Below are 57,671 nucleotides of genomic sequence, written 5' to 3' on the forward strand. Positions count from 1 at the left end.
TGCTGTTTGAAGAAAGTACGATAGCGACCCTCACAGTGTCAATTAATACACCGTAGCGTGGGTTGAGTATCACGAAACCCACGGGTAAAAGAACGTCACGAACACCCAAAAGCCCAGTGAGCCTTTATTAAATAATATCAATCATACGTTGCATATGAAAGTAGGTCATCCTACTGCGTAGCGCACCATGGCTCCAAATACAAGAAAGCCCGACTCGAAAGAGCCGGTTTTTTTACGTCTAAGAGAAAATAAAATACGTAGGTTAACCTGACCACCGTAGCGTGGGTTGAGTAATTGATACCCACGGGTAAAAAAACGTCACGAACACCCAAGAGCCCAGTGAGTCTTTATTAAAGAATATCAATCATACGTTGCATATGAAAGTAGGTCACCCTACTGCGTAGCGCACCATGGCGCCTATTAAGAGAAACCCGTTACAGCAATGTGACGGGTTTTTTGTTGTCTGGTATAAAAGTGATTTTAGTCTGCTAATAATTAGAAGATTCCATAGGCCTCAGTTTCTTCTGTATTGTGGCGTTGCAGGTGTTCAGGTCTAAATATTGCTCCGGGATCTATAAGTACACTGTGTTTTTGTTCAAGTTTTATTAAGCCTATCATCATATTTTTTGTTTGTGGTTCGATATCAAATCCAATCGATGTTAGCTTATCCAATGGTTTGATGTCTTCCTTACTGATATTGATATTGTCTTCTACTTTATCAACTAGTAGGCCTAGGTGAGGAGTATGTCCATCTTTTGTAGTAAAAATGATGATAGGTTTATAATCAAGATTAATCTGCTCTCTTGCGGATTCGAAAAGCCTCATGAGTACATTAAAAACGCTTCTTTTTTTTGTATTAAAATGCGCAATAGCTTTTTCTTTTCCTAACCGTCTTTGCATATCAAGCAGCTCACTAGCCATAGCATGAAGCTCTCTATGGGGGGTATCGAATTTATCAAGAATGGTTTTGAGATCCTCGTTATCAGTTTTAAAATTAGTATACCATTTACCAAATTCACATTTATCAGGGTCGGTTGACTTATTAAAAGGAATACCATTTTTCAGGCTTGCTTCAAGAGCATCTAGCCACTCTAAATGCTCTTTTTCACGTTCTACAAGGAGGTCAGAAAGTTGCTTGTTGGTGATATATGTCGATTGGTTATTGAGCACAATACCTAAGTCAAATATTGGTGTTGGTGTTTCCATATAGTCTTTTACACCAATAAAGCTCTTATTGTCATTTGGCAATGAAGTCAGGTTATTTTCAAAACGCTCCGTTAATAATATGTCTAATATCTTTAACGAAATAGTTTTTTGTCCAACACGAAAGTTAATTAAATCCATAGTTTCCTCATCACCTAGTAGGGTATCTTAAGGATAGAACATTATTGAAAAATAGCAGTTATTTTAACGAGAATAATGAACGGTATACCTTGTGCTTGTTATTTTTCTCTAGATAAGTAAATAGTTCATGTACTTCTTTGTTTTGGCTAAACGTTTTGTCTAGCTGTACCATTAAACACTCTGCTTTTAATGGTGACTCACAATTCTTAGCTGCTAGGCTGAAAATAACCGCATTTAAATAACCTTCAAAGTGAAGCCGGCTCGGCTTAAGTATATTTGCATCTTTCATATCGGATAAAAACTCTTTGCACCAATAGCTTTCACACTTGGCAGGGTTGGGCACCACCTCTGTAACCATTAAATCGGTGGGGTATTTCAAGCTGGAGAATAAATCAGGGCTCGAGGCAAATGAAATACTGGTATAGTCCGGTTTGAAGCCCTCTTCATAAGCTATGTTTATAAACTCTGATAGGGGTTTATATGTGCCAACTAAGCAGATGGCTGTAACCCCACTTCTTTTTAATGTTTTTAGTGCTCGATCAACATCATGAGTATTACGGAGATAACGTGCTACTTTAATAGGTTTTAAATTATATTTTGAGAGTGATTTTAACAACCCAGTCTCTACAACATAACCAAATTCATCAGCCTGAATTAAAAAACCTATCTTAGTATGCTTTTTTTCTTCGACTAAATATTCTATCTGTACTTTTGCCTCATCGTAATAGCTTGCTCTAATATTAAACACGTTTATAGTCGGGTTTAAGTGCAAAAAGTCAGCTCCACTAAAGGGCATAAGATAAGGTATCTGCAGTTTTTCTAATATTGGTGAAACGGCATGACTTGTGGGAGTGCCCATTGCCCCAAATAGGGCTAAAACATTCTCGTCTTGAATAAAGCGATGGGTATTATTAACAGCCCTTTTAGGCTCATATCCATCATCGGCAATGATAAGGTTTATTTTTGAACCGTTAACTCCCCCCTTTTTATTAAGCTTATCAAAATAGGTTTGGCTCCCTAAATGAAGTTGTTCGCCAATTTGTTTTGCCGGGCCACTTAAGGCGATGGACATTCCTAATTTTATTTCTGGGGGCTTTGAAGCAGAGCATAGACAGCTGACGAAAGCGCACAGCCACGGTAACAATTTAAAATAGATTTGAATGTGAGAGAGTTTCATACCAATTAATTACAGCCTGTTTAAATTGTTTACTAAGTGATTTTTTTCCGCTACTAAGTAATGCATGGCGTGACTTTTCTGACGACCAATTTTGTAATATTAGTCTAATTAAAAGGTATTTGGTATGTTCATCACAGTTTTTTAGGCTATTTGGGTAGTGCCAAAATGTACGCCACAATAAAGGTTTAATATTGTGAATTTGATAATCACTCGCTATATATGCCTTTAAGCGCTCATTTTCGCTTTTTGAATGGGGAGAGGGGGTCATATTACTGATAATAACTTCGACTAATTGGTGATCGAGCTGCTGGTAATGACCCAGCAATTGAAATGCGAAGTCGGCGTTAAACTGTGTAGTTAGCGCCTTTATTAAAGTATTGTCTACACCGCACGGTTTAATAACTAGCGCTGAATACTCTGCAGTTGCTTTATCTTTTTTAAAGCCTAACTTTACTAGATTGAAGTCATTATTTTGCCAAAACCTCAACAGCGTATCATTAGCGCCAAAGCTTGCTCCAAAATAGTGGCATTGTGAAGACAATTGAGTTTCTGTAAATTGAAGTAACCGAGAGCCAATATCCTTGTTCTGTTTATCTGGCGCAACAGCGATACGAACAACACGCGCCATTTGCTTAGTAAGAACCGCTGAATTAAACGCAAGTTGCGCTAATGTTTGCGCCATTAAATGGCCTTGTGGCCGACGTTTACCAGCTGCGACTTGTTGAGAGATCTCAGGTGTTAACCCACCCTCTATCGCTACCAAACACACTGCAATAATTTTGGAATTATCAAAACACGCAAAAAGACGTTGTGAAGTGGCATCGAGCAGGTGGCGTAAATCATTTACGCTGTTTTGATAATGTGCCAATGACAGTAAGCCAACAACTTCAATTAGTAATGACTCATCATGTAAGAAGTTTTTAGACTTTATTTCTTGAAATACAATAGGCCCAAAGCTGCTGGACTGGTCATCATAGTGCGCATTAAGTGCAAGCAGTGTACATACTTGTTGCTCTAGAGGGTCGTTAGTTGCAAAACGAATTGGCTGCTTGAGTTCAATGCTGCGCATGTTTTTATAATGGGTTTGTAAATAGCGCTTAAATTTTAATGTGTAGCCTCGACCATTGCCTTCATAGCCCACTATGGTACTTGCAAATATAATACGCGGGTAATGGGTGAGCATTTTTATAAGTAGTGGCACGGGGATAGAGGCAGCTTCATCTACAAATAATACATCACATTCTGGAAGCTCGTTCAGTAACTGATCGGGCGGGCTATAATGTAAATTTGCCAGTTGTTTATCTGATGCGTTGTAGCTTAAATTACGTGCTTGTGCGAGGTGTTTAAAACAACTGTGTAAAGCAGTAAATTGTTGAGCACAAATCACTATTTTTTTATATGACAATTGCGCAGCAGCGAAACCCAGCGCCGATGACTTTCCTCGGCCTCTATCTGCACTTATTAATAAAGGGCGATTTGCTCGGCCGTTAGCTGTTTTTACAATTTGCTTAATGCACGCTTGTTGCTCAGTTAAATCAATAACTCCCATTTCTACAGTGTTATCATGAGTACTTGCAAAGCCATTTAATTGGCTAAAACGCAGTGCCTTACTTTGTGGTAATAATTTTGCTAAGCGTTGGTTAAAAAAGCTTATGGGTCGATTTTGCGCATAGGACTGAAAATAGGTTAAAGCAGGATCACACCAATTTTCTAAGTTACTCACTTCAGGCAAAAGCAGTACCAATAAACCACCTGCTTTAACAGTGCCGCTTAGTGCTGCGAGTTTGTCGGGTAAAATGCCACTAAAGCCATCATAAATCGCATGATCAAACTCTTGACCTAAAATTTGATGAGTGTGCTCTGGCCAAAAACTAGAAGTTAGCTCTGTGCTTTTTGATAATACATTGACCTTGGCGCCATTTAGCTCGTTGAGCAAGTGCTGGGCAGCTAAATAGCACCAGCTTTGTTCACCTGTGATCAGTAATAATTGCCTATGCTTAGCATAGGCAAGTTGTGATAATGCTTTGTTTAGCTCAGTATTAAATTGCTTGAAGTCGTGCATATTGGGTTACTAGCCATTTACTGCCAACATCGTCAAAGTTCACTTGTACTCGTGATTGCGCACCAGCACCTTCATAATTTAACACCGTACCAATACCAAACTTTGCGTGCACAACGCGTTGGCCTAAATTAAAGCCGCTATCTTCAAATGCTGCATGGCTAACCGATGAGCTAAAACGTCCTGCAGCAGGTGGGCGAGAGACTTGAGTTTTTATGCGAATTTCTTCAACACAATCTTCAGGCATTTCACGTAAAAAGCGTGACGGGCTGTGGTATTTTTCTTGGCCGTATAAACGGCGGCTCTCGGCGTGGCTAATATAGAGCTTTTCCATTGCTCGGGTCATGCCAACATAACACAGGCGGCGCTCTTCTTCTAAACGGCCAGATTCTTCATTACTTTGTTGAGAAGGGAACATGCCTTCTTCAACACCCACCATAAATACCAGCGGGAACTCTAACCCTTTTGCTGAGTGAAGCGTCATCATTTGCACAGCGTCTTCATGTTCTTCTGCTTGGCCATCACCTGATTCAAGCGAGGTATAGGCTAAAAAGCCTTGTAGTGGTGAACTAAACTCTTCGTCTTCAGGTAATTCATACTGACCACACGCACTAATAAGCTCTTCTAAGTTTTCTACTCGAGCGCGGCCTTTTTCGCCTTTTTCGGCTTGGTACATAGCCATTAAGCCTGATGTTTGAATTGCGTACTTGGCTTGCTCTTCAAGTATAAGGTCGCCAATTTTCTCTTCTATATGCTCAACGAGCTCTACAAACTTACTAACAACGCTAGCTGCACGACCAGATAAGTGCTGTTGTTCAACAACTGCTTTAGCTGCATACCAAAGAGGTAATGATTCAGCACGAGCACAATCACGTATGTGGCTTAGGGTTTTATCGCCAATACCACGGGCAGGCGTGTTGATAACACGCTCAAAAGCAGCATCATCTTGGCGGTTACCGACAAGGCGTAAATAAGCCAGGGCATCTTTGATCTCTTGACGCTCGAAGAATCGCATACCACCGTAAATGCGGTATTTTAAGCCTTCTTGTAACATGGCTTCTTCAAGTACCCGCGACTGCGCGTTACTACGATATAAAATAGCCGCATCTTGCAATGCATTACCCGCATTAAGCCAGCTGCGCAACTTACTGCTAACAAAGCGTGCTTCGTCTAATTCGTTAAACGCGGCATAGATAGAGATTGGCTCACCTTCATTGCCATCAGTCCACAGACTTTTACCCATACGGTCTGAGTTATTTTGAATAAGCGCATTGGATGCTTTAAGAATAGTGGCGGTGGAGCGATAGTTTTGTTCAAGACGAATTGTTTCGGCTTCAAAATCAGTTAAAAAGCGTTTAATGTTTTCAATTTTAGCACCGCGCCAGCCATAAATGCTTTGATCATCGTCTCCAACAATCATAATGCTGTTGGTATCGCCTGCAAGTAGTTTAAGCCACGCATATTGAATGGTGTTGGTATCTTGGAATTCGTCCACCAACATGTGGGCAAAGCGTTGTTGATAATGGCGCAGTAAGGTTGGGTTATTTTTTAATACTTCAAAACTGCGTAGCAGAATTTCGGCAAAATCAACCAAACCGGCACGATCGCAAGCTTCTTGGTAAGCAGTATAAACCTTAAGCATCATTTGCTCATTGATATCATAAGCTTGAATGTCTTTTGGGCGAAGGCCTTCATCTTTTTTCGCGCTGATGTACCAACCAAATTGTTTAGCAGGCCATTTTTTATCATCAATGTTCATCGCTTTTAATAAGCGTTTGATCATTCTTAGTTGGTCATCAGAGTCTAAAATTTGAAATGCTTCAGGTAAATTAGCTTCGCGGTGGTGTGCGCGCAAAATACGATGCGATAAACCATGGAATGTACCAATCCACATACCGCCGACAGGGGCGCCGAGTGTTTCTTCAACACGAGAGCGCATTTCTTTTGCTGCTTTATTGGTAAATGTTACTGCGAAAACGCTGTAAGCAGATGCTTGCTCTACCTGCATTAACCAGGCTATGCGATGAACCAGTACTCGAGTTTTACCAGAGCCAGCCCCTGCCAGCACCAGCATATTTTGCAGTGGAGCAGCTACGGCATCCCGTTGTTTGTCATTTAACCCATCGAGTAATTCTGAAACGTCCATCATCACGCCTTTTCAATCAATATTGCAGGCAGTATAACAGGTGTTTTTGTTAGGCTAAATAAAATACTGTTTTTATAAACAGTTAATTTAAAAATGTTCTTTATTCTATTTAACCGTGTTTTTAGCTAAGCTATTGTTGTATGAAATATTTGCTGTAGCCAATTTGACTGATATTTAGTAAAAATCACGATTAAAGATAAGTTTCTATTTATTGGTTTTTATATAAGCTTATGATTATTAATAAATTAAAGAGTTGGCACGAAGTGTGTAAGTATCTAATAAGAAAATTAAATTAATAACTGAGGTTAATATGGCAGAGCAAGGTTCAGGCGGTAATGTAATCGCAGCAATTTGTAATATATTTTTTCCAGGACTTGGACAGTTAGTGCAAGGTCGTATTATGGCGGCAATTTTCTTTTTCTTAGCCTGGGTCATTAGTGGCGTATTGATTTACGTTGCAATAGGTTTTGTGCTTCTACCTATCGTATATATTTGGGCCATCATTGATGCCGCACGTTTTAGATCCTACCGGTAGAACGCTTTATTAAAATGCAAAAGATAGCGCTGTATAGCGCTATTTTTGTATCTGGCTTTCGTTATTCATAACTGACTAGGTTATAATCCTATGTATTAGTTGTATTGAGACAAAGTTATGGAATATCAATTTATTCGTGACCCGATTAGTGGCTTACGTATTAAAATTAGCAACGAACATGCTGTGATTGGGCGCTGGTTAAATGAAGAGATTGGCAAAGATAAAGTTGCCATGGTACAGGCTTTAATTGCATCAGTTGCTAGTAGCTTTGAGCCATTAAGGCTGCAAGGTCAAGAAATTGATTTAATCTTAAATAAAGATGAAGCCATTTTTGAGGCACATGCATTGCACCAAGATTCAGAAGATCTCGTTGCCTATCAAGACGATGAACTTATGCTAGAAGAAAATGGATTAAGTAGTGGCTGTGGTTTTGAGGATTTTGTTGATTTAATCAATTCATGGCATGAGTTTACAGCAGGAAGATAAGCACAGAGTCGCAGCTCTGTGCTATAAATTTTATTTATGTTATTACTGTTCAGAGACTGATTTAACAGCAGCGAGCAATAAGTTTTTAGTCAGGCGGACTTTATAATTTGGGTTAGCATATTGAAAATTCACTAATCCTTTTTTATCCACCACAAATACTGCGGGAACAGGTAGCGCAACTTTTGCTTTACCATCGAGTGATACAAAGTTTACTCCAAGCTTATTACGATAAATCGTGGCGGTTTTATCATCTAAGTAGAATGCAAGTCCGAGTGCTTGGCTTAAAGTCAGGCTATCGTCTGAGAGTAATTGATAATTAGGTGAATCAATTTTAGTTTGTGCTAGTTTTTCAGGGCTATCAGGTGATATGGCAATAATTTGCGCCCCCAAATCAGCAATTTGTTTTTCTATTTTTTGAATACTTGCTAATTGCTTTGAGCAATATGGGCACCAGCCGCCGCGGTAAACTATTAGTACAGTTGTTTTCTCTGCAAAGCGCTTACTTAAATCAACATTATTTCCGCCTTTATCTTTTAGCGTTGTAGCAGGGATTGTGAGCCCAGGCATAAGTGGACTAACTTGCTCAGCTTCATCAGCAATATTAGTCGCTGTTGCTGCAGATACACCTGTACTTAAGAGTATAGTAAAAGTAAGTAAAATTGATTTTAGCATGTAGCTCTCTTTTTATTTGATTTAGATAATGAAACTAGACAGGCTAACAACAGAAATAATTTCAATAGATCTTAGTTATCTGTATTATTAACCGCAATTAGGAAACAGTAACTGGAAGAGACATGTCTGCCAATTTAAATAAACTAGTAGTAATGCTAGAAATGCAAAACGCCATGAATACCAAAGTTCATGAGCAGTGGTTTAGCCAAGGTTTTGAGTGGAACCGTGCAATTTGGGTTGAGTGTGCTGAAATGCTCGATCATTACGGCTGGAAATGGTGGAAAAAACAAACACCAGATACTGAGCAAGTTATCTTAGAGCTAGTAGATATTTTTCATTTTGGATTATCACTGCGCATTGATGGTGAGACAAGCTACCTAGATTTAGCAAAACAGCTTGAAGAAGAATTGAGCTCACCAAAAACAGCAGATGACTTTAAGCAAACACTTGAAATACTAGCGGCGTCAGCTGTTGCTGATAAAACATTTAATGCTGCAGCTTTTGCAGGTTGTATGGCTCAAATCGGTATGAATATTGACGATCTATACCGTGGCTACGTAGGTAAAAATACGCTTAACTTCTTTCGCCAAGATCATGGTTATAAAGATGGTAGTTACATTAAAGTGTGGAACGGTAAAGAAGACAATGAGCATTTAGTTGATGTTGTTAAAAGCCTTGATACTGAACATGCAGGTTTTGCAAAACTTGTATATCAAGGCCTTGAAGCGCGTTACCCTAAAAACTAAGGGTGTACGTTGCTAAAATCGGTGATGCTTAAATAGTCATCTATTTCATTGTGCGGTTGCTTACTATCAGGGTTTGCAACTGCCAATAAATGGCCTATGCCAAACTCCCTCGCTGCATTTAATACACTTAAGCTATCATCGACAAATAACGTGCGCTGTTTATCAAACCCTAAATCAGCTTGCACTTGCTGCCATAAGCTTTGGCTTTCTTTACTGACACCGTATTGATGTGTAGAGACCACCTCATCTAAATAGTTATCTATATCCGTTTGTTCAAATTTAAGCATCACACTTTCAGGGTGGGCATTGGTTAGTAAGATAAGCTCTTTACCTGCTTTACGCATGGCGCTTAAAAACGCGGGCACATCCTCGCGTACTTTGATCAAATGCTGGGTTTGGCGTTTAAGCTCCATAATTGGCAGGTTTAGTTGCTGCTCCCAATAGTCGAGGCAATACCACTGAATTTGACCATGCACGGCTTGGTAGCGTTTGTGAATATCAGCTTTGGCATCCGTTAAACTTATATTTTGCATAATCGCGTGTTGTTCAGGGATAACATTTAGCCAAAAGTGATTATCAAAATGCAGATCGAGTAAGGTACCATCCATATCTAATAGTACGGTGTCGATTTTCGACCAATTTAGCATAGGCATTTCTCTATAAAAGATTTATGATTGTGTTAAGCATCCATGATAACAAATTAATGCCAATGACACAGAAAAAGCACCCAACACCACCGCACATTATTAGCAATCAAGTTGTTGCAAAAAGTCGTTTATTTACGGTTGAATCACTAGATTTAAAGTTCTCAAATAATGAACAACGTCAATACGAACGGATCCGTGGCGGCGGCAGAGGGGCTGTGATGATAGTGCCATTAACAGCTGATAACGAATTACTGCTGGTTCGTGAGTACTGTGCGGGCACAAATGATTATCAACTTGGTTTTCCCAAAGGCTTAATTGACCCAGGTGAAACGCCAGAGCAGGCTGCCAACCGTGAGCTTAAAGAAGAAGTTGGCTTTGGTGCTGAGCAATTAGAGCCACTCAAAAAAGTATCTATGGCCCCTAGTTACTTCAATGCCACGATGCACATTCTGTTTGCACAAGGGCTTTACCCGCAAACTCTTGAAGGGGATGAACCAGAGCCATTAGTCGTAGTTAAGTGGCCATTAACGCAATGGCAGTCATTATTACAACAAGATGACTTTACAGAAGCACGAAGCGTTGCAGCTTTGCTATTATTAATGAAGCGCATTGATTCGGAGAGCGGTGAATGAATAAATTACTAGAGCCATGTATTGAGCTTGCACAAAGTGCGGGTGCGGCTATTATGGCGATTTATAAGAAAGATGATATTGGTCAGCAGGAAAAGTCAGATCACACTCCTGTAACAAAAGCTGACTTAGCCGCCAATGATGTTTTAGTCGCAGGGTTAAAAGCCCTTGCGCCTGATATTCCTATTATGTCTGAGGAAACACCTATTCCGCCTCTTGCCGATAGGCAAGATTGGCAACGTTATTGGCTACTAGACCCAATGGATGGTACTGGCGAGTTTATTCTTGAAAGTGGTGATTTTGCCGTAAACATTGCGCTGATCGAAAATAACCGACCTGTATTAGGTGTCATCTTCTGGCCGGCAAAAGGGATTACCTATTTTGCTAGTCACCAAAACGGGGCATTTAAACGCACTGATGGTGTTGATGAAAAAATCAGTGTAGCTACACCTGATAATTTAACGTTAGCGGTTAGCCGTCGCCAAAAAATAGAAGCCGTAAGTCAGTATTTAAATACCCAATTTACAACGGTAGCGGTGGGCTCGTGCTCACTAAAAGCCTGTATTGTAGCTGAAGGTAAAGCCGATTGCTTTTTACGTATTGGCCCGACTGGAGAGTGGGATACCGGCGCTTCACAAGTGATTGTTGAAGAGGCGGGTGGTTGTATTACTGATGCTGAATTTAACCCACTTACGTATAATCAGCGAGAGAGTACTGAAAACCCAGACTTCATCGTGATGGGACACCCAGATTGGGAGTTCCAGAAAATGATAAGTCCGCACCAAAGAGCGCTTTAAACAGCGCTTTGCCTGCTTTTTGTTCGGTTGAACAGCTTTAAGTAGTTTAGGCCTTGCATTCTAATTTTATTCCTATATTATAGCGCTCTCTTCGAAACAGGCTCGCAAATATCACGAAACTGTTAAGAAGAAATTACAGGCGCGGGATGGAGCAGCCTGGTAGCTCGTCGGGCTCATAACCCGAAGGTCGTCGGTTCAAATCCGGCTCCCGCAACCAATTCTTTTACTTAAGATTTGGTGCTGTAAAACTCTAACTTAAGAGATTAAATTAAGTAGTCGATAGACTTAAAATATACAGGCGCGGGATGGAGCAGCCTGGTAGCTCGTCGGGCTCATAACCCGAAGGTCGTCGGTTCAAATCCGGCTCCCGCAACCAATTTTCTAAGAGAATCTAGGTTACTGTTGGTAGTTTTCAAAGGTCGTCGGTTCACTCTTCACCTTTCACAGCTCCCGCAACTAATTTTTATTGGAAGCCAAGTTGTCATGTATAGCAACTATAAATAACTCTGCAATTTCAGGCGCGGGATGGAGCAGCCTGGTAGCTCGTCGGGCTCATAACCCGAAGGTCGTCGGTTCAAATCCGGCTCCCGCAACCACTGAAATCAAGTTATAATGAATCGACACGCTTAAAGCGTGTTTTTTTATGCCTAAAATTCAGTGAGTGCAAAGATTGGGCTACTCATAACCCGAAGGTCGTCGTCACTGCGTGAGGCACTCACTCTTCATAAATTCTGGCTCCCGCAACCAACTGAAATTACAATTTAGAATATTAAAGATAACACGCCTAAAGCGTGTTTTTTATGCCTAAAATTCAGTGAAGTGGATAGCTCGTCGGTCTCAGCTCTCCATTAGCCAGCAAAGGTCGTCGGTTCAAATCCGGCTCCCGCAACCAACTGAAATAAAATATATTAAAGAATCGACACTCTATATGAGTGTTTTTTTATGTCTGAAATTCAGTGAAATGGATAGCTCGTCGGTCTCAGCTCTCCATTGGCCAGCAAAGGTCGTCGGTTCGCTCTCCATAAATTCTGCCTCCCGCAACCAACTGAAATAAAATGTAATAAAGAACCGACACTCTATATGAGTGTTTTTTTATGTCTGAAATTCAGTGAAGTGCAAAGATTAGGTTACTCATAACCCGAAGGTTGTCGTCACTGCGTGAGGCGCTCTCTCTTCATAAATTCTGGCCTCTGCCACTACTAAAATTACACGTTCTATTAAATCGGCACGGCTAAAGCATGTGTTTATGGCTTAAGTTCAATGAATTAATTAGCTAGGTGTTTTAATAGTTAAGCTGATGAGCGAGTGTGACGCGAAAACTCAAAACTCCTCTTTAATCTGTTTTTGAAGGAAATAATCTAATTCCATAACTAAATGGAATAACAAAGCAGATTCTATTCTTTTTTTATTCGCCAATACCCCGTTATTCTTCATGCTCAAAGAAACCTTTGGGGCGGGCATTAACGCTTTAAAGTTGAAACAAATTTTAGGCAAACTGATTTACTTATAAAAGTATTCATTTTGTAGTTAACTTTTAGGGTTACGGGGACGAATTCATGTTGTTAGGTCAACTCAATGCAGCGGCAAGCCCGCTATCGCAAGAGCAAGTACAAAAGCTACAAGGTTTAGTGGCTGAACTTAATCCAATTCAGCAAGCTTGGGTGAGTGGTTACCTTGCTGCGAATGCAAATACTGCAGCCCTTAGTGGAGCTGTGGGCGCAGCACCGAGTGCAGGTGAAGCAGCGGCATTAACTATTTTATATGGTTCGCAAACTGGTAACTCAAAAGGTGTAGCAACTAAGCTGAAAGAACAAGCAGAGTCACGCGGTTTAGCTGTAAAACTGGTTAGCATGGCTGATTACAAACCAACGGCGTTGAAAAAAGAAAAGTTCTTAACTGTTGTTGTATCTACCTATGGTGAAGGTGAGCCACCAGAAGATGCAGAAACACTACACGAATTTTTAACCACCAAGAAAGCGCCTAAACTCGATGGCGTTAAAATCGCGGTCATTGGTTTAGGTGACTCAAGCTATGAGTTTTTCTGCCAGACAGCCAAAGATTTTGAAGAGCGTTTAACTAAGCTTGGCGCAGAGACTATTTATCAGCGTGCTGATTTAGATGTTGATTACGATGATGAGGCAGCAACTTGGATAACCGGCGCATTAGATGCCTTTGAACCTGATTTAAAAACACAGCAAGATGCAGGCGGCCAAGTTGTTTCTATGCCATTTGGCGCACCAACAGCCGCTGCAAGCCAATACACTAAGCAAAATCCTTTTTCGGCAGAATTAAGCTTGGTACAAAAAATTACCGGTCGTGATTCAACTAAAGATGTACGCCACGTTGAAATCTCTCTTGAAGGGTCAGATATTACTTATACCCCAGGTGACTCACTGGGTGTGTATTTCTTAAATGATGAAGCATTGGTCGACGAAGTACTTACACTCACGCAAATTGATGCAGCCAGTAAGGTTCAACTTGGCGATGAAGAGCTCAGTATTCGCGATGCATTAATTGAAAAATTAGAGCTAACTCAATCCTACCCAGGCTTTGTTGAAAAGTACGCAGTGGCAACTGGTACACCTGAGCTATTAAAGCTGGTGGAAGATAAAGCGGCAATGCGTGAATACATTGAGCCTCGTCAAATATTTGATGTGATCCGCCAAAATCCAGCACAAGTCGAAGCACAAACACTCGTTGATTGCCTGCGTAAGTTGCAAGCGCGTTTATATTCAATTGCCTCAAGCCAAGCTGAAGTTGAGGATGAAGTGCATTTAACGATTGGTCTTGTTGAGTTCGACGCTTTTGGTAGTGAGCATTTAGGTGGCTGTTCTGGTTATTTAGCTCGTCGTGCTGAAGAAGGCTGTAAAGTAAAAGTATTTAGTGAGCATAACGACAACTTCCGTTTACCTAGCAATGATGACACGCCAGTGATCATGGTAGGTCCTGGTACGGGTATTGCGCCGTTCCGCGCATTTTTACAAGAGCGTGATTCGCGTGAAGCATCTGGTAAAAACTGGCTGTTCTTCGGCAACCCTCACTTCACTCAAGACTTTTTGTATCAAGTAGAGATTCAAGGTTATTTAAAGTCAGGCCTATTGAGCAAAGTTGATGTGGCATTTAGCCGTGATCAAGCTGAAAAAGTCTATGTACAAGACAAGCTTCGTCAAAATAGTAAAGACGTTTTTGCATGGCTAGAAGCGGGTGCGCACATATACATTTGTGGTGATGCAAACCTTATGGCAAAAGACGTACACAATGCTTTGGTTGATATTATCAGCGAAAATACCGGTAAGAGCTTTGAAGAGGCTGATCAGTATTTAAAAGACTTACGTAGCGCAAATCGCTATCAGAAAGATGTGTACTAAGTACACATTGCTTACTTTACAAAAGCAACGCTAACAGCCGTCACTGTAACAAATTTAGGATTAAACATGAGCGAACAAGATAAAAACGTAAAGCTTTCTGATAACGAGCGTTTGAAAAGAGAAAGTAACTTTTTACGTGGCACCATAGAGCAAGATTTAAAAGATGAGATCACTGGTGGTTTTACTGCGGATAATTTTCAGTTAATTCGTTTCCACGGCATGTATCAACAAGATGACCGTGATATTCGTGGTGAGCGTGCTAAGCAAAAGCTTGAGCCACTCCACAATGTAATGCTGCGTGCTCGTATGCCTGGCGGTATTATCAAACCTGAGCAATGGCTTGCGATTGATAAATTTGCCGATGAGAAAACCAGCTACGGTAGTATCCGCTTAACTACACGTCAAACGTTTCAGTTTCATGGTGTGTTAAAGCCAAACATTAAAGGCATGCACCAAATGCTTAACAGCGTGGGTATCGACTCTATTGCCACTGCTGGTGATGTGAACCGAAACGTACTGTGTACTACTAACCCTGTTGAGTCTGAACTTCATCAAGAAGCATACGAGTGGGCTGCAAAAATTTCAGAACATTTGTTACCAAAAACTAAAGCGTATGCAGAAATTTGGTTAAATGGCGAAAAGGCAGAAACCACGGAAGAGCCAATTTTAGGGTCTAACTACTTACCGCGTAAGTTTAAGACGACTGTGACGATCCCACCTAATAATGAAGTGGACGTACATGCAAACGACCTAAACTTTGTCGCCATTGCAGAAGATGGAAAACTAGTTGGTTTTAACGTACTCGTTGGCGGTGGTCTTGCAATGACGCATGGCGATACAGCAACGTACCCTCGTAAGGCAGACGACTTTGGTTTTATTACTCTGGAAGACACGTTAAAAATTGCTGAGCATGTGGTATCTGTTCAGCGTGATTGGGGTAACCGTTCGAACCGTAAAAATGCAAAAACTAAATACACGCTAGACCGTGTAGGGTCTGATGTATTTAAGGCTGAAGTTGAAGCGCGTTCAGGTGTTAAATTTGCACCTAGCCGCCCATTTGAATTCACTCACCGTGGCGACCGTATTGGTTGGGTTGAAGGGATTGATGGCAAACATCACTTAACGCTATTTATTCAAAGTGGCCGTATTTTAGATTACCCAGATAAGCCACTTAAAACAGGTTGTCGTAAAATTGCCGAGGTTCACCAAGGTGATATGCGCATGACGGCAAACCAAAACTTGATCATTGCCGGTGTGCCTGCGGATCAAAAAGCAGTGATTGAAGAAATTGCCCGTAATCACGGATTAATTGACGACAAAGACACTGAGCAACGCAAAAACTCGATGGCCTGTGTAGCATTACCCACTTGCCCACTGGCAATGGCAGAGGCTGAGCGTTACTTACCAAGTTTAATTGAAAAGACTGAAGCTCTGCTAGCTAAACATGGCATTCCAGATGACAGTATCATTATGCGTGTTGTCGGTTGTCCTAATGGTTGTGGTCGTGCAATGTTGGCAGAAGCTGGTTTAGTGGGTAAAGGGCCAGGTAAATATAACGTGTACTTAGGGGGTAACCTTGAAGGCACACGTATTCCTAAATTGTATTTAGAGAATGTTGGTGAAGACGTTTACTTAGAGGCCTTTGACAAGTTAATTGGTCAATGGGCGAGTGAGCGTAACGACGGCGAATGTTTTGGTGATTTTGTTATTCGCAAAGGCATTGTTGCTGAAGTTAAAGTGTCAGTCACTGATTTTCACGCTTAATTAAAAAGCAAGCGAGTGAGCTTGCTGAGGTTTGGAATTTACTATGAGTGAATTTAAAAACATATTACAGCTCGATAAAGAAAGCCAAGCAGCGCTATTAGCAGATGCTAATGGCTTACTTAAAGATTTAAACGCTGAACAACGTGTTGTTTGGGCGCTTGAAAACTTACCTGAAACGCAGTTTTTGTCATCGAGCTTTGGTATTCAAGCGGCGGTGATGCTGCACTTAGTGACAACACAGCGCCCAGACATACCTGTGGTATTAACGGATACAGGTTACTTATTTCCTGAAACGTATCAGTTTATTGAGCAAATGACAGCGCGTTTATCGCTTAACTTAAAAGTGTATAAGTCGGACCTAAGCCCTGCATGGCAAGAAGCTAAGTTTGGTAAGTTGTGGGAGCAAGGTGAAGCGGGCATTAAGCAATATAATCAGCTCAATAAAGTAGAGCCGATGACCCGTGCGTTAAAAGATATTGATGCTGGCACTTGGTTTAGTGGTCTGCGCCGCGACCAAGCGTCAACTCGTGCGGACAAGCAGATTGTTGAAATTAGCCGTGGTACGGTGAAGGTTTATCCGATTATTGAATGGACTAACCGTGATGTGTATCAATATTTAACCAAACATGACTTACCTTACCACCCACTTTGGGAGCAAGGATATGTATCTATGGGTGATGTGCATACTACACGTAAATTAGAGCCAGGTATGACAGAAGAAGAAACGCGTTTCTTTGGCTTAAACCGAGAATGCGGTCTGCATATTGATGGTGACGGGATTTAATCCTAAATAGTTATCAGAATATTCCTAAAACGCAGCTCAGCTGCGTTTTTCATTTATGGCTAAAGTATACTTAATAACCACGACTTTATACGTACTCATTTATGAAACAAGCTTGTGTTGTTCTGCTGCTATTATTGTCTAACCAGGCATTCTCTGAGACTTTTCGTGTTGCCCTGCCTGATGAAGATTATCCTCCAATTCACTTTGTTGATACTAATAACAAAGGCATACTAAACCGTGTTTTATCAAAATTTTCAGCAGAGTCTGGCTATGAAATAGAGTATGTATTTGTACCAGAGGTGCGCTCAGCTAAATTAGTCCACGATAGCCATATTGATGCCAGAATGGAGTCAAAAGCATGGCTAGTCGATAATAACCCATACTACTGGAGTGAAGGCATCGTAATAATCGAAGATGTAATTATTACGGGTCGTCATGTTGACCCCGGCACTTTCGATATAAAAAATAAATTTACTTCAGGGGTCTTACTTGGTCATTACGGCTATATTTACCCACAGTATGAGCAGCTAGTTAAAAATAAAACACTTCATCGTGAAAACTTTTACTCTGATCTAGCTTTGCTCAAAAGTCTTCATAGTAATACTTACGAGCAGAAGCGATTTGCTATTATGTCTCGGGCAGTCTTTAACTGGTATTGCAAAAAATACCCTGAGTTTAAGCAGTTGAACGTAAGTGACTTCAATGTAGGTATGGAGCCGCTTCAGCTTCAATTTTCTTATACACCAAGGGGAAAAGCCCGCGCAGATGCATTCAATATTTTTTTAAAAAAGCTGAAAGCAAATGGTGAGCTTGCTAGAATAATAAATAGCTATCAATAAGCTTATTTATTTTAAATACACTCTTCAAGGAATGAAAATGAAGTATTTTGCCTATATATTAATCATGTTGTTACTGATCAGTATCACTACCTTATTTTACCTGAAGCGCCCGGATGGAAAATCTTGGCTCAGCGTAGAGCAAATTTCACAAACCTCAACAACGCTAAAATCACAAGCTGTGGCTCTATCAAATAATACCTTGGATGAAGTGGTAAAATTAGTGACAAATACGCATCGTGACTTGATACAAAAAGCCAATGATGATTTGTCATCGTCTACCGTGATTTATAAATGGCAAGATCAGCATGGCCAGTGGCATTATTCAGATCAACCAAACCCAAATGGTAAAAGTGAAAAAATGCTCTTAGACCCCAGCGATATTACTGTGGTTGAAGCCGAAGACACTTCGATTTTGAAAGGCAGTGCCAAATCTGGCGAGCTTGTTGTTACACAAAACCCAGCTAATGCGTATAACCCTGTCGTTATTAAAAAGCTGTTTGATGATGCGCAGCAGGTAAAGAAAAAGTTAGCAGAGCGTACCGAGCAACTTGAAAAAGCAAAGTGATCATATATTCTTGTTTAATAGTATTAATTATCAAAGTTTATAATCCAACGCATATTTTTTTAACGCTCAGCAATGCTAGAAAAAAAAGTATGCTCAGTGGTTGAAGGTAAGTTATAGGATTTGAGCCACTCTTGGGTGATTGCATTTATTTCACCTGATTGAATAAGTTGTCCTAGTTTATGATCAAACCGATCTCTTATTTTTTTATCGTGAAATACAATAAACGACCCTTGGTAATCCAATAAATCAAGGGATATGTAATCATTTGGGTTTAAGCCAGATACATAAGCGGTATGCCTATAAAACATTAAGTAATCACCAATCCTCACATCAATTTTGTTCTTGTGCAGTAGCTTATTGAGCGCTTGCTGATTGGCAGTTTCAAAATATTTGACCGAATCTGACTGGGTAATTTTTTTAAATTCATCGCCAAAAAGGTTTGATGCCCCAGTAAAACTAGCTAGGGTAAAGCCGTTCAAGTCATGTAAATTTTTAATATCGTTCGACCATTGGTCGGTATGCATAATTACTCTATTTAAAAACTTCACTCTATATTTGGAGGTGTAACTATTCGAAGGTGGCATTGCCGTGTAATTAATTGCAACATCAGCGACACCATTTATAAAATAACGTTTAATAGCATCGTTGTTTAACGAGACTAAATTGATATTATTGTAGCCTTCTTTGTTGAGAACTTTCAGTAGGATTAGATCGAAATAACCATCACCAGTAACGTCGTCCTCTTGAAAATAGGGGGCAAAGTTACCTGATGCGATTGTTAATTTTTGCTGCGCAAGTGCCTCTGAACACAAAGCATAGAGCATTGTGCCGTATAAAAAGAGTTGATGTAAAAAAGACCTACGTATTCTTTGTATTAGCATGTATGCTCGCCGATTTATCGTGCTTATCTTCTAAATTCATAAGTATCAATGTTAAACAAATCTTGGTTGGTAATGAAAATAAAACACCGAACGCAATACACGATGCACTAATAACAATTTTGTTAACACTATTAATGGCATCAAAATAGTCAGAAACCAAAAGATAATGACCTAATACAATAAGGCTTAGCCCTAATATTATGCTTAATTTAAGCATCCTGATAATAGTTTGAGGAGACATCAGTACACTGTTTTGATTACTAATACTTTAAGTGTAGCCAAAAATACTCAGTGCTACTTGTTCTTAATCAAATAAACGACTTTTGAGGCTGCGCAGTAATAAGTAGCGCAGCCTCTAGAGGCCGTATTATTGCTCAAGCATGTTTCTTAAAACGTATTGAAGAATGCCTCCATGTTTGTAGTAATCCCACTCCTTTGGAGTATCAATACGCACATCAGCACTAAAGCTCACTTGTTTACCCTCACTGTTAGTGGCTATCACGCTGACTTCGTTTGTTTTATCAAACAGACCTTCAATGTCAAATGTTTCTTGGCCCGTGAGGCCTAAAGATTCATGGCTTTCACCTTCTTTAAATTGCAATGGAAGTACGCCCATACCAATTAAATTAGAACGATGAATGCGTTCATAACTTTGTGCGATTACAGCTTTGACCCCTAACAGAAGGGAACCTTTTGCAGCCCAGTCACGTGATGAGCCTGTGCCATATTCAGCGCCTGCAAGGACAACTAATGGTGTGCCCTGCTGTTGATAATTCATCGCAGCATCATAAATACTTGCTAACTCATCTTCAGGCTGAGTCCGTGTGACGCCTCCTTCAGTGCCTGGCGCAAGTAGATTTTTTAGTCTTACATTGGCAAAGGTGCCGCGCATCATCACTTCATGATTACCACGACGTGAGCCATAAGAATTAAATTGTCCCTTATCAACGCCATGTTGTAGTAGGTATTCGCCTGCTGGAGCACTGGCTTTAATTGCACCTGCTGGCGATATATGATCGGTTGTGACAGAGTCACCTAGCTTAGCTAAGCAACGAGCTCCACTGATTGTTGGGATGCCTGGAGGCTCCACTTCCATACCTTCAAAGAAAGGGGCTTTTTTGATGTATGTAGATGCATCATTCCAGTCATACAATTTACCATCAGGTATCTTGATTTGTTGCCAACGCTCATCACCTTTATAAACGTTGCCATAGCTAGATGCGAACATTTCTTTAGTGACAGTCTTTTGAACCAGCTCATTCACTTCGTTTACGCTAGGCCAAATATTTTTCAAGTAAATGTCATTGCCATTTTTATCTTTTGCTAATGGCTCGTTGTATACATCAATATCTGTTCGCCCAGCAATTGCGTATGCGACAACTAATGGTGGCGACGCCAGGAAGTTCATTTTCACATCTTGGTGGATGCGTCCTTCGAAGTTGCGGTTACCCGATAGGATTGAGCTTACAACTAATTTGTGTTTTTGAATTGCATCAGATATTTCATCCGCAAGTGGTCCAGAGTTACCAATACAGGTGGTACAGCCGTAGCCCACAAGGTTGAAACCAAGAGCTTCTAAGTCGTCCATTAACTCAGCATTTTTTAGGTAATCAGTTACAACTTGTGACCCAGGTGCTAGAGAGGTTTTAACCCAAGGTTTAACATCTATACCGAGTTGACGGGCTTTTTTGGCAACTAAACCTGCGGCTAAAATTACGCTTGGGTTTGATGTGTTAGTACAGCTGGTAATTGCTGCAATCACACATGCGCCATCATTAAGTTCAAACTCTTGGCCTTTAAATTCCACTTTAGCTGCGCCCATAAATTGCGCTTCGTCTACTGGTTCATCTGGATTGGTCGTAGGGCCTTCGCTTTCAATACGAGATTGCTCTTCGTCGCTTTTATCGCGGTTTGCGATACGATCATCTTGAAAGCCTCTTAAATGTTGAGTAATAACATCACCGGCTTGATCTAGCGTGATCCTATCTTGTGGGCGTTTAGGGCCAGCTAGGCTTGGTACTACGTCATCAAGTTTTAATTCGAGCTTGTCGGTGTAATGAGCTTCATCACCTGCATTACGCCATAAACCTTGGTGCTTGGCATAATCTTCGATTAATTTTAATTGCGTTTCATCACGGTTAGTTAGGCGTAAGTAATTAATTGTCTCGTCGTCAATTGGAAAAATACCGCAGGTAGCACCATACTCAGGAGCCATGTTAGCGATCGTTGCGCGATCAGCTAATGGTAAGTCTGCGAGGCCATCACCATAAAATTCAACAAATTTGCCAACAACGCCATGCTTTCTAAGCATCTCTGTTACAGTTAGCACTAAATCTGTAGCGGTCGTTCCCTCAGGAAGACGCCCATTGAGTTTCATGCCCACTACTTGTGGAATAAGTAAGCTAATAGGTTGCCCTAACATTGCGGCTTCAGCTTCTATGCCGCCTACACCCCAACCGAGTACACCCAGACCGTTGATCATTGTTGTATGCGAGTCAGTTCCAACGAGTGTGTCGGGGTAAGCAAACTTTTGACCATTACGTTCTTCATTAAATACCACGCGGGCGAGGTATTCTAGATTAACTTGGTGAACAATACCAGTTGCTGGTGGCACCACTTTTAGGTTATCGAAAGCCGTTTGACCCCAACGTAAAAACTCATAACGCTCTTTATTACGTTCGTATTCAAGTTTGGCATTTAAATCAAACGCACCGTCATCGCCATAGCCATCAACTTGAACAGAATGATCGATAACAAGCTCAGCAGGGGAAAGTGGGTTTATTTTGGCAGGGTCGCCACCGAGTTTCTCCATTGCATCACGCATGGCCGCTAAATCAACAATTGCAGGCACGCCTGTAAAATCTTGCATAACAACGCGCGCAGGTGTGAAGGCGACTTCTGCGCTTGGTTTAGCTTGTGGATCCCAATCTAATAAGGCTTCAATGTCTTGTTTTTTTATGTTGATGCCATCTTCATTACGTAACAAATTTTCAAGCAGTACCTTGAGTGAAAAAGGGAGTCGTTTGGCTTTATCACCGAGCCCCTGTAATGAATGAATGTGAAATTGCTCGCCGTTAATTGTGAGTTGTTTTTGGGTGTCAAAACTATTGCTCATTATATGCCCCTTTGTGTTACCGGTGCTGAATGCGTTGGTATTGTGAATATCCTTAAATAAAACTTTAGCGTTTAATAGCTCTAGCCAATTTATTGCAAAATATATAGTGCAAAGTGTATACCAAAATTAGATTGTTGCATTTTTATACAGTGCATGTAATGTGAGTGAGGTCAGGGTTATATTTTTCAAGGGGGGGGTAAGAAGGCAGGCGCCTTCTTAGTGTTATCTTAGCCAGCCTTTGTTTATTGCTTTGTGGCTAATAGCTAATAGTAAAAGAGCGATAGTAATTACGAGTATTGGCATAAACACGGCGCTTGCGCCAATGAGCTCAATACTATTTATAACGACAAAATTATAAAACTGTTGTATAAAAATCGCTAATGTAGAAAGTGCAAATACGCTGCGAGCTAAGGCTTTCTTACACAGCAGTAATATACAGCCTAACGTTCCGCCAAATACTGCAATAGCAAAAGCAAAGGTTGACCACAGTGGAATGTTTGAATAGGCAGCTTGTTGTTCTACAGGGAGTTTACTGATCATTTCAGGAGTCATTAGCATCTGCATAACAAAGGCTATAATCCCAAGTAAGTTCCAAACAAGCGCCGCCCATGCAACGCTTTTCAGCCAAGTTGGCAAAGTGTGAGTTGTCATAATACCCTTTTTTAATTGTTATTATAAAAGAGTAATTAAAGACAGCTATTGCTTAATTGACAAGTACTTTTTAATTTAACCAAATGAAATAGGGCGACGACCCGTTTTTTCGTCCACTTTTGGCTTTTTCGTGCGTTTACGTTTACTTTTAGAAGGAGTTGCTGCTTGCTCAGGTGATTTAGCAGTTTCAGGTTGTGAGCTTTCTGTTGGTCGTTGTGCGGGGGTTGCGTCTTCACTCAAGGTTAATTGAAACCATTCACCATCAAACTCAAGTACATCACCACTGTATAATTTTTTCCGTTTTATTGTACATATTTCATGGTTAACGCCAACATAACCTTCAGTAATTAAATTTTTTGCTTGGCCACCACCTTCTACTAAATCAAGAACTTTGAGTAGTTTGCATAGTTCAATAGGTTCTTCTTCTAATTCAATTTCAATGTATTCGTCGTTCATGTTTGATCTCAGTGAGGTAGGGCATAGTCTTTATTATAAAGGCTTAGAGCGAGTTTTGCACTATCGCTTAATTGGCAATTAAAAACTCTTATCTGAAATTTAAAACTTTTCTAGTCTTTCTCACGTATTTAAAAAAACTGTAGTATTTTAGCGTTAAGCTCCAGCTTTCAAATCTGGCCTGTTATTTGCCAATAGATGTTTCAAATTTATATCCGCTAGATAGCAGCAACCGAAGTGTAAATGTTATTACACTGATTATGGAGTAGAAAATGGGCGTAAGATTAGCAATGAGAAAAGAGTTAATGGGGTTGAATAACTCAGATATGTTAACAGCCGATGATGTCAGAAACCACCTTACAAAAACAGTTAAGCAGCGCTCACCAAATATTGAAAAAGGGTTTTCAGTGATTTCTAAGTTTAACGATAATCACAGTCAGCTTGTCAGTGGTGACAACAACAAAGAGCGGTTGCTTAAATTTGAGCGCCATCGTTTGTTCAAAGATGTGTTGTATACCCGCCAAAGTGTTGATGCGTGGTTAAACAGCCAAATCAATTAAGTTGCTTTTAATGGCTGCCTCCAATAGACTACAAGTGTAATCAATAGGGGCAGCCATGAAAAGCGGACTTTTAACATTCATCTTTCTCGTACTTTTGGCAGCATGCCAACAACCCACCGTTTATATCTTTAGTGAAAACCTTCAGGATGAACAGCGAAAGCAGCTTGATGCGGCGTTAAAAGCACAATCATTACCTTATGAGTATGTTGATATTGGTGTGCCGAGAGAGTTTGGCGCAGCTACATTGATGTTAGCAAGTGATAAAATCCTCCGCGCGCAGGCGCAGCAATTAACGGTCATTATGCAAGAGTTGGGATACCAACCAGAAGTAAGTTATACAACACGTGCAAATCACTTTTATGATGATGGTAATATTGGTTTTTATTTAAAAAATAGTGATCCGGATGAAGCGTTTACTATGCCGAAAAACGTACGCACCACTGAGTGTGAAAAGGATGAGTATAATGATTTAGCGGTGAGCTTCACTGATCAACATGCCCAGTTCACCTTAACCAGCGGGGCAAAAGTGACATTTAAATGGGAGTATTTATATGGTTACTTAGTTATTTACTACCATAATTATTCGCAAGCATACAACCACACTCAGCCATTGATCAATACACCTTTTGGCGCCAAGCCATCAGACACATACACTATAACGGCTTATGTTAATAAGCCCAGCTGGCTAAATTGCTCATTACAAGTCGTTTATATGGATTAATGCAGATCTAACCATGGTTTTCAATATGCTCACTCAGCTTTGCAATGCGCTCGCTCATTCCTTCAATTATACGGTCTTTAATTTTTTCGCGAATAACATTGGGTAATCGTGTTAACGCTTCTGGGGTGACAGCTAATACAATAGTATCGCACATTGCACGGGCGCTGGTGCTTCTAGCACGGTTATTAATAAACGCACCTTCACCTATAAATTCACCGGGCTCAATTGTGCCTAAGTCGAGCAAGTGGCTATGCCTAAAAATAACAATTTTGCCGCTCAATACAATATAGAGCTGTTTATCGTTATCAAACTGCTTAAACACAAAACGGTTTTGTTGCACTAAATATAAGTGGCTAAATGATTCAAGCAATATTTGTCGTTCGTCTAAGGTAAACTCTTTAAAAAAGTTTAGCCTGTTGATGATCTCCATTTGCCTTATTAATGGAATATGTTCAATTAACTTCATAGAAATAGGTCATTGCTGTTACTCGCTATCAACTAATATTGCGCTCTTTTAACTTACGGGTCAATGTATTGCGGCCCCAGCCAATTTTAATGGCCGCTTCTTGCTTATGCCCTGCACAGTTAGCTAATGCTGTTTTTATTAAACGAGTTTCTAATTGTGCTTGAATATTCGGCCAGATATTCTCTTTGCCTTGCTTTAACTCTTGATTGAGCCATTGCTGGAAAGAATCAAGCCAGTCGCCTTCTTGTTGAGTAGCTTCAGCTTCAAGTATTTCAGGCGGTAAATCTTGTTCACTTACCAGCTCACCAGGCGCCATAACAGTTAACCAGCGACAGGTGTTTTCAAGTTGTCTAACGTTCCCCGGCCAATTAAAAAGACGCAATTGTTCTGTGGCTTTAGGACTGAGTATTTTACTTTCTACTTGTAGGTCTTTTGCGCTTTTATGTAAAAAGTGTTGCGCTAAACGCTCGATATCTTCAGTGCGTTCACGCAAAGCGGGTAGGCGTAATCTCACCACATTTAAACGATGAAATAAATCATCTCTGAATTTACCTTGCTTAACAAGATCTTCAAGGTTTTGGTGTGTTGCCGCAATAATACGTACATCAACTTTAATACTTTGATGACCACCTACGCGATAGAACTCGCCATCAGCAAGCACACGCAGTAAACGTGTTTGCACATCAAGGGGCATGTCACCAATTTCATCTAAGAATAAAGTGCCGCCATTGGCTTGTTCAAAGCGACCTTTGCGCACGGTGTCGGCGCCGGTAAATGCGCCTTTCTCGTGGCCAAAGAGCTCAGATTCAACTAATTCTTTTGGGATTGCCGCCATATTTAAGGCAATAAATTGATTTTCTTTGCGAGGGCTGTGATTGTGCAAGGCACTTGCAACGAGCTCTTTACCTGTGCCTGACTCACCATTAATGAGTACGCTCATACTCGATGCTGACAGCTTACCAATTGCTCTAAAAACCTCTTGCATAGCAGGCGCTTCACCAATAATGTGCGCACTTTTTGGAGGGGCAGCTTTACGCTTAGTTTTCTTTGCTGAGTTTGCACGACAAGCACTCTCAACCAAAGCGACCGCTTCATTTAAATCAAATGGTTTTGCCAGATATTCAAAAGCACCTTTTTGGAATGCGTTGACCGCTGAGTCTAAATCTGAGTGGGCAGTCATTATGATCACAGGTAATCCAGGGTTTTGTTCTGCGATTAACTCTAGTAATGCCATGCCATCCATACCAGGCATACGTACATCAGAGACAAGCACGGTTGGTTGGCTAAATTTAAGTGCCGTTAATACATCTTGTGCATTAGCAAAACTTTCAGTATTAAATCCTGCGCGCGAAAGCGCCTTTTCTAAAACGAAGCGAATAGACGCATCATCATCAACAAGCCAAACTGTTTTCATGGCGACTCCAACCGATTAATCCACAAAAGGCAGATATATATTAAATTCTGTGTGACCAGGCCAGCTATCGCATTCGATATAGCCGTTATGTTGGTCTATAAGAGTTTGCGCTATTGAAAGCCCTAATCCGGATCCTCCTTCTTTGTTGGTGATCATCGGATAGAAGAGAGTCTCTCTAATACTGCTATCTATTCCTGGTCCGTTGTCTGATATTTGGATCAGCAGTGCTTTTTTAGGCGCTTTTCCGGGCCTGCGCTGTTGATGGTTTATGCGTGTTTTTAGCTTAATCACACCTCCATCAACAAGTGCTTGCTGAGCGTTGCGAACAATATTTAATACCACCTGTTGAATTTTCCCTTGATCTATATAAACGTCGGGAATGCTCGGGTCGTAATCTTTTTCTAAGCTAATATTGTTATTACTATCAAGTGTACTTAATTTAACAACCGATTCTAACGTTTGGTGAATGTTACCGTATGTCTTTTTTAGTAACTGATTCGGCCCTAACAATTTATCTACGAGCTCACGTAAGCGATCGGCTTGTTCAATTATAAGTTCAGCACATTGGTCTCGCTCTTGCTGATCAACCTCATACTGCAATAATTGCGCCGCTCCGCGTATTCCACCAAGGGGATTTTTTATTTCATGGGCAAGACCCCGTATTAAGTTACGTGCAGCTTGGTATTGGTGCATCTGATTGGAAGCTTGGTCGTGGCGAATTTCATCATCTGTTTGACGACATTCAAATAAAATATAAAACGCATCATCAAGCTTTACACGTCGTGCGCTAATGGCTAACTTTGCATGGCGAGAATCTACGAACACCACGTCAGCTCTATGCTGGTGGCAATCTACTCCGTCTATAAGTGAGTAGTGAGCTATACGTTTAAGGTCTACAGAGTGGTAGTTAAATAAACTATCGAAAGGTTGGTTGAGCATCCGTTTTGGGCTGAGCCCTAATAACTCACTGGCGCTGTCGTTTACATAAACAAGGGTAAAATCTTTGTCTACCAAAATCACGGCTGTGGTTAGGTTTTTCCAAATACTGGCGAGTAACTCAGGATTAAATTTTTTATTATCGGGCATGTTGCACCATTTTAGTGCGTTGATGATAAGGCCAGCTTAGCATAGTTTATTTATCAGCAAGCGCGATAAAAACGACTCTACAGTTTATAATGCTGACTGCCTATGCATAAAAAAGACACTGCTTGGGCTCACAGCGATGATCTTACCCTTGGGGTCAAATAGCTTAACCTGTAAAGAATGTTCACCTCGGTCAACATTACGAAGCGCAAACGTATTAGTTGCACTTGGTTGAGCATGTGCGATTCCATCAACGAATAATTGAACTTTAAAGTCACTTTCAAAGCGAGGGGTTACGCGACTATTTACATAGACCGAACCGGTATTCTCTCGGATAGTTTGCTCATTTTCTGGCGATGCTATTTCTATCTTAAAAGGTTTTATAGCAGTCGGCTTAGTTTCATTTAAAATACTGGTATCCGTTGTTGGCATTGAGAGAACTTGGCTTGTTAGTTTGACTTCCACCGCCCCAGGTCTGGGCGTGTCTGAAAAAACGAGTACGCCATTTTTATCTTTCCACGAATAAATCTTCTTATCACCAGCATGACTGTAAAGACTGAATAATATGATTATCAACAAACCAATAACGGTAATCTTCACTTTTAGGCCAGCCTTGCACTTCAAAAAAACTGCTTAAACTTTAGTGGAAAAAATTACTTTTTGCCATAAAAAAAAGCCCGACAAGCGGGCCTTGAGAACACACATTAAGACTTGTCTATGACCTAGACAATTCTATCTACAACGCATTAAACACTGTAGTACATTTCAAACTCAACTGGGTGAGTTGTCATGTTAAGCTTTTCAACTTCTTGAGACTTAAGATTGATGTATGCATCGATTAAGTCATCAGTGAATACGCCACCTTGCGTTAAGAATTCACGGTCAGCACTAAGTGCTGCAAGCGCTTCGTCTAATGAAGCTGCAACTTGTGGAATTTCAGCTGCTTCTTCTGCTGGTAAGTCGTATAAATCTTTGTCCATTGCATCGCCAGGGTGGATCTTGTTTTTGATACCGTCAAGACCAGCCATAAGCATTGAAGCAAATGCAAGGTAAGGGTTAGCAGTTGGATCAGGGAAGCGTACTTCGATACGACGACCTTTTTCTGATGGTACCACTGGGATACGGATTGAAGCAGAACGGTTACGTGCTGAATATGCAAGCATTACTGGTGCTTCAAAACCTGGTACTAAACGCTTGTAGGAGTTAGTTGACGCGTTAGCAAAAGCGTTGATTGCTTTAGCATGCTTGATGATACCACCGATGTAGTAAAGTGCGTCTTCAGAAAGACCGCCGTACTTGTCGCCTGCGAATAGGTTAACGCCATCTTTTGCTAAAGATTGGTGACAGTGCATACCTGAACCGTTGTCGCCAACGATAGGCTTAGGCATAAATGTCGCTGTTTTTCCATATAAATGAGCCATGTTATGAATAACATATTTCATTTCTTGGATTTCATCAGCTTTTAATACCATAGTGTTAAAGCGAGTAGCAATTTCGTTTTGACCAGCTGTTGCAACTTCGTGGTGATGCGCTTCAACAACTTGACCAAGCTCTTCAAGCACTAAACAAGTAGCTGAACGCCAATCTTGTGAAGAATCAACTGGTGAACATGGGAAGTAACCGCCTTTAACACCTGGACGATGGCCTGAGTTACCGCCTTCGTAATCTTTATCAGAGTTCCATGCAGCTTCTTCAGCATCAATTTTATACATTGAACCTGACATGTCAGTTTTATATTTAACGTCATCAAATAGGAAGAACTCTGGCTCTGGGCCGAAAAGCACAGTATCAGCGATACCAGTAGAACGCATGTATTCTTCAGCGCGTTTTGCAACAGAACGCGGGTCGCGCTCATAACCTTGTAATGTAGATGGCTCCACAACGTCACAACGAACGATTAATGTTGCTTCTTCTGTGAATGGGTCAAGCTTTACTGATTCAGCAACTGGCATTAATACCATGTCTGATTCATTGATGCCTTTCCAACCTGCGATTGAAGAACCGTCGAACATTTTACCGTCTTCAAAGAAGTCTTCATCAACTTGGTGATGAGGAATAGAAACGTGTTGCTCTTTACCTCTAGTATCTGTAAAGCGTAAATCAATGAACTTAACGTCATTTTCTTTAATAAAATCTAAAACCGATTGTGACATGTGTCCTCCAACTGTTGGGTTTTATTATTGCTGCATAACTGCTTTTGAGTTTAAGTAAGCTGATTTTGTGCCAGTTTTATAACCGATTGTTTATAGTGCGGAAAAATAAAAACACCTGAAATACTAATAAACAAAAGCACCAATTTGGTGCGTAAATGTTGCTTTTTGGTGCAATGTTTACGATGCGTGTTTGCTGACAATTTAATCACTTGAAATTAGCATAACCTAAATGCGAAAGACTTCCAAAAATATCCTAAAAATAGTCAATATGACCAAAGTGAGCTAAATAATTGAAATTTAATTCATATATTTGTCATATATAAAACAGATACTTAGTAAAAGTATTGAGAAAGTTTTGAAATTTATATTGGATAAACTTTCATCCATGTCATTAATGAGGGATAATATGCGCCCTTTTAAATCCTATGCTGGGACATCTGGTGAAAACGCAGATGAGTGCGTAGATCTTGCAGGATCAATGAGAATAAACTTCTCTGAGTAAATATATGAGCATCGAACAGTTAAGAAATATAGCGATTATCGCGCACGTTGACCATGGTAAAACAACTTTGGTTGACAAACTACTTGAGCAATCAGGTACATTAGAAACACGCGGCGGTAACGAAGAGCGCGTGATGGACTCAAACGACATTGAGAAAGAACGTGGTATTACCATTTTGGCTAAAAACACGGCCATCTCTTGGAATGACTACCATATCAATATCGTAGATACCCCGGGACACGCCGACTTTGGCGGTGAAGTTGAACGCGTACTTTCGATGGCTGACTCAGTATTATTACTTGTTGATGCTCAAGAAGGTCCAATGCCACAAACGCGTTTCGTAACGCAAAAAGCATTCGCGCAAGGCTTAAAGCCAATCGTTGTTATCAATAAAATTGATAAGCCAGGCGCTCGCCCAGATTGGGTTATGGATCAAATCTTTGATTTATTCGACAACCTTGGCGCAACTGACGAACAGTTAGACTTTAAAGTAATCTATGCATCAGCTATCAATGGCTGGGCAACACTAGATTTAGACGAGCCATCAGACAACATGGAACCTATGTTTAAGATGATCGTTGACGAAGTATCACCACCGGATGCAGATCCTGAAGGTGACTTCCAAATGCAAATCTCTCAGCTTGATTACAACTCGTATAAAGGTGTAATCGGTATCGGCCGTATCAAACGTGGTTCTGTTGCGCCTAACCAGCAAGTAACGATTATTGGTGCTGACGGCACTACTCGTAACGGTAAAATTGGTTCAGTTCAAAGCTACCTAGGTCTTGAGCGTATTGATACAGATAAAGCTTTCGCAGGTAACATCGTAACCGTTACTGGTCTTGGCGAATTGAAGATTTCAGATACTGTTTGTTGTCCTAACAATGTTGAAGCGTTACCACCACTGAGTGTTGATGAGCCAACAGTAACAATGACGTTCTCTGTAAATAACTCTCCGTTCTGTGGTAAAGAAGGTAAGTTCGTTACATCACGTAATATCCGTGAGCGTTTAGACAAAGAATTAGTACACAACGTTGCACTTCGTGTTGCAGATACTGATAACCCAGATAGCTTCCGAGTATCGGGCCGTGGTGAGTTACACCTAGGTATCTTAATCGAAAACATGCGTCGTGAAGGTTACGAGCTTGCTGTATCTCGTCCAGAAGTAATCTTACGCACTGTTGATGGCGTGTTAGAAGAACCGTATGAAACACTAACAATTGACTGTGAAGAAGAGCACCAAGGTTCTATCATGGAGCAAATTGGTCTTCGTAAAGGTGAACTGACTGATATGGCACCAGATGGTAAAGGCCGTATGCGTATGGACTTTATGATCCCAAGCCGTGGCTTAATCGGTTTCCAAACCGAGTTCATGACGTTAACATCGGGTTCTGGTTTACTATACCACACGTTCGATCACTACGGTCCACATAAAGGTGGCGAGCTAGGTGTTCGTAAGAACGGCGTAATGATTGCTAACGCAACAGGTAAAGCACTGACTAACGCATTATTCAACTTGCAAGAACGTGGTCGTTTATTTATCGGTCACGGTGTTGAAGTATATGAAGGTATGGTTATCGGTATTCACAGCCGCGATAACGACCTGACTGTTAATGCACTTAAAGGTAAGCAGCTTACTAACGTTCGTGCATCTGGTACTGATGAAGCACAAACACTTACACCAGCACTTAACTATTCACTTGAGCAAGCGCTTGAGTTTATTGCTGATGATGAGTTAGTAGAAGTAACACCTGAGAACATTCGTATTCGTAAACGTCATTTAACTGAAAATGAGCGTAAACGTGCGGGTCGTGCTCCTAAATCATAATCTATTAATTTAGAAAACAATGATTTTAAAAGCCGCTATATTGCAAAATACAGCGGCTTTTTTGTTTTTAAAGCAAGAGAAACTTTCAGTTTTTAGTTATTAGTATTGAGCTCTAAAAGCGCAGTGCCTCTTAACCTTTTTGTGAATAATTTACTTAAATATTTTTTGCACAAGGCGAAGAGCATGAGAAGTGAAAGAGTGAAAGCTAAAACAGCCTATAATGCGAAGTATCTATAATTGTTGGTAGGGTATTTTTTCGTTGGGTTTCGCTGCGCTCAACCCAACCTACACACAAACTCACATCAATTTTTTTGGTAGCAAAGTGATTTTGCCAAACACGTCGGCATCGATATAGCCGAGGTTGCGGCTGCCGTTAACAGGCTGTACTTCGTGTGAACCCATAAAGTGCTCACGCACTTTACTGCCGTCGTTATCGCAGTAGGCGAGCATAAAGCCGACGACTTGCTTTGGCGTTAATTTAAGCGGGGTGTTTTGCGTGCCTTCTTGATAGTCATTTGGGTAGAGCTTTATTGCCACTTCCCAAGTTATATTGTAGGGAGCGCTCGTATTACGCTGCCAGCGACTGACTAAGTGGTCTGTGTATAAGTGAGGCTTTTTATCTGGACCGAAATCTGCGGCTTGGTTGTCAAGACCAATATGATAGGCAAATGCTGTATGGTTAAATTGATGGTTACCGCCAGATGCGTCACTATCTATAAACACTTCTAAAGTATCATCGTCCCAGTATTTTTCGGTTGGATCTGGGTGTGTATCAATTAGTACATCATCAACAATATCGGCTTGCAAGTATATATAATCTTCATCCCATAGTAATCGGTAGCGACCTTTAAAATCCTTATCTGAGCTTGGTAGGGTGCCATCCATAAGGTATGGCATGTTTTGCCAAGTAGCTTTGTCCCAAGCGCTTTCAGCAACACCATCAATATTAATAGGCGTGGATGTATGTTCTACATCAATAGCGATAGCTGCATTACTTATCAATAAGCTTGAAATCAGTGTGAATGCTTTCATGTTATTCTCAAATATTTATTTTTATTAATATTGTCTGAAACATGGTTTGATAACAACAAGTAAAAAGGTACGGCTGCTAAATAACACCTGTAGTTACCAGCATATGGTAAAAACAAATTTTTACATTTTTAGTATCAAAAGTAGGTAAAATCATTGTGTTGCTTAAATTTATACACATTCAAGGAATTATTGTGGCTAAAGCGTTACCCTTAGTTATGGTTGTGTTGTTATCAGGTTGTACTTCTTCACAAATGATGAGGTCGGGTTGTGATTTTGTTGCTGGCGGCGCGCAAAGCCAGCAGCGACAAGCGCAAAACCTTGCTATGGATAGGACAGATACAAATCAAGAAATGAATGTGATTAATGGTTTTTTTCAGATGCTACTGGGGCCCATCAACCGTTCACTTGGTGATGATGAATGCAGCACAGAAGACGATGATAATATGTATTCAAACGTGGCTTTATAAAGCGACGCTTTCTCCTTCATTAAGAATATAAAGTGGCGTTTGAGCATCCATTTCATCGTACATATGTAGTAAACGTAGTAGTGCTGAATGACTGCTGTGATCGCCCATTTTCCAACTTGAATTACCATATCCCCATGGGATCATGACTTTACAGTTAAGGTCTTGTGCTGCACTCAGCGCATCCTCTGGCGTGGTATGAACGTAGCGATACCAGTCGCCACTTTCTTCATGGTAATAAGAGGCTATGGGTATTAAACAAATATCAATTTCACCATATTTCTGCTCAATATCGCTAAAATGCTGCGAATAACCTGTATCACCGGCAAAAAATAGTGTTTTACCATTTTGTTCAAGTAGCCAGCTACTCCATAGGTCTTTATCGTTATCTTCGTAGATAAACGGCACTAAAACACGACTACTAAAATGGTGTGCAGGCAGTGCATGAATGGTTAAGTCATCGACCTTGGTTTTCGCATACCAAGCCATTTCGCTAATATTAAAGCCACCCGTAGGAAAGTTATCTGCCATACCCAGAGGTGTTAAATAGCGAGGTGAATTACCAAGTTCTTCAATATCTGCTTTATTAAAATGATCATAATGAATGTGCGAATACATCACAGCGTCTAAGTTATTTATTTCGCTGTTTGTGAGCCAATCGCCAGGTTTACGGTAAAATCCAGAGGCGAGTCTAAAGGCTAAATCAACGGGAGAATCAAATTGCTCTTTAACTGGATCAAATACCACTTGTTGGCCGTTGGGGGTTTTTACCATAAACCCTGCATGCCCGAGCCAACGAACAACGAAACCAGTTTTTAGTGGAGGATTTATTTGTTCGCCTTGGTATTGGCAGTTTTCGGCCTCTGCTTCGCAAACTAAGCTAGGGTTTTTTGGGTAGCAGTCACTTTTACAGCTAATGGGATAAGTTTTTTTACCGGGGTACAGGTTATGATAGCGGCCAGCTCGTTCACCATCTTTATGAAGTGGTATAACGGTATCTGGACCAGCAATGATCTGCACATGATTTGCGGCACTACACGCTGCTAATATGCTCGAAGCGATAAGCAAACTAAAGGTACGTATTTTCATTGGTGACTGTGTTTATTATTATAATTTCTTAAAGTGTACCAAAAAAAGCTAACTAAAAAACATTTCAAAAGTAACAAAAAATAACAATAAAAAGCCTACAAAGTGCAGGCTTAAAGTGTTTTGTCTCGTCAACTCGAAGTTGATTTATCCCGCTTTATTCATCTGCTCAATGAACTTATTAGAATCAGCGATAGATTTATTCATGTCATCCATTAACACTTTGATGTCGCGTTTAAGGCTAGTAAATTCACCTTGTATAGCAGTAACAGCTTGTGCATTAAGGTTATGCTTTAAGTATAAAACATTATCTCGTAGTGATGATAATACAGGTTCCATTTTGCTTTCGGCATTACGCATTGAGCGCAATAACTTTTCAAAGTCGCGCTTGGTTGAATTAAGTTGCTTATTGCTTTGACGTTTTAATGATGCGTTCGTATATTGCTCTAATTCATCAGCCCACTCGTCAAATAATGCCTCTGCCACGTCCTCAACTTTATTTATATTAGTAGTAACATCATTAGCTGCTGAAAGGCTTGACTCGTAATCACTATTAAGTTGGTCATAAGCTTCTTTTAGGTCGCCGCCATCAAAGTTAATAAGGGTAGATAAACGATCTAAAGCTGATTGGAATTCTTCTTGAGACTCTTCCTGAGAGTCTTTAGTTTCTTCAACGCGGTCAACCAAAATATCACGTTTGTGTACACCAACTGATTCCATGGCAGAATAATAAGCAGATTGGCAACCCGTTAAGGTCATTGTTAACGCAAGTAAGGGGGCGCTAAGTACTGAAAGTTTTTTCATTGAGATCCCTTTTAATTCCCGATTAGTTTTTAAATTATGTGGCGGATTGCTATGATAATCAAAACTATTTTGCAAAAAGTTAACTTATGAACGACAGGGTAGCACATTATAAGCATCAAGCTGGCTCATTTTTACGCCAGCAGCCGGGCTGGTGGATGCAATATCTTAACCGCTGCATTGATGACCAAATCACAGTCAATGCAGGCTATTTAGCGTATGTAACATTGCTCTCATTAGTGCCTTTAATTGCGGTTGCAGTGGCTATATTTTCCGCTTTTCCTGGTTTCGAAGAAACGCGAGTTGCAATTGAAAACTTTTTGTTCACTAATTTTGTACCAGCATCTTCAGATGCAATAAGAGAACATGTGAGTTCATTTGCAGGTAATGCTAACCAGATGACAGCAGTTGGGGTGAGCTTTTTAGCAGCGATAGCGTTGTTGCTGATGAAAAATGTTGATGCGACGCTCAATCGCATTTGGCGAATTAAAAAGAAGCGTCCTTTGATGATTTCACTATCTGTATATTGGATGATTTTGACCTTAGGCCCGGTTTTGTTAGGGGCCAGTATCGGTATTTCTTCGTATATTGTTTCTTTAGTTTCATTTGCAGATCAAGGAATTCCGGGCTTTAGTGGTTTTTTAATAAAACTTTTACCCTTTATAATTTCTATGGCTGGCTTTATTTTGCTCTATACTTTAGTTCCAAATACACCTGTTCCATTTAAGGCTGCGATCCCCGGTGCTATTTTTGCTGCGGTTTTGTTTGAGTTAACAAAAAAAGGGTTTGCTTTGTATATTAGTCACTTTCCATCCTATGAGTTAATTTATGGGACAGTGGCAACCATCCCAATTTTGTTTGTTTGGGTATACCTTTCGTGGACGGTCGTGTTACTAGGTGCAGAGTTTACAGTGTGTATTAGCCCTAAGAATGTCGAAGATACACCCGAGATCCAACTTGAAACGGACTCATCACACACATAACATTTGCACCGCTGATACAGGAGTCAGCGTTATGCAGTTATACCCAAGCGTTACCCCGTATAATGACTTTCATCTGAGTGTAGGTGAGGGTCACCAGCTTCATGTGCAAGAATGTGGTAACCCTAATGGGCTTCCTGTAATTATTTGCCATGGTGGCCCTGGGCTTGGTTTGAGTCGTGATAATTGTCTTTTTTTTGATCCCACTCGTTATCGTATTATTTTATATAGTCAACGTGGTTGTGGCCTGTCTACTCCTCACCAAGTAAGTAAGAATACCACTGACCATCTCATTGAGGATTTGAATTATCTCAGGCAATCGTTGGGTATCGATAAGCTATCGCTTTGTGGTGCATCATGGGGCGCAACGCTATGCTTACTGTATGCAATTAAGTATCACAAGCACGTTGCAGGACTTATACTACGCGGTACATTTTTAGCGACTCACGCTGATTTTCAGTGGTTATATGGCCCAAATGGTGCTGCGGCACAATTTTACCCTGAGCTTTATCAAGACTTTTCACAGGGTCAACCTGATGTGAAAAGTATTTTGGCGTTTTATAAGCAGCATTTATATGGCAATGATCAAATTAGTACAAGCCACTATGCAAAGCAATGGTGTCAATGGGAGGCTTTATTATCACAAGGAAAACAGTCACCGCAGTGGACGCTAAATTGCCCTCAGCAAGGCCTTATTATGGCTCGTTTAATGGTGCATTTTTTCATCGCGAATTGTTTTATTGATGAAAGCTATATTGTAAAAAATAGCCATAACTTACATAACATCCCCATGTGGTTTATTCACGGAAGACACGATTTAGTCTGTCGTTTCAGTGCAGTACAACAGTTTGCAAAACAGCTTAATGCACAGTTATTTGTGTTAGATGAAATTGGGCATGGTGTTGATAATCAGGTATATTTGTCTGCAGTGCGGCGTGCTGCCGATCTTATGTCTATCAAATTATCGAGGAATAAATGCAAGGATTAATTCAGCGGGTAAAACACGCTAAAGTAGAAGTAGATAACCGTGTTACAGGTCAAATTCAACAAGGGATTTTATTGTTATTAGGCGTTGAAAAGCTCGACGATAAATCAACCGCAGATAAACTGCTGCATAAAGTGAGCAACTATCGTATTTTTACAGATGAAAACGATAAAATGAATTTGAGTTTAAAGGACATTCAAGGTGAATTGCTGGTTGTATCGCAGTTCACATTAGCGGCAGATACCAAAAAGGGTATGCGACCTAGCTTTTCATCTGCAGCAACGCCAGATCAAGCACGTGAGTTATATGAATACTTTGTGAGTCAGGCACAGTCTCAAGGAATAAAAGTCGCAACGGGTGAATTTGCCGCCGATATGCAAGTGAGTCTCTGTAACGATGGTCCAGTAACCTTCAATTTAAAGGCCTAAGAGGTTTATTTACTTATCATGACAATATGATTTGTGTAGTCTGGTATTTTTTCAATATTGGGGGGCTTGCCAAACGTAGTGCTCAAAAGTTGCTCAAGTTGTTTGAGCTGTGATTGATGAGCTGATAAAAAGTTAATAAATAAATGTCCGTCGGTGCTAAGCGCATCCCGTATTTTTTCATAAAAAAGGTGTTTATATAAAAAAACGGGTGCATCTAATTGGCTAAAGAGATCAAGAATAATCCAATCATATTGTTTGTTCTGACCAAGCGCTGCTTGAGCGTCAGAACACTTTAAATTACTGGCATGGGCACAATCAAAAAAGCGCTTATAACAATCAATAATGCTGGAATTCTTTTCAATAGACGTGAGTTGGCAATCAGGATGAGTGTGTTGTATGTAATTGCGAATTGCGCCAGCGCCTAGCCCAAGTTCAAGTACTTTTTTAGGGGGTTGTAAAGGCTGCCACAATTGCGCTAAATACTGTAGATGCGGAAACAGCAAATGGCTTGGATGACTTTTTTCAACGACGGATTGTAATATATCGTTGATGAGTAACCAGCGAAACTGCTTGTATTGGCGAACTTGAATGCAATCAACGCCATGTTTATGCCAGTAGATGAGCTGTCCGATGCGATGGCAATCTTCAATAAAGCTTTGCTTTACAATGCCGGCGCTTACAATTAAATTTTCCATATACGTAGCTTAGACGAGTCAACCTAAACCGCCACCCTGTTAAGTTCGTTTTACAGTTAAAATCGGGGCTCACCAAAGTCGTATTCCAAGTTTTTAAAAGATAGCGTATGGTAGGTCGCAATAAAAAAACGCTGCTTTATGTTATCTATCGATCTTAGATACGCTAAATGCGGTAATAGAACTACAGGAGAATATATGTTTCAGGTAACTACGCCACAAAGCAGTGAAGATTGGCAGGCATATTATCAATTACGCTGGCAGGTATTACGCGCACCTTGGCAGCAGCCGCGCGGCTCTGAACAAGATGACTTGGAACAGGATGCTGAACATCGGTTTATAAAAAATAAATCGGGTGAAGTGCTTGGTGTTGCTCGTTTACATTTTAATAATCAGCAACAAGCGCAAGTACGTTACATGGCGGTTGCTGAGGGTAACCGTAATCAACATATTGGCAGTCGCTTATTGCATGAACTAGAAAAAATAGCGTGGACGCAAGATGCTGATGAGTTGGTGTTATTTGCACGTGAACGCGCATTAGAGTTTTATAAGCGCCATGGCTATGAGTTAAAAGAAAAAGCTCACCTAGCTTACGATGATGTGCAGCACTTTAAAATGATCAAGCAAAAGCCGTCTGAACCTGGCTGGTTCCGTCATCCTAATTGGACCCAAGTGTTACAAAATACATGGCGCGAATCGATTCCAATTAGTGATGCGATGGGAATTAAAGTTGAAAGCTATACTGATTGGCAATTTACCACCCGCGCTGATTTAAACGCCAACCTAAACCTACATAATACGATGTTTGCAGGTTCTATCTATAGCTTAGCGACGTTAACAGGTTGGGGCGCAACTTATTTAGCGCTTAAAGAAGCCGGTCTTGAAGGTAATATTGTGCTTGCTGATGCCAATATTAAATACTTAAAACCACTTAATAACGATCCTCGTGGCTGTGTTGATATTAGCGCTTGTCAAGGCAAGTTGGCTGAGCTTGAAACAACGGGTAAAGCAAGTTACCAAGTCCCTGTCGCCATTTATGATGGAGATGTGTTAGTTGCTGAGTTTGAAGGCATATTTAAAGTTATTAAGTAACTAAGAGAAGAATAAGGCCAAGCGATTGCTTGGCCTTATTGTTTAGAGTAAATCAGTTAATAAAATACCCACACCTATGCGCTCAATATCCGCGTTGTAATCGATTAAGCTTTCGCCATAGCCATTAAAGTATTGTGCATAACCTCTTAATCGGCCCCATAGCGGGAATGACCAGTCAAGCTGGATCGCACCGCGGTTATCTGAATTTAAGTTATTGCGTGTCATAAAACTAAATTCATGCTCTTCGTAGCGATAAGCGCCACCAAACTCAAAATAGCCCATATATTTGTATATATCTGGGTTATCGTCGCCCTTGGCTTCCATAGGATCTTCTTTTCTATCTTCAGGAATGCGGTACCAAGGCTTGAAACTAAATACAAAGCCATCTTTCTCCCATAAGAAATCAGCATAAATTCGATTCCATGAACGAGAGTTAGGCTGGCTACGACCATTTGATTGATGCACCATCCCTATCGTTATCGCCATTTCATCACCCCAAAGTACGTTTTCAGGGTCAAGGTAGTTAATCCAAAAAATTTCAGGCTCATAGTTTGTTTCGCGAAATGGCGATGAAATTTCGTTGTTATAAAACTGCCAAAATGACTGCAAGGTAAAACCAAAAAATACAGTTTGATCGTCATCTGCAAAATCATTATAGAGCGGTACTTTAATTGAAAGTTGGTACTTCACTTCTAGGTTATCAAGCTGCTCGCCACTGGGCTCGTCAGATAGCTCATTTAGTTGACCAAAAGGGCGAGTATTTGGGTTTGATACATAGGATAACGGCAGCAAATAGTTACGCTTATGAGGCGTAATAACATTGCGATTTTTTTGACTTACTTGTTCACGTGCTTTGCGTTTATCAAGGGCTGTTATTTGCTTACTTTCATCCAAAGCAGAACATTTTTTTCGAAGCTGTGCTAGGGTTTGATTTTCGTCCCCTGCGATTGCTTCGTTTAAGATACATTGTTTTACTAATTCAATATCACTGTCTTGTTCGTTTGTCTTTTTTGGGTCGGCTTGTTGTGCCAACACGCTAGTTGATAACAAAGTAGTAAGTAAAATCCCATTGCGCCAAGTCATTATTATTCCTTTGGTAAACTAAATAGAGAGTCTAAGTGGAGCTGGTGGACTTGTGCCACTGTTTAAGCGGCTGAAAGTATTTGTTCAGTTTATCTGTCCACGTATAACTTTAACAGAAGATCTGTGAATTGTTACTGAACTTAGTAAGTTTTACTGCCTTTTGGTTACAAATACAAAGAAAAAGCGGCCGAAGCCGCTCGTTCATGCACTTTTTTCCAGTTGGATAATCGTGCTCTCACGCAATGAGAAGGGGTGAGCTCTAAAGAATCTAAAGCTCAAATACGTTGGTGAAGAATTTGTAGAGTTCGGTACCTTGATTCACACTGGCCGAGGCAAAATGCAAAATTGCGATTGCATCACAATCAAGTGTTAGAGTTTGCAAGGGTTGTTCACTTAAGTAGCGCTCCATACGTAGTACTTTAGCAATTGGCTCGCCAGCTTTAATATGTCCACCCAACGGCGCAATATATTCAACCATGCCACCCATGGGCGCGTAGTAAGCGAAGTAGTCAGCGAGCAGACAACCATAGCGTTTCATTTGTTTTGGTTGGAATGGGGCATCAACAAAAACCTGCTTATAGTTTAAGTAGCTTAAAATGCTATTGGCGTCATCCAGTGCTGCGCTTAAATCGATTTTTTCTTGGCTACCCAGCTCAACAGTAAACGCTTCGACTTGCACGTTAAATTCACGGCCTTGCTTTGCTAATTGTTCAGTTAATTGCCACCAAGGACAAAAGCTGGCTTCGTCCATTGCGCCGTCAAAATCATTTGGAATAAGTAGTACGTGGGGGATATTAAAATAGCTGGCGCTTTGTTTTGCGTAGTCAGGGCAATATAGGTGCTGGCTAGAAATAGGGCCTGTGTGTAAGTCCAGTACAATATCAGCTTGGTGGGCGAGCTTTTGTAAATTAAGCGCAATACGTTTACCGGTAGTTAAGCGATAAGCAGGGCCTGATAACTGTTGATCAACGTCGGCTATTAGAGCTGCTTTGAAAGCAGTTTTTAATGTTTGATCATCGGCATCACAGTATTGCTCTGCAAATTTAGCAGCTAATTGACTGTTGCAATGATACATACGGTTCCAGTTAGTGCCAGTAATTGGATCAAAGCGACCAAGAGTAAATTCCCCTGACTTTTGATTACAGCCAATTGGGTTGGCGTAGGGCACTAAAGTAATATCACCTTTTAAATCAAGACTTTTTAGCTGTTCAAGTAGTTGATAAATAACTGCGTTGCCTTGCACTTCAGCGCCATGCATATTTGCTTGCACATAAACGCTTGGTCCGGTGCCGTCGCCTTTTAAACGATACACAGGAATGGTTAGCGGTAAGCCGTTGGCAACCTCACCCACGACAATGTTTTCTTGGCTGATTGGGGTTGTATTAGTCATATCAATTACCTTAAGTAGTGGCTAGCATCTTCAGCTTGGCGAATACAGGTTAGCTTACCGTTTTGTAATACATACTCAGCAGCAAGTTCATGGCACAAAAAGTAAGGCATGCTTTCAGTAAAACCATAAGCGCCGCATTGACTAAATGCGAGCCAGTCATGCTCGTTTAAATCATTGGGAAGTTGATGCTCACCTAAGCAATCAAGCGCAGTACATAACGGGCCGTATAAGCTCATTGCTTGGGTGGGTGCTGTTGAATCACGTAGTAATCGCGCGGGGAAATCTTGGCTAGTGACCGCTGGGCGCAATAAATGATTAATGCCACCGCTTAAAATGACTTGCTGTTGTCCGTAGTTTAATTTGCGCTCGACCACAGGAGTTGCGTAATGACCACATTCACCTACTGCATAACGGCCAAGCTCCATCCATAGCTCTTCTACGCCAGCATCACGTTTAATTTTCGCAAGTGCATCGATTAACGCATCCCAGCTCAGAGTTGGTGCATCAAGTGTATAAGGAATACCTAAGCCACCACCTAAATCGAGTACTTTAAGGTTAATACCTAATTCACTTGCTAGCTGCTGTAGTGGCGCGATCATTTGTGACCAAAGCTGGGCGAGTTTATCGCTACTGAGCATATTTCCCCATTGGAATATATGCAGGCCATCAAAGTTCAGTGCAGAGTAATCACTCGTGTTGAGTGCTTGCCATTCATCGCAGCCTAAGCCAAATGGGGTCAGGCTGTCGCCCCCTAGTGGATTTTTTTCACCTTCAGGCCAGCGTAATTGCACCCGCAGTAAAACCTGTAGTTGGCACTGTTTTGCAATTGCTTGCTCATTGAGCCAGCGTACTTGATTAAGGCTTTCAGCGACAAAAATACGTACGCCTAGCTCAATAAAGTGTTTAATTTGCTTTGGGCTTTTAGCAGGCCCGGTGTTGAGCACGCGCTCACTGTTAATGCCTTGAGCAAGTACTTGCTCAAGTTCGCCTTTACTTGCGACATCAAAGTTAAAGCCAGCGTTATCTAAACTTTGTATCACTTTAGACAGTGGATTGGCTTTAACCGCATACCAAAGCTTTACTTCAGTTTGCGCCACTAAACGCGACAAGTGCGCACCTAGTGAGTCAAGGTCGTAGACAAAAAATGGACTATCAAGCTGAGTCGATAGCTCATCAATAGCGTTTTTAACTGGCGTGCTCAAAAAGGTCATTAACGTAAAACCTCTTCTAGCAGTAATGAAGCATCACTTTGTTCATCACGGTATTTTACAATTAACGCACATGACATGCTCAGACCTTGCTCACATGCCCAGTCATTTGAAGCAGGGCGTGAGCCAGGAATGACAATAGCGTACTCAGGAATTGGCTCGCCTTTATTAAGTTGACGCTCATTAACGCAGTCATAAACTGGGATCGTGGCTGATAAACGTACGCCTGGCGCAAGTACCGCACCTTTTTTAACTACCACGCCTTCAACGATTACACAGCCAGCGCCGATGAATGCATCGTCTTCTACAACCACAGGGCTTGCGCCAATGGGCTCAAGTACCCCGCCTAATTGTACCGCGGCACTTAAATGTACGTTTTTACCTACTTGTGCACACGAACCAACAAGGGCGTGGCTATCAACCATAGTGCCTTCGTCAATAAAAGCACCAATATTGACATACGCTGGTGGCATAATAATTGTGCCTTTAGCAACGTGTGCACCACGGCGAACACTTGAGCCACCAGGTACCATACGCACGCCGTTTTCGGCAGTAAATTCTTGCGGTGCTAAGTTGTGCTTATCAACAAACCCACCTGCAAATTCAGTGTTAGTGCCGTTTTTAAACGCCTCTAAAATACCTTGCTTAACTTCAACATTAGCCTGCCATTGGCCGTTTTCGTCTTGTGTTGCTGCGCGTACAGCGCCTGATTCTAAATTATTTAATAGTTCTAACCAGCTCATTATAAAAACCTGTGTTTAATGCCAAGATAAAATGGTGTTATTTGCATTATTAATGCAATCTGTTTGGGTTAACTCTAAGTGAGTTAATGGTGGACGCAAATATGGGCTGTTTAGTCGCCCTTGTAGATGCATCAAAACTTTGACGGGAATGGGGTTTGCTACGGCAAACAAGCTTTGGATTGCTTGTGACCAATCGGCAAATAAATTTGGGTGCTGACCGCTGAGGCTGCGCTTAACAAACTCGTGGGTTTGTGTAGGCCATGCATTAGCCGCTACAGAAACCAAACCTTTTGCGCCTGCTTGGGCAAAATAAGGCATAAGGGCATCATCGCCACTGAATATTGCTAACTCTGGTGAGGCTTTTCTAAATCCTTCAAATTTCGCAATATCACCGCTGGCTTCTTTTAGTGCCCATAAATTTTTATGCTCTTTTAAATTGCTAACAACGGCTGGTGGAATATCTACTGCACTGCGCCCAGGTACGTTATAAAGCATGCATGGATGGTTACTTGCGTTGAGCAGGCTTTCAAACCAGTGAGTTTGACCCACAACACCCGGTTTGGCATACAGTGGTGAGCCCAATAAATAACCGTGAATAGGCAGTTTATTACAGTACTCTACCCACGCAATTTGTTGTGTTAGGTTCATACCGCCAACGGCGACCATTAATGGCACAGTAGGCTTTAACTGACATACACGTTCAACAATGGCTTGTTGTTCTTTCAAACTAAGTGCTAAGCCTTCACCCGTACTACCGAGTAGTAAAATGCCATTATTAGCAGCTTGCTGTTGTGTAACTAACTGTTCAAGTACTGCATAATCGACTTGGCCATCATCAGTAAAAGGCGTGACGAGTGCAGTCCATAACGGGTAGTCGTTTAAATTAAAGTTGTTTTTCATCTGCAACGAACTTATTAGGTGTTCGCTGAGTAAAATGAGGAATAATTGGAAAACGCCGCATTTACGTCAGTCGAACTTTAAAATTCGAAGAGCGAATGGGCTTAAATAACAGGGCGCACAGGCCTTATTATGCTAAGACCAGAAGCTCTCCACCAAACTTATCAACAGCGTTGCTGTTGTTGGTGACAGTCGCTGGGATTCAACCCAGTCGCCCGAAATAACCCTTCACAAAAAGTGTTACTTCTCGGCGTTAATTCCCCTCACGTATGATCATTGGAGTGTGTGCTCCTCACATACGTTACCTGAATAACGCACCTCTTCTAGCCCACAGTGTGAGTTTAAAACGATTAAACTCACACCTTAAATAGGGGTAATGGCGGTGATTAAAGCATTTTAGCCGTCTAGGTGTCAAGGCTGTAAACGATCGTTTATGACTAGCGGTTACGTATAAGGTCATTTTTTCGTACACTAGCAAATAGACAAAGCAAGGGTAGTTAATCAATGGAAAAGTTTCAGGATATTTATCAACGAGCAGCACAGCGAAAAGGCGGTAAAGCGATGTTAGCGCAATTACTGCATGCGCCACTTTCACAAGCACAGCTTAAAAATTTGCCCGATGATGCTTGGCTTGAAGAGTTTACCCGTAAAGTGTTTCAAAGTGGCTTTTATTGGTCTGTAATCAATAGTAAATGGGCTGGCTTTAGGGAAGTATTTTGGGATTTTAGTGTTGAAAAGTTACTGATGATGCCACCTGATATGCTAGAACAAAAAGCCAGTGATGAGCGTATTGTGCGTAATTTTAAAAAAGTACAAACCATTGCTGATAACGCATATATGATTCATGAGGTAGCGAGTGAACACGGCAGTTTTAGTGCGTTTATTGCTAATTGGCCTACAGACGACATAATTGGCTTATGGGCTTATTTAAAAAAGCATGGCGCACGATTAGGTGGCAACACAGGGCCTTATGCATTACGCACTTTAGGTAAAGATACGTTTTTACTTTCACGCGACGTAGAAAGTTATTTACGCGCGCACAAAATTATAGACGGTGGCTTACAAACTAAAAAATCGCTCACTGGCGCACAAGCATTTTTTAATGAATTGCAGCAACAAAGTGGCTTAAGTTTGCAGGAGCTAAGCTTAATCGTAGCCTATAGTGTGGGTGATAACCGTGTGGGTATTCAAACAACTGAACCGCAATAGCGGCGAAAGGTAATTTAATGAAATTAGTATCACGCTATACCGAGATCGCAGAGCAATTTGCTATCGCCGATAGACCGAGTTCAGTTGGCGAGCCTTCGCTGCTGTTATTTAACGATGCTGTGGCTAAACAGTTAAGTATTGATATTTCATCACAGCAACAGGCCGCAGTGTTTAGTGGTAATCATATAGACTCAACTGTAGCGCCTGTTGCACTGGGCTATTCGGGTCATCAATTTGGCCACTTTTCACCTCGCTTAGGAGATGGGCGCGCGCATTTACTTGGGGCTGTTGCTGATCAACAAGGGTTACTTTGGGATATCCAGCTAAAAGGCTCTGGGGCGACACCGTTTTCACGTGGTGGTGATGGTCGTTGCGCTATTGGTCCTGCAGTACGTGAATACATAATGAGTGAAGCAATGCACGCATTAGGCGTGCCGACAACTCGATGTTTAGCAGTCGTCGCAACTGGCGAAACCGTTTACCGGCAACCACCACAGCCCGGCGCGATTGTGACTCGAGTTGCATCAAGTCACATTAGAGTAGGGTCATTTCAGTATTTAGCAACGCAAGGAGATGTTGTAGCTTTAAAAGCTTTGGCTGATTTGGCAATTACACGACATTATCCACACATACAAAGTACGGGTCCTGAGCGTTATTTAGCCTTCTTAAGTGAAGTAATTAAAAAACAAATAGAACTAGTTGTGAGCTGGATGCGGGTGGGGTTTATTCACGGTGTAATGAATACAGATAATACACTTGTCAGTGGTGAAACCATTGATTATGGCCCTTGTGCCATGATGAATAGTTTTGATTTTGATACAGTATTTAGCTCCATTGACCGTCAAGGACGCTACGCTTTTGGCAATCAACCCAATATTGCTAACTGGAATTGCGCACGGTTAGCTGAGAGTTTAATACCGTTAATAAACGAAGATGATGAACAAGCCGTTGCTTTACTGAGTCCTTTAATTAATAGTTTTGCAGAAAAGTTTAATCACGCATTTACTGAAATGTGGGCACAAAAGCTAGGGTTGGATGGGCATGATCCACAAGATAGCAAGTTAGTTGCTGAGTTATTAGCATTGTTAAAAGATAACTCTCTTGACTATACCAATACGTTTGACAGTTTAACGAAGTCGTTGAAAGAAGATGTAGCAATTCCTTCGGTATTATCGTCTTGGTCTGAAAAGTGGGTTCAAAGGACACACAAACAAAGTTACTCAATTATGCGAAAAGCCAACCCAATATTGATTCCGCGTAACTATATGGTAGAAAAAATCTTAAAAGACTTTGCTGAATCTAATCATAGCCCCATACTAAGCGAATACTTACAAGCACTGCAAAATCCCTATACTCAAAGCATCAATGAGTCATGGAATAATGCAGCTTTAGATGAAAAAGGCTACCAAACTTTCTGTGGCACTTAATACGTCGGGCTGCTTGAAAACATGCTTGTGTAGCATCGATATATGTTTAGGTAATGAATTATTACTGGCTAAATGTGTCAGGATGCAATTATTAACTGTTATTTATAGACATTTATTGCAAATAAACACGGTTACTACTTGTTGATTCAAAATTAAGCAATATAATGCTAATAAGGGTTTTAAAATCTGTATCGCTAAATTGAAACAAGTTGTGATACGTTAAATATTTGAATTTATATGTTTATTGTAAGTCTAAAGTGCTGCGTTTGCGTAGGTTAGGTAAAATTTTTTATCTGGTCTATACTGATTAGCGCTTTTATTCTAAAAATACTTTGATTAAAAACATCATGAATGTGTTTTCGTTAAGTAATGATTAACAAAAGATTCTGTACTCTGGTAATACTTAATTAGGCTAGGGTCACTTAGCTACAATTTTAATTGTGAAAATGGGAAGGAAACAATGAAATTAAAATCTCTTACTATTGCTTTGGCACTAGCTGCAACTAGCGCTTCAAGCTTCGCGGCTGAAAAAGAAGGTTTCTTTATCGGCGCATTTGGCGACTATTATGACGCTTCTTGGGAAAACGTTCGTGGTAGTGCCGGCACTAACGTTGATGATTCAACAGGTTGGGGTCTTGAACTAGGTTATCGTTTTAGCGATTACTGGAGTGCACGTTTAGAGTATGCTGATATGGACTTTGACATTTCAAGCTCAAACCCAGCAATGACGGCAACTAGCCTTGAAGGCGATCGTTTAGGTGTCGATGCTCTTTACCACATCAATGGTGGCCCTTTTTACGGCATCGTTGGTCTTAAAAACGTTGATGCGATGGAAAGTCTAACATTTGCTAACGTAGGTGCTGGTTACCAACATTACTTCACTGATAACTTAGCGTTCAACGCAGAAACATCAATCTTCCAAGGTCTTGATCGTGGTTACACTGATGTTGGCGCTAAACTAGGTCTAAGCTACTTGTTTGGCAACCAAAGTTCATCTTCTGCACCAGTAGAAGCTGCACCAGTAGCAGCGGTTGTTCCAGTTGCTGTAGCTCCAACAGACAGCGATAACGATAATATTCCTGATGCAGATGATCAGTGTGCCAACACACCGATGACTGATGCAGTAGACGGCACTGGCTGTACTTTATATGAAGATCGTGAAGTAACTAAGAGCTTACTAATTACGTTCCCTAACAATACATCTAAAGTTTCACAAAAATACTTAGATGACATTGATGCAGCAGTTGCTTTCTTAAATGAGCACCCAGGTACTGAAGTGCTTTTAGAAGGTCACACTTCTGCTGTAGGTAAAGCAGATTACAACAAGTGGTTATCTAAAAAGCGTGCAGATTCAGTTGCGGCTCGCCTTATTGAAGATGGCATTGAAAAAGAGCGTATCATCACGGTTGGTTTAGGTGAAGAGCGTCTTAAAAATGAAGCTAACACGGCAGCAGCGCATGCTGAAAACCGTCGTGTTGAAGCACACGTAACAGTAATTGAGCGCGTTAAAGTTAAGCGTTAATTTATAATACTTTTATAAAAACCCAGCTTTTGCTGGGTTTTTTTATGTCTGTAATTCAGTGATGATCAATTTATGTCATATCCATGTAATAGCCTTTCACTTTGCAATATTTACTAAAGCTTTGTGCTATGCTGATTTTGCTCTTACCTCAACACACAAGGGTTCATCACTAGAATGCTCTAACCCCTTGCTGCTTGGTTTATTTTTGCTTTTATTTGAATCAAATAATATCTGGTTATATGCGACTATTATTAAGTATCGCAGAATAGAAAATGGATGAAGCCTTGACTGGCTTGCATATCAGTAATATAGGTCAACTTTATGTAGCAAGAGATTCATTTTATAAGCGTATTCTTGCAAATATAGAAATTCATAATAAATGCGCGCTTTAGTCGAGGCTGCAATTTTGAGAAAGGTATTTACATAAACTGAGCTAAACGAGCTTATCAATTAACTGAGCTTCTAACAAAGTTCGATTATACTAAAAACATTTATAATACGTAAATAAAAAAAGTATTTTAATTAATAACTTATGGTTAATTTAGTTAGTTGAGCCCTTTTATTGCGAATTTTTTATTAAGTCAGCGTTCATTTTTGCTTGACGTATAATCGTATGGGACTAAAATTACGTGTGTTTAAAATATTTTAACAAATGTTATTTTTTGTTACCATGGAGGGTACATAGAGCTTTGCTCTCTTCTATTTGGGTAACTTTATAGCAGAGAATAAGGCATGTTCATGAAATTACCTCTATTAATCCCCGTCCTTTTTTGCGCATCTGCATATGCAACACCGAACCCCTCTTTTAGTGAAGTCCGTATAGGTTTTGAAACCATAGGCTACAGTGAAACCCTAAACGATGTAGCAGGCTTTGGTCAGCTTAGCCAATCGATAGATGTTACCAACCCAGCAATACGCCAACTTTCTTATACAGGGATAGATGATGATTGGGGTTTTTATGTTGAAAGCGCTGCAACAATCTCGACCGATATTGCAACTGAAACTTGGTATATGGGGGAGTTTGGTGCTGTTCAGCAAAATGCATTTAAACTCAAAGCCAATGAGATTGGTTTTAAAGGAGCTTATAATTTTTCACAAGCAATACAATTCACAGTGGGTACAAAGTTTTTCACTTCCAGCTTTACACGTTCAAACTTTTCTTTTGTACAGCCAGGAGCTGATTCATTTGATAAGGCCTTAATTGCAATTTCCGATGACCCTGACAACCCTGCACGCTTTACTTTACCAGGTATGGAAGGCGGGCAAACAGGCTCACAGCAAAACTACACATCTCAACTTCGCCCAGTAATATCTGTATCCGAAGATCAAATGGGTATTTTACTTACAATGGGTGCTCGCTATGACAGCCGCCTCAAAGACAGTTTTAATAAATATAGTTGGTATTTAGAAGGCGAAGTAAGCAGTCCTATGTATTCTGAAATTCAGAACACCCAATTTGAAACAACAACACTGACCGATAGCTTTAATGGTTGGGGAGTGTTTGCCAGAGCAGGTATGCGTTATCAGGTTATGAATCACATTGCGATTCTTGCAGGCATAGATGCGCAATATAAATCACGCGATATTGTTACCGAAAACCTTGAAAATGGCCAACGTTTAAGAGTGCCAGAAGTTGAATATAGCAATGTTTCATTCACTCTTGGCGCACAGTGGAGCTACTAATGAGAAAACTATTACTCGTAACTATTTTTATGGGAATCACATTGAGTGGTTGCAAAACGATTGAGTCTGTTCAAAAAGATCTTGCAGGCTTAGCGGGTGAACAAGCAACACCAGAGCAAAAACAAGCCGCTTTTCAAAAAGCGGAGCAAGCGTTTGGGGAAGCGTTAACAGCTTATAACCTTATAAAGTCTGAATCGCTCGCAGAGTATGATATTGAAAAAGTAAGGGAAGCTCAAAAAATCTGGCAAGTTCTTGAAACAGAGTTTGAAGAACTAAGACTTACGCCGGATCGTGCGCTTGATAGTGCATCATTATTTTCATCCGATACGGTTGCGGATGAAGTAATGGAACAATGTCAGCAAGTTATCAGTCTTGTAACTGCTGCTAACCTTTCAAAAGATCGTATTACAGCTGTATTAAAGCCTGTGAGAGAAGAGTTTGCAGTGCTTACTCAAATTGACGCAAAAATTCACTTTGAAAAACGTTATACCGTCTTAGAGCAGCGACATGAAGAGTTAAAAGAACTACTAATTGAGGGTGAAGAATCACAAGTTAGACAGTATGTTCCTCAACTTTTAGAGCAGCTTACAGCACTGGAAAAGGATGCTGTTGTGCAGTTTTATTTTTCAGAGCACATTCGCAAAATCTATCAATTAGCCGATTCTGATAAACCTGACGTATTTCCTGTTGTATATAGTGATGTTAAGTCTCAGTTAGAACAAGGCCAGAACTATGCCAAGAGTAATTACCGAGATTACGACAACATTAAGCTTGAAGCGAATTTAGTGGCACATCAAATAAAACGAATAGATAGCCTTTTCAATGAATACTTAAAAACAAAAACAGCATTAGATGATAAAGACATTGAAAGTAAGTTACTTAAATTTGAGTATGAGCTAGCTGAATTAACAGAGGCTGTTGGTTTGGGAGATTTAAGACACCTATCATTCACTGAGCAATTACAGCAGATTAAAGCCGCGTTGTAATACATATTTAATCTAAAGTCGTTTTAGGGCGACTTTTTAAGTTTAGGGACGCCGCTTATAGGCTTCCCTTTATAATGAGGGGTACAAATGGATTTATTAAAAAAAAAGCTTCGTGTAGGTATTTTTACTGGAGCATTAATTTTAGCTGGCTGCGGTGGTGGCGGCGGTGATGAGGGCACTTCTGGTCCCACACCTACACCACCCCCTGTAACTAATGAAAGCCCTACAGTTAGCCAAACTACTATTGAAGACGCACTTGAGCAAGAAGCGTTAACATTAAACGCTATCGCATCTGACAGTGATGGGAGTATCGCATCTTACAGTTGGAGCCATGATGCAAGTTTTGAGTTTACCAGCAGTGGCTTAAGTACTGCTGAGGCCACATTTACCTCTCCTGATATTACAGAAGATGTAACAGTTAACTTTACTGTTACAGTGACAGATGATGACGGCGCAACCGCTTCATCAACACAAGAAGTCCTTATTAAACGTAAAGTCTCTAATGTTACAATTACTGGTATCGTAACAGATGAACCTATTGCCAATGCTGAGCTTGAGATTGTGGTTGGTAGTGAGTCTTTCAATATTCAAGCTGGTGATAATGGTCGTTATACTGCAGTGTTAGATATTGACGAGTCATCAGCTAAAAAGCTAGTAAGAGTTAAAGCAAAAGGATTAGATACACTCAATCCAGGTGTGGAGTTTGTATCGCAATTGAGCTCAGTCGAAAAACTTCTCGCGCAAGCAGGTGACGATAAAACTCTCGATAGCGATGATAATTTTGGTGTAAATATCACCAATGTTACCACTGCTGAATTTGCACTTTTAACTCGTGGTGGTACGGAGCCAGCAAGTGAAGAGGAACTTGATAGTGCCCTGTTAAATGTCGATGCTGATGAAAAAATTCAGTTAGCAACTCTTATTAAAATTGTGGTCGACAACCCAGACTATTCGTTACCAGAAGGTGTTAATAACACACTAGAGCTTGTTGCAAACGAGCAAGTAGCAAAGCAGTTTGAAGAAGAAGTAACAGAGAAAGACCCTGAAATCATCGAAAAAACAAAAAAAGAAATTAAAGAAGATGATGATCTAGTAACTGGTGCGACAGGTTCGTTAGAGGGTAATTATATTATTAACTCACCTCGCTACCACACAAATACAGCGTTTCACTTAAGCCTAGTGGCAGATGGTAGCGGGCAGTTTAGCTCTAATACCAGTAGCGCAATTACTTGGTCTAAAAGTGCCGGTGTGTATACATTAGAGTTTGATAAACAGGTTACGATTTATCAAAATTCAGATGCTGAAAGTTCAGAGTCCTTAGTTTTAACAGGGCTTAGTTTTATAGTATTAGCTGAAAACGATGTATTTAGAACCATCGAGATCACGCGTTCAACAGAGCGAATGATAGTTGATAGAAATTCCGGCTCAGTCACAATGACGACTGAAGAAGATGAAACGTACACTACGAATCTAATATACAAAAATAAAACCATTTCATTATTGGCTGAGCAGCTTATAGGTGAGTGGGCATTTCATGCGTATGAGAATGATTACGATACTAGTGACGATCCTGACCTACCTGAAACCCTGCAATTCTATGCTGATGGTACAGGCGATATTGGTGGTAACAGCAGCGAAGCATTTACTTGGCAACTAAATAGCCATAGTTTAACTGTTAACTATGATGAAGATGGTGAAACAGGGCAGCTTGAGCTTTGGTTTACAAAAGCATTAAGTGGCGGTTATCAATTAGTTGGACTTGATACAAGCTTTGATGAGCCGAGCGACACCTTAACTGGCTTATTAATCAAAAAACAAGCCGTTACCACGACGAATGAAGATTTAGTTGGTCGCTGGCATGGTTTTATTGGCACGTCTCAATCGTATGATTTAAATATTCATAACGATGGCACAACTATGATTGGTTTAGGCATTACTGATTGGCAAGGGCATTTAGAGGATGGTCAGTTTACACGTAAGCGCTTCATTTATAACAATGAAGTTGTTACATCATGTGAAGGCTTTGATGCAAGCTGTTATCTTAATAGTGAAATGATTCATGAGTTTATTAGTATTGTTGATAACCTTTTTTATATAAATCGAACTATCAATTACTACTCACCAAATGGTGAGATTATCTCTCAAGATGGCGCGATATTAGTTTATGAATACAGCAAAGATTTAAACTACAGCGCATTTACAGAAGAATTATTAGATAATTACACTGAGTTTTATTCAACGGATGGGCAGACCGACAGGGTTTACGCTGAGTATGACGAAAACGGTAATGTGACATACGCTGTAGAATTAGAAGGCCAGACTTACACTGGCGCAACTTTTAATGATGGCGTATTAAGTTATGATCGAAATGGTGAAAAATGGCATTTTGAACTTGTTTCCTCAAATACCGAAAGCATTATTGTTTGCCACTATAAAGACGGCGGCACGTGTAATGCAGCATCACAAATTACTTACTTACCAAAGCGCCCTAAAGTTACCCTTACTGCTAACTCAAGTGGCAATGGTGAAATTTCACCTGCGACACAATCGTCGTTTTTCTATCAACGTGTAGGCTTTGAAATAATCCCTGACGATGGTTTCATTTTAGACTCAATCGAAGGCTGTGAAGGCTATATTGAAGGCAACCACTACATTGCACTCGCTAGTAATATAGATTGTGAAATTAATGCGACCTTTAAAGAGCAGCAGGAGACTGTCGGTACCTTTATAATTGGCAATCAAGACCTTTATTATGCGAGCGCTTATACGGTAGAGCTAAGTGAAGATAATACAGGCGCATTAACCTACAATGGTAAAGTAGAGGTAACGTGGACGGAAACCGCTGAGGGAGTTATAGAGATTACTCCTCAAAGTGATTTTGTTTTACAAGAATACGAAAGCTTCTCTAATAGCACTGGGATGAATGTTGCGACTAAAGATATCGCAACAAAACTGACCTTAACACCACTCCCTGAAAAAGGCAGTAATTGGTATGAGCTAGGTCGTGATATTGAACAATACCAAGATGATGTACTGGTAGATGAGTACACAAGTTCATATGAAGTAAGTAAAACAACTCTTGAGCAACGCTTAGCAATTAATGCTAATGACATGGAAGGTGAATGGTCGGTTAACCTTGTTGGTGAAAATACGGTTTATAAAGTTTTTTTCAATGATGATGGTACAGGTGTATCTCATAATATCAGCGATTTATCAGATGAAAGCTTTACTTGGCAAGTTACAGATAACACTATGGTGCTTAATTTCCCTGAGGATGGCGGAACTGAGTCATTTTATGTCACTAAAGATATAAATGTGGGCTACCAGTTAGTCACACAAGGTATTTTTGACGGTGAGCATTATACAGATGCTGGCATTATGGTGCGTCGTAATGAGCAAGCAATCTCAGCTGATAACTTTGCCGGGCGTCATCAGTTCAGAGATGGTCATGATATCGACTCTCACTGGGCTGAAGTACAAATCTACCAAGATGGAGAGGTTTTCTTTACTACTGGAACCAGTTCGTATCAAAAGGGGTTTGAGGACGGACATTTGATCCGTGATTTGTATTACGACACAACAGATGGTAATTGGCAAAGAGTTGACTGGTGCGACGTTGCTTTGGATACATGCCATCTTGCTGGTAAGTTTGTATACACTTTAGTAGCTGTTGACGGCGACCGTTATTATATTGAACGTACAATTACTCAAGGCTCGTCAGCAGAGGAAACCACTGCGCATTTATATATCCATGACTATAGTCCTTCAACAAAGGTCGATCAGTTTTATGAGTATAGTTTAGGTTTTGGGCTATATCAAAATGATGAGAATGGAATTGCGCATTGGGGTGTTAGACATGGTGATTACGATGAAGCCCAAGATAAACAATACTATACTTTCCAACTTAATGATGCCGATCCTGTAAATGTTGAGCTGATTGACGGTAAATTAGAGCTTATACTGGATGGTCAAGATACCGTTATTGAGTTAATCGATAACAATCGCCGTGATATTACTTTCTGTAAGTATTTAAAAGGTAATAGTTGCCAGGTCGGTGATGAAGTGTATTTATCATTTGATGCGCCAGAGCACACAATAACAGTAAATAGCGATGGAAATGGCTCATTAGCTGTAGGAGATGAGAGTATTGTTGAGCATGGCTCGAATTGGTCGACATCTATTGAGCCAAATTCAGGTTATGTGCTTGATAGTATTTCAGGTTGTGACGGCTATGAAGATGGCAGTGATTATAGAATCCCTTATGTGAAAGAAAGCTGCCAAATTGATGTAACGTTTAAAGAGTTTGTCCCGTTATCGACTCAGGCGAATATTACAGATCCTGCACTTGCAATGTGTGTTGATAATTCAGGTGAAACAAGCTTAGAGAGTGTGATTAAATTAAATTGTCTTTGGAACAACTATGGTGAGATTACGTCTTTAGCTGGTTTAGAAGCCTTGCCTAATTTACAGATTCTTGAACTCTCAGACTTAAACTTGGGTCCCCATCTAGATTTATCTGCTTTAGAGCAATTAACAGAGTTTTCTAATGGTTATAACTATGGTTCTGAGCAGCCAACAAAAATAGAATCTATTCAATTTTACGACTCTAGTCTGATTACTCGCCTAGAGTTGAGTGGACAAAATATTTCAGATATTGACTTATCTGCATATACCTCACTGCAGTATTTAACTTTGCAGGATATGCCGATTACTCAGATTGATTTATCTAATCAAACACAATTAGTTCATTTAGACTTGCAAGGCACAGAGTTAAATCAGCTAGACTTAATCTTTAACACTCAGTTAGAGTACTTAGCAATTAATAGTGGTAGCTTAACTGAACTCAATATTGGGCACTTAACAGAGCTAAGAAGTGCGTTTTTATGGGGGCAAAGTGGGGTAACAGAGCTTGATGTCACCAATTTAACGAAATTAACTCGCCTTGATATTGGTATAATGGGGATTTCAGCGCTTAACTTAACAAACCTCGTTAATTTAGAAAGCCTTAGCATTTCGTATACCTCAATAAATAATCTAGATTTTTCAGCTTTACAAAGCTTGTCTTCATTAAACGTTGAAGGTGTTGAGCAGCCACTTGTGCCATGGTCACAGGTCTATCACATATCAGATTTAACGATAGGTGGAGCTAACTATACAAGTTTTGACTTCTCGCCTTTTACTAATTTAACAAGACTGAGAATATCAGATTCTGGTGTTAGTGATTTATCTTCAATTGCAAATCCAGAGCTAATATTATCACTGGATTTGTTTTATAACTACCAGCTTGAACAGCTGAATATAAGCGAGATGACATCTTTACATTGGCTGCAGATAAATAGCTCTCCAATTACAACTTTAGATTTTAGTAATAATAGTAACTTAACAAACGTCTATATTAGGCATAATGCATTAGAGACAATTAGTGGGATAGAAGCTATAACTGATAAATCAGCAAGGTTGAACTTTGATAATAATCCGCTAAGCAGCGATACTGTTAGTTATTTAGATGACTTACGAGATAACCAAGGTTACTACAATATTTCCTACTCAGTAAGCTACAGCGTTACTGTAAACGTAA

The 57,671-nt window shown here is 40.5% G+C and carries 48 protein-coding genes, 3 tRNA genes and 1 riboswitch (1 of these 52 running past the window's edge); of the genes, 27 read left to right on the forward strand and 24 right to left on the reverse strand.

Annotated elements, in window-relative coordinates:
- Positions 1-495: 495 nt before the first annotated feature.
- Genes ACFI4Z_RS13135 through uvrD form a run of 4 tightly spaced genes read right to left on the reverse strand, consistent with a single transcriptional unit; the run spans position 496 to position 6,726 of the window.
- Positions 496-1,344 (reverse strand): CZB domain-containing protein, encoded by an 849-nt coding sequence (locus ACFI4Z_RS13135; protein ID WP_462670988.1) that lies wholly within the window; start codon positions 1,342-1,344, stop codon positions 496-498.
- 58 nt (positions 1,345-1,402) lie between these two features.
- Positions 1,403-2,521, reverse strand: a complete 1,119-nt coding sequence (locus ACFI4Z_RS13140) for an ABC transporter substrate-binding protein (RefSeq protein WP_462670989.1) — start codon at positions 2,519-2,521, stop codon at positions 1,403-1,405.
- Positions 2,490-4,583, reverse strand: coding sequence for a tRNA(Met) cytidine acetyltransferase TmcA domain-containing protein (locus tag ACFI4Z_RS13145; RefSeq protein WP_462670990.1), 2,094 nt, complete (start codon positions 4,581-4,583; stop codon positions 2,490-2,492). The genes ACFI4Z_RS13140 and ACFI4Z_RS13145 overlap by 32 nt, the downstream gene beginning before the upstream one ends.
- Positions 4,561-6,726 carry a DNA helicase II gene (gene uvrD / locus ACFI4Z_RS13150; RefSeq protein WP_462670991.1) on the reverse strand — a complete coding sequence of 722 codons (2,166 nt, stop codon included), beginning with the start codon at positions 6,724-6,726 and terminating at the stop codon, positions 4,561-4,563. The genes ACFI4Z_RS13145 and uvrD overlap by 23 nt, the downstream gene beginning before the upstream one ends.
- Before the next feature lie 310 nt (positions 6,727-7,036).
- Here uvrD and ACFI4Z_RS13155 point away from each other — a divergent pair, with 310 nt between their 5' ends.
- Positions 7,037-7,261, forward strand: a complete 225-nt coding sequence (locus ACFI4Z_RS13155; protein WP_058560768.1) for a hypothetical protein — start codon at positions 7,037-7,039, stop codon at positions 7,259-7,261.
- A 117-nt stretch (positions 7,262-7,378) separates the two neighbouring features.
- A complete protein-coding gene (locus tag ACFI4Z_RS13160) occupies positions 7,379-7,747 on the forward strand; it encodes a YacL family protein (RefSeq protein ID WP_462670992.1) in 369 nt (122 codons plus the stop codon).
- Between the two features lie 42 nt (positions 7,748-7,789).
- On the opposite strand, the gene ACFI4Z_RS13165 is transcribed toward ACFI4Z_RS13160, so the two are convergent.
- Positions 7,790-8,419: a peroxiredoxin-like family protein gene (locus tag ACFI4Z_RS13165; RefSeq protein WP_462670993.1), complete on the reverse strand. Its 630-nt coding sequence runs from the start codon at positions 8,417-8,419 to the stop codon at positions 7,790-7,792.
- Positions 8,420-8,541: 122 nt separating this feature from the next.
- On the opposite strand from ACFI4Z_RS13165, the gene ACFI4Z_RS13170 reads away from it, so the two are divergent.
- Positions 8,542-9,165: a dUTP diphosphatase gene (locus tag ACFI4Z_RS13170; RefSeq protein WP_099296355.1), complete on the forward strand. Its 624-nt coding sequence runs from the start codon at positions 8,542-8,544 to the stop codon at positions 9,163-9,165.
- On the opposite strand, the gene yrfG is transcribed toward ACFI4Z_RS13170, so the two are convergent.
- Complete coding sequence (gene yrfG, locus ACFI4Z_RS13175; protein ID WP_462670994.1) at positions 9,162-9,812, reverse strand: GMP/IMP nucleotidase; 651 nt, start codon at positions 9,810-9,812, stop codon at positions 9,162-9,164. The genes ACFI4Z_RS13170 and yrfG overlap by 4 nt on opposite strands.
- A 62-nt stretch (positions 9,813-9,874) precedes the next feature.
- Here yrfG and nudE point away from each other — a divergent pair, with 62 nt between their 5' ends.
- The 10 genes from nudE (at position 9,875) to ACFI4Z_RS13225 (ending at position 18,558) form a co-directional block, all read left to right on the forward strand.
- Positions 9,875-10,444: an ADP compounds hydrolase NudE gene (nudE, locus tag ACFI4Z_RS13180; RefSeq protein WP_180270442.1), complete on the forward strand. Its 570-nt coding sequence runs from the start codon at positions 9,875-9,877 to the stop codon at positions 10,442-10,444.
- Complete coding sequence (cysQ, locus tag ACFI4Z_RS13185; protein ID WP_099296354.1) at positions 10,441-11,238, forward strand: 3'(2'),5'-bisphosphate nucleotidase CysQ; 798 nt, start codon at positions 10,441-10,443, stop codon at positions 11,236-11,238. Before nudE ends, cysQ begins: the two co-directional genes overlap by 4 nt.
- 140 nt (positions 11,239-11,378) lie before the next feature.
- Positions 11,379-11,455 (forward strand) — tRNA-Met (locus ACFI4Z_RS13190).
- An 82-nt stretch (positions 11,456-11,537) separates the two neighbouring features.
- A tRNA-Met gene (locus ACFI4Z_RS13195) sits at positions 11,538-11,614 on the forward strand.
- A 143-nt stretch (positions 11,615-11,757) separates the two neighbouring features.
- Positions 11,758-11,834: transfer RNA gene (locus ACFI4Z_RS13200), tRNA-Met, on the forward strand.
- A gap of 960 nt (positions 11,835-12,794) precedes the next feature.
- Entirely contained in the window at positions 12,795-14,606 is a 1,812-nt protein-coding gene (locus ACFI4Z_RS13205) for an assimilatory sulfite reductase (NADPH) flavoprotein subunit (protein WP_462670995.1), read from the forward strand.
- A 66-nt stretch (positions 14,607-14,672) separates the two neighbouring features.
- Positions 14,673-16,370, forward strand: a complete 1,698-nt coding sequence (cysI, locus tag ACFI4Z_RS13210; protein WP_462670996.1) for an assimilatory sulfite reductase (NADPH) hemoprotein subunit — start codon at positions 14,673-14,675, stop codon at positions 16,368-16,370.
- A gap of 43 nt (positions 16,371-16,413) precedes the next feature.
- Positions 16,414-17,154, forward strand: coding sequence for a phosphoadenylyl-sulfate reductase (locus tag ACFI4Z_RS13215; protein WP_462670997.1), 741 nt, complete (start codon positions 16,414-16,416; stop codon positions 17,152-17,154).
- A gap of 101 nt (positions 17,155-17,255) precedes the next feature.
- Positions 17,256-17,993, forward strand: a complete 738-nt coding sequence (locus tag ACFI4Z_RS13220) for a hypothetical protein (protein WP_462670998.1) — start codon at positions 17,256-17,258, stop codon at positions 17,991-17,993.
- A 37-nt stretch (positions 17,994-18,030) separates the two neighbouring features.
- On the forward strand, positions 18,031-18,558 hold the full coding sequence (locus ACFI4Z_RS13225; protein ID WP_462670999.1) for a DUF4124 domain-containing protein: 528 nt from the start codon (positions 18,031-18,033) through the stop codon (positions 18,556-18,558).
- 59 nt (positions 18,559-18,617) lie between these two features.
- On the opposite strand, the gene ACFI4Z_RS13230 is transcribed toward ACFI4Z_RS13225, so the two are convergent.
- The 4 genes from ACFI4Z_RS13230 to ACFI4Z_RS13245 form a co-directional block, all read right to left on the reverse strand.
- Complete coding sequence (locus ACFI4Z_RS13230) at positions 18,618-19,439, reverse strand: substrate-binding periplasmic protein (RefSeq protein WP_462671000.1); 822 nt, start codon at positions 19,437-19,439, stop codon at positions 18,618-18,620.
- Positions 19,440-19,806: 367 nt separating this feature from the next.
- Entirely contained in the window at positions 19,807-22,554 is a 2,748-nt protein-coding gene (acnA, locus tag ACFI4Z_RS13235; protein WP_462671001.1) for an aconitate hydratase AcnA, read from the reverse strand.
- A 222-nt stretch (positions 22,555-22,776) separates the two neighbouring features.
- Positions 22,777-23,205 (reverse strand): hypothetical protein, encoded by a 429-nt coding sequence (locus ACFI4Z_RS13240; protein ID WP_462671002.1) that lies wholly within the window; start codon positions 23,203-23,205, stop codon positions 22,777-22,779.
- Positions 23,206-23,280: 75 nt separating this feature from the next.
- Positions 23,281-23,661: an RNA-binding S4 domain-containing protein gene (locus ACFI4Z_RS13245; protein WP_462671003.1), complete on the reverse strand. Its 381-nt coding sequence runs from the start codon at positions 23,659-23,661 to the stop codon at positions 23,281-23,283.
- Between the two features lie 269 nt (positions 23,662-23,930).
- Between ACFI4Z_RS13245 and ACFI4Z_RS13250 the strand changes: the two genes are divergently transcribed.
- Positions 23,931-24,218 carry a hypothetical protein gene (locus ACFI4Z_RS13250; RefSeq protein ID WP_462671004.1) on the forward strand — a complete coding sequence of 96 codons (288 nt, stop codon included), beginning with the start codon at positions 23,931-23,933 and terminating at the stop codon, positions 24,216-24,218.
- A 55-nt stretch (positions 24,219-24,273) separates the two neighbouring features.
- A complete protein-coding gene (locus ACFI4Z_RS13255; protein ID WP_462671005.1) occupies positions 24,274-24,939 on the forward strand; it encodes a hypothetical protein in 666 nt (221 codons plus the stop codon).
- Between the two features lie 7 nt (positions 24,940-24,946).
- Here ACFI4Z_RS13255 and ACFI4Z_RS13260 read toward each other — a convergent pair whose 3' ends face one another.
- The 5 genes from ACFI4Z_RS13260 to glnA all read right to left on the reverse strand — a co-directional run bounded on the left by ACFI4Z_RS13260 (position 24,947) and on the right by glnA (position 30,055).
- Positions 24,947-25,405: a Crp/Fnr family transcriptional regulator gene (locus ACFI4Z_RS13260; RefSeq protein ID WP_462671006.1), complete on the reverse strand. Its 459-nt coding sequence runs from the start codon at positions 25,403-25,405 to the stop codon at positions 24,947-24,949.
- A 28-nt stretch (positions 25,406-25,433) separates the two neighbouring features.
- A complete protein-coding gene (gene ntrC / locus ACFI4Z_RS13265) occupies positions 25,434-26,819 on the reverse strand; it encodes a nitrogen regulation protein NR(I) (protein WP_462671007.1) in 1,386 nt (461 codons plus the stop codon).
- 15 nt (positions 26,820-26,834) lie between these two features.
- Entirely contained in the window at positions 26,835-27,905 is a 1,071-nt protein-coding gene (glnL, locus tag ACFI4Z_RS13270; RefSeq protein ID WP_462671008.1) for a nitrogen regulation protein NR(II), read from the reverse strand.
- Positions 27,906-27,989: 84 nt separating this feature from the next.
- Entirely contained in the window at positions 27,990-28,502 is a 513-nt protein-coding gene (locus ACFI4Z_RS13275; RefSeq protein WP_462671009.1) for a DUF4124 domain-containing protein, read from the reverse strand.
- Positions 28,503-28,648: 146 nt separating this feature from the next.
- Positions 28,649-30,055, reverse strand: coding sequence for a glutamate--ammonia ligase (gene glnA, locus ACFI4Z_RS13280; RefSeq protein WP_462671010.1), 1,407 nt, complete (start codon positions 30,053-30,055; stop codon positions 28,649-28,651).
- Positions 30,056-30,561: 506 nt separating this feature from the next.
- Between glnA and typA the strand changes: the two genes are divergently transcribed.
- On the forward strand, positions 30,562-32,385 hold the full coding sequence (gene typA, locus ACFI4Z_RS13285; RefSeq protein ID WP_462671011.1) for a translational GTPase TypA: 1,824 nt from the start codon (positions 30,562-30,564) through the stop codon (positions 32,383-32,385).
- A gap of 297 nt (positions 32,386-32,682) precedes the next feature.
- On the opposite strand, the gene ACFI4Z_RS13290 is transcribed toward typA, so the two are convergent.
- Positions 32,683-33,417 carry a CBM9 family sugar-binding protein gene (locus ACFI4Z_RS13290; RefSeq protein ID WP_462671012.1) on the reverse strand — a complete coding sequence of 245 codons (735 nt, stop codon included), beginning with the start codon at positions 33,415-33,417 and terminating at the stop codon, positions 32,683-32,685.
- A 191-nt stretch (positions 33,418-33,608) separates the two neighbouring features.
- On the opposite strand from ACFI4Z_RS13290, the gene ACFI4Z_RS13295 reads away from it, so the two are divergent.
- Positions 33,609-33,884, forward strand: a complete 276-nt coding sequence (locus ACFI4Z_RS13295; protein WP_462671013.1) for a hypothetical protein — start codon at positions 33,609-33,611, stop codon at positions 33,882-33,884.
- Here ACFI4Z_RS13295 and ACFI4Z_RS13300 read toward each other — a convergent pair.
- On the reverse strand, positions 33,879-34,970 hold the full coding sequence (locus tag ACFI4Z_RS13300) for an MBL fold metallo-hydrolase (RefSeq protein ID WP_462671014.1): 1,092 nt from the start codon (positions 34,968-34,970) through the stop codon (positions 33,879-33,881). The genes ACFI4Z_RS13295 and ACFI4Z_RS13300 overlap by 6 nt on opposite strands.
- A gap of 144 nt (positions 34,971-35,114) precedes the next feature.
- Complete coding sequence (locus ACFI4Z_RS13305) at positions 35,115-35,771, reverse strand: DUF2959 domain-containing protein (RefSeq protein ID WP_099295467.1); 657 nt, start codon at positions 35,769-35,771, stop codon at positions 35,115-35,117.
- Between the two features lie 86 nt (positions 35,772-35,857).
- Between ACFI4Z_RS13305 and ACFI4Z_RS13310 the strand changes: the two genes are divergently transcribed.
- Genes ACFI4Z_RS13310 through dtd form a run of 3 tightly spaced genes read left to right on the forward strand, consistent with a single transcriptional unit; the run spans position 35,858 to position 38,161 of the window.
- Positions 35,858-36,751: a virulence factor BrkB family protein gene (locus ACFI4Z_RS13310; RefSeq protein WP_462671015.1), complete on the forward strand. Its 894-nt coding sequence runs from the start codon at positions 35,858-35,860 to the stop codon at positions 36,749-36,751.
- A gap of 31 nt (positions 36,752-36,782) precedes the next feature.
- A complete protein-coding gene (locus tag ACFI4Z_RS13315) occupies positions 36,783-37,736 on the forward strand; it encodes an alpha/beta fold hydrolase (RefSeq protein ID WP_462671016.1) in 954 nt (317 codons plus the stop codon).
- On the forward strand, positions 37,724-38,161 hold the full coding sequence (dtd, locus tag ACFI4Z_RS13320) for a D-aminoacyl-tRNA deacylase (protein ID WP_462671017.1): 438 nt from the start codon (positions 37,724-37,726) through the stop codon (positions 38,159-38,161). Before ACFI4Z_RS13315 ends, dtd begins: the two co-directional genes overlap by 13 nt.
- 5 nt (positions 38,162-38,166) lie before the next feature.
- Here dtd and ACFI4Z_RS13325 read toward each other — a convergent pair whose 3' ends face one another.
- Entirely contained in the window at positions 38,167-38,856 is a 690-nt protein-coding gene (locus ACFI4Z_RS13325) for a spermidine synthase (RefSeq protein WP_462671018.1), read from the reverse strand.
- 195 nt (positions 38,857-39,051) lie between these two features.
- Here ACFI4Z_RS13325 and ACFI4Z_RS13330 point away from each other — a divergent pair, with 195 nt between their 5' ends.
- Positions 39,052-39,945, forward strand: coding sequence for a bifunctional GNAT family N-acetyltransferase/hotdog fold thioesterase (locus tag ACFI4Z_RS13330; protein WP_462671019.1), 894 nt, complete (start codon positions 39,052-39,054; stop codon positions 39,943-39,945).
- A gap of 42 nt (positions 39,946-39,987) precedes the next feature.
- On the opposite strand, the gene ACFI4Z_RS13335 is transcribed toward ACFI4Z_RS13330, so the two are convergent.
- From ACFI4Z_RS13335 to dapA, 5 genes are all read right to left on the reverse strand, one after another.
- The gene (locus ACFI4Z_RS13335) at positions 39,988-41,028 is read right to left on the reverse strand and encodes a phospholipase A (RefSeq protein WP_462671020.1); all 1,041 of its coding nucleotides are present in this window, start codon (positions 41,026-41,028) and stop codon (positions 39,988-39,990) included.
- Between the two features lie 268 nt (positions 41,029-41,296).
- A complete protein-coding gene (locus tag ACFI4Z_RS13340) occupies positions 41,297-42,418 on the reverse strand; it encodes a succinylglutamate desuccinylase/aspartoacylase family protein (RefSeq protein WP_462671021.1) in 1,122 nt (373 codons plus the stop codon).
- Between the two features lie 5 nt (positions 42,419-42,423).
- Positions 42,424-43,629 (reverse strand): PLP-dependent decarboxylase, encoded by a 1,206-nt coding sequence (locus ACFI4Z_RS13345; protein WP_462671022.1) that lies wholly within the window; start codon positions 43,627-43,629, stop codon positions 42,424-42,426.
- A complete protein-coding gene (locus ACFI4Z_RS13350; protein WP_462671023.1) occupies positions 43,629-44,369 on the reverse strand; it encodes a 2,3,4,5-tetrahydropyridine-2,6-dicarboxylate N-succinyltransferase in 741 nt (246 codons plus the stop codon). The genes ACFI4Z_RS13345 and ACFI4Z_RS13350 overlap by 1 nt, the downstream gene beginning before the upstream one ends.
- A gap of 15 nt (positions 44,370-44,384) precedes the next feature.
- Positions 44,385-45,269: a 4-hydroxy-tetrahydrodipicolinate synthase gene (dapA, locus tag ACFI4Z_RS13355; protein ID WP_462671024.1), complete on the reverse strand. Its 885-nt coding sequence runs from the start codon at positions 45,267-45,269 to the stop codon at positions 44,385-44,387.
- A gap of 134 nt (positions 45,270-45,403) precedes the next feature.
- Positions 45,404-45,597, reverse strand: a riboswitch (Lysine riboswitch).
- Between the two features lie 173 nt (positions 45,598-45,770).
- Between dapA and ACFI4Z_RS13360 the strand changes: the two genes are divergently transcribed.
- The 6 genes from ACFI4Z_RS13360 to ACFI4Z_RS13385 form a co-directional block, all read left to right on the forward strand.
- Complete coding sequence (locus ACFI4Z_RS13360) at positions 45,771-46,475, forward strand: DNA-3-methyladenine glycosylase I (RefSeq protein WP_462671025.1); 705 nt, start codon at positions 45,771-45,773, stop codon at positions 46,473-46,475.
- A gap of 17 nt (positions 46,476-46,492) precedes the next feature.
- A complete protein-coding gene (locus tag ACFI4Z_RS13365; protein ID WP_462671026.1) occupies positions 46,493-47,902 on the forward strand; it encodes a protein adenylyltransferase SelO in 1,410 nt (469 codons plus the stop codon).
- A 460-nt stretch (positions 47,903-48,362) separates the two neighbouring features.
- Positions 48,363-49,424 carry an OmpA family protein gene (locus ACFI4Z_RS13370; protein WP_462671027.1) on the forward strand — a complete coding sequence of 354 codons (1,062 nt, stop codon included), beginning with the start codon at positions 48,363-48,365 and terminating at the stop codon, positions 49,422-49,424.
- Positions 49,425-50,162: 738 nt separating this feature from the next.
- Entirely contained in the window at positions 50,163-51,107 is a 945-nt protein-coding gene (locus ACFI4Z_RS13375) for an autotransporter outer membrane beta-barrel domain-containing protein (RefSeq protein WP_462671028.1), read from the forward strand.
- Positions 51,107-52,093, forward strand: coding sequence for a hypothetical protein (locus ACFI4Z_RS13380; RefSeq protein WP_462671029.1), 987 nt, complete (start codon positions 51,107-51,109; stop codon positions 52,091-52,093). The genes ACFI4Z_RS13375 and ACFI4Z_RS13380 overlap by 1 nt, the downstream gene beginning before the upstream one ends.
- Positions 52,094-52,180: 87 nt before the next feature.
- Positions 52,181-57,671, forward strand: the 5' portion of a protein-coding gene (locus ACFI4Z_RS13385) for a leucine-rich repeat domain-containing protein (protein WP_462671030.1). Its footprint extends 203 nt past the window's final position; 5,491 of the gene's 5,694 nt are visible here — the first part of the coding sequence; the start codon lies at positions 52,181-52,183; its stop codon lies beyond the right edge, outside the window.

It is taken from the genome of Pseudoalteromonas sp. RWi3 (assembly GCF_054960735.1).

Excerpts from the sequence above, each read along its gene's own strand:
- ACFI4Z_RS13135 (WP_462670988.1), bottom strand. The coding sequence starts at position 1,344 with ATGGATTTAATTAACTTTCGTGTTGGACAAAAAACTATTTCGTTAAAG.
- ACFI4Z_RS13140 (WP_462670989.1), bottom strand. The coding sequence starts at position 2,521 with ATGAAACTCTCTCACATTCAAATCTATTTTAAATTGTTACCGTGGCTG.
- ACFI4Z_RS13145 (WP_462670990.1), bottom strand. The coding sequence starts at position 4,583 with ATGCACGACTTCAAGCAATTTAATACTGAGCTAAACAAAGCATTATCA.
- uvrD (WP_462670991.1), bottom strand. The coding sequence starts at position 6,726 with ATGGACGTTTCAGAATTACTCGATGGGTTAAATGACAAACAACGGGAT.
- ACFI4Z_RS13155 (WP_058560768.1), top strand. The coding sequence starts at position 7,037 with ATGGCAGAGCAAGGTTCAGGCGGTAATGTAATCGCAGCAATTTGTAAT.
- ACFI4Z_RS13160 (WP_462670992.1), top strand. The coding sequence starts at position 7,379 with ATGGAATATCAATTTATTCGTGACCCGATTAGTGGCTTACGTATTAAA.
- ACFI4Z_RS13165 (WP_462670993.1), bottom strand. The coding sequence starts at position 8,419 with ATGCTAAAATCAATTTTACTTACTTTTACTATACTCTTAAGTACAGGT.
- ACFI4Z_RS13170 (WP_099296355.1), top strand. The coding sequence starts at position 8,542 with ATGTCTGCCAATTTAAATAAACTAGTAGTAATGCTAGAAATGCAAAAC.
- yrfG (WP_462670994.1), bottom strand. The coding sequence starts at position 9,812 with ATGCTAAATTGGTCGAAAATCGACACCGTACTATTAGATATGGATGGT.
- nudE (WP_180270442.1), top strand. The coding sequence starts at position 9,875 with ATGACACAGAAAAAGCACCCAACACCACCGCACATTATTAGCAATCAA.
- cysQ (WP_099296354.1), top strand. The coding sequence starts at position 10,441 with ATGAATAAATTACTAGAGCCATGTATTGAGCTTGCACAAAGTGCGGGT.
- ACFI4Z_RS13205 (WP_462670995.1), top strand. The coding sequence starts at position 12,795 with ATGTTGTTAGGTCAACTCAATGCAGCGGCAAGCCCGCTATCGCAAGAG.
- cysI (WP_462670996.1), top strand. The coding sequence starts at position 14,673 with ATGAGCGAACAAGATAAAAACGTAAAGCTTTCTGATAACGAGCGTTTG.
- ACFI4Z_RS13215 (WP_462670997.1), top strand. The coding sequence starts at position 16,414 with ATGAGTGAATTTAAAAACATATTACAGCTCGATAAAGAAAGCCAAGCA.
- ACFI4Z_RS13220 (WP_462670998.1), top strand. The coding sequence starts at position 17,256 with ATGAAACAAGCTTGTGTTGTTCTGCTGCTATTATTGTCTAACCAGGCA.
- ACFI4Z_RS13225 (WP_462670999.1), top strand. The coding sequence starts at position 18,031 with ATGAAGTATTTTGCCTATATATTAATCATGTTGTTACTGATCAGTATC.
- ACFI4Z_RS13230 (WP_462671000.1), bottom strand. The coding sequence starts at position 19,439 with ATGCTAATACAAAGAATACGTAGGTCTTTTTTACATCAACTCTTTTTA.
- acnA (WP_462671001.1), bottom strand. The coding sequence starts at position 22,554 with ATGAGCAATAGTTTTGACACCCAAAAACAACTCACAATTAACGGCGAG.
- ACFI4Z_RS13240 (WP_462671002.1), bottom strand. The coding sequence starts at position 23,205 with ATGACAACTCACACTTTGCCAACTTGGCTGAAAAGCGTTGCATGGGCG.
- ACFI4Z_RS13245 (WP_462671003.1), bottom strand. The coding sequence starts at position 23,661 with ATGAACGACGAATACATTGAAATTGAATTAGAAGAAGAACCTATTGAA.
- ACFI4Z_RS13250 (WP_462671004.1), top strand. The coding sequence starts at position 23,931 with ATGGGCGTAAGATTAGCAATGAGAAAAGAGTTAATGGGGTTGAATAAC.
- ACFI4Z_RS13255 (WP_462671005.1), top strand. The coding sequence starts at position 24,274 with ATGAAAAGCGGACTTTTAACATTCATCTTTCTCGTACTTTTGGCAGCA.
- ACFI4Z_RS13260 (WP_462671006.1), bottom strand. The coding sequence starts at position 25,405 with ATGAAGTTAATTGAACATATTCCATTAATAAGGCAAATGGAGATCATC.
- ntrC (WP_462671007.1), bottom strand. The coding sequence starts at position 26,819 with ATGAAAACAGTTTGGCTTGTTGATGATGATGCGTCTATTCGCTTCGTT.
- glnL (WP_462671008.1), bottom strand. The coding sequence starts at position 27,905 with ATGCCCGATAATAAAAAATTTAATCCTGAGTTACTCGCCAGTATTTGG.
- glnA (WP_462671010.1), bottom strand. The coding sequence starts at position 30,055 with ATGTCACAATCGGTTTTAGATTTTATTAAAGAAAATGACGTTAAGTTC.
- typA (WP_462671011.1), top strand. The coding sequence starts at position 30,562 with ATGAGCATCGAACAGTTAAGAAATATAGCGATTATCGCGCACGTTGAC.
- ACFI4Z_RS13290 (WP_462671012.1), bottom strand. The coding sequence starts at position 33,417 with ATGAAAGCATTCACACTGATTTCAAGCTTATTGATAAGTAATGCAGCT.
- ACFI4Z_RS13300 (WP_462671014.1), bottom strand. The coding sequence starts at position 34,970 with ATGAAAATACGTACCTTTAGTTTGCTTATCGCTTCGAGCATATTAGCA.
- ACFI4Z_RS13305 (WP_099295467.1), bottom strand. The coding sequence starts at position 35,771 with ATGAAAAAACTTTCAGTACTTAGCGCCCCCTTACTTGCGTTAACAATG.
- ACFI4Z_RS13310 (WP_462671015.1), top strand. The coding sequence starts at position 35,858 with ATGAACGACAGGGTAGCACATTATAAGCATCAAGCTGGCTCATTTTTA.
- ACFI4Z_RS13315 (WP_462671016.1), top strand. The coding sequence starts at position 36,783 with ATGCAGTTATACCCAAGCGTTACCCCGTATAATGACTTTCATCTGAGT.
- dtd (WP_462671017.1), top strand. The coding sequence starts at position 37,724 with ATGCAAGGATTAATTCAGCGGGTAAAACACGCTAAAGTAGAAGTAGAT.
- ACFI4Z_RS13325 (WP_462671018.1), bottom strand. The coding sequence starts at position 38,856 with ATGGAAAATTTAATTGTAAGCGCCGGCATTGTAAAGCAAAGCTTTATT.
- ACFI4Z_RS13330 (WP_462671019.1), top strand. The coding sequence starts at position 39,052 with ATGTTTCAGGTAACTACGCCACAAAGCAGTGAAGATTGGCAGGCATAT.
- ACFI4Z_RS13335 (WP_462671020.1), bottom strand. The coding sequence starts at position 41,028 with ATGACTTGGCGCAATGGGATTTTACTTACTACTTTGTTATCAACTAGC.
- ACFI4Z_RS13340 (WP_462671021.1), bottom strand. The coding sequence starts at position 42,418 with ATGACTAATACAACCCCAATCAGCCAAGAAAACATTGTCGTGGGTGAG.
- ACFI4Z_RS13345 (WP_462671022.1), bottom strand. The coding sequence starts at position 43,629 with ATGACCTTTTTGAGCACGCCAGTTAAAAACGCTATTGATGAGCTATCG.
- ACFI4Z_RS13350 (WP_462671023.1), bottom strand. The coding sequence starts at position 44,369 with ATGAGCTGGTTAGAACTATTAAATAATTTAGAATCAGGCGCTGTACGC.
- dapA (WP_462671024.1), bottom strand. The coding sequence starts at position 45,269 with ATGAAAAACAACTTTAATTTAAACGACTACCCGTTATGGACTGCACTC.
- ACFI4Z_RS13360 (WP_462671025.1), top strand. The coding sequence starts at position 45,771 with ATGGAAAAGTTTCAGGATATTTATCAACGAGCAGCACAGCGAAAAGGC.
- ACFI4Z_RS13365 (WP_462671026.1), top strand. The coding sequence starts at position 46,493 with ATGAAATTAGTATCACGCTATACCGAGATCGCAGAGCAATTTGCTATC.
- ACFI4Z_RS13370 (WP_462671027.1), top strand. The coding sequence starts at position 48,363 with ATGAAATTAAAATCTCTTACTATTGCTTTGGCACTAGCTGCAACTAGC.
- ACFI4Z_RS13375 (WP_462671028.1), top strand. The coding sequence starts at position 50,163 with ATGAAATTACCTCTATTAATCCCCGTCCTTTTTTGCGCATCTGCATAT.
- ACFI4Z_RS13380 (WP_462671029.1), top strand. The coding sequence starts at position 51,107 with ATGAGAAAACTATTACTCGTAACTATTTTTATGGGAATCACATTGAGT.